This window comes from Methanocella sp., assembly GCF_035506375.1.
In the GTDB taxonomy this organism is placed as follows: domain Archaea; phylum Halobacteriota; class Methanocellia; order Methanocellales; family Methanocellaceae; genus Methanocella.
Window position 1 is genome coordinate 1 of record NZ_DATJPM010000077.1, and the last position, 57,671, is coordinate 57,671.

Genomic DNA, 57,671 nt, shown 5'->3' on the forward strand with positions numbered 1-57,671 from the left:
GTCGATGTCGAAGCCCTCGATCTGGTTCGTCGTCGTGTTCACGTTCTCGAAGGGCGCATAGCTCGCGTCCGTCGCGATGGAGAGCGTGCCCGGGGTGAGCGTCGTAAAGTTCGCCGACGCTGCGGGTGTCGGCGTTACGGCGGGGGACGTGGTACATCCGCTGACCGAGACGACGATCATGCTGATCAATAGCAATAATAAAAATGCCTTTGTTACATTCCTAGTCACTAGTCTAAGCCTCCTGTTCACCTATCGATGTTATGTCATGGCATGGCAGAGCATAACTGAGCATAGGGGTGCTAAATAGGTGTATATAGTCCTATGGGTAGTTACCTATTAAATCTTTTGCACCGGGCGACAATAGGCGATTTTTTATAAAATTTTTCGTATTAAGGCATCGCCCGGGCTCATATGGGCGCTCCGCCTTATTATCCATCGTATAAGATTTTTCTACACAGTACGGTAGGAAGCAAGGCAATTCACTGGCCATGTGCTCGTAGCTTTCCTGCCTATGGAATAAACGGAGGGCAAAAAAGCGATAGATTTAAGCCGTCAAAGTGCGGGTATATATTCCAATCGTCGGGCAGGCTTTAAGTTTGGCTCGATAGGCCCGACGAGCTTAAAAAAGAAGATGATGAAATGGCAGGAAAGATCGACAAGACCGTGACGGTCGGTAAATTCAAGGGCGGCGAGGCGGCCGTAAGGGCCGTCCTGACCTCCCAGGGCTTTGAAGCGAAGACGATGGCGATGGCCTCGAACGACAAGAATAACGAGACCTGGAATATCGTCCTCGCGAACGGCCGCAAGGTCATGCTCAGCGCCCCCAAGAAGGGCAATCAGGTAATGATTAAGGAAGTATAATCCTTTTCTCTTATCCTTTTTTAGTAAGCTTTATATTTTTTCATTTACATTCAGGCTTAACCATGGCCCTGAATGTTCCCGTCGCTAAGATCGAGCGCAACATCAGGCTGAACTACGTCTACACGATGCTCATGAACACGATGCTCGACAAGGGCATCTGGATGCTATTCTTAAGCTATAGAGGCCTTGGTCTGGTGCAGATCGGCCTGCTGGAGTCGGTCTACCAGCTCGGCTATCTTCTCTTCGGGCTGCCCGCGGGGGCCATCGGCGACCTGATCGGAAGGAAAGCGAGCCTCTACCTGAGCATCGTCACCAAGGTCCTTAGCTATATACTCATCCTCATATCGGGCGACTTTCTGGGCTATTCGGCCAGCTTCGTGCTCGGCGCGATGTCCTGGGTGCTCTATAATTCTGCGTCGGAGTCCATCACCTACGAGAGCTGCCGTATCGTGGGGAATGCCGGCGACTATAAGAAGATCTACGGCAACATCCTGGCGCTCGCGTTCGTTGCGGCGGCGCTGGGCGTCTTTACCGGGGGCTTCCTCGCTGAAGGCAGCTTCGAGAACGTCTACTACGCCGGGATACTAGTCATGCTGGCGGCCCTTGTGCCGGCCTTACTGTTCACCGAGACGAAGGGCGTAGCCTCGAACGTGGGGAGCAGGAGCGTGTCGCAGCTCTTCAAGAGCTCGATGAAAACCATCGCCGGAAACCCGCTGGTGCTTTACATCCTGGTGCTCTTCGCCGCCATATCCACGGTGGACATGACCATCTACATGTACTGCCAGAAGTATTTTCAGGGCATGGGCATACCCGTCTTCGCCATCGGCATCATCCTGGCCGTTGACTCGCTGTTCGCCGCCCTGGGCGCCAGGTACTCCTACGCCCTGGCCCGGCTGCCGGCGAAAAAGTTCATCGTCATCATACCAGGCGTCATCTTCGGGGCGTATATACTATTATCATTCTCTAATAACCCGCTGGGCGTGCCCATGCTGTGGCTGGGAACCATCTTCGTGGTGGCGTTCTGGCCCATCGTGAGCGAATTAGTCAACGCCCGGGTGCCGTCGGAGGACAGGGCCACTATTTTAGCGTTCAAGAGCCAGCTCTCCAGCGCCGGCGTCGCGGTGCTCTTCCCTGTCGTGGGCTTCTTCGCGGAGCGCGCATCGCTGTCGACGGCGTTCCTCTGGCTGCTGGCAATCATGCTGCCGCTGGTCGCCTACTCGGTAGTAAAAATAAGGCAGACGGCTTTTTAATAATCCACACCCGTATTAGCGGACAGCCGGATATCCGGCACCTGCCCATCCCTTGTAGCCTTTGGCGAGGCTCCGCACGTCACCATAGCCATAGACTCTGAGGAACATGGCGGCATAGGCGGAACGCCGCCCCGTAGCACAGTAGACGACCATCTTCAGGCCCTTTTCCTGCGGCAGCTCCCCGACGCGCCGCGGAAGCTCATTTACAGAAATGTTCACGGCCCTCGAGATATGGCCTTCCCGGAACTCGGAGGGCTCGCGGACGTCCAGCAGAAAGAGCTTTTTTCCCGAGTCGAGCCCCTTTTTCAGGTCATCGGCCTTTATCACGTTCCAATCCGAAGTCGACGTCAGGGCATAGTTTTCCATTGCCGAACAGATATCATCCCTTAAAGCCATGGATCGTAGAACGACGTACAGATAAAAAAAGAATGCGGGACTTATACCCCGCCGATGGGCAGGACCTGCCTGCCGTGGGCGTCGTTGAGCACCTCGGCGGCCGCCAGATATATGGCCGAGAAGCCGCAGACGATGCCCTCCAGGCCCGCGAAGATCTTTATAAGCGCGATGCCCGTGAAGTCGCCTATTGCCAGCAGGAAGAACAGGACGGCCAGGCTGCCGAAGACGAGCTGAATGGCTTTATTCTTATTTAGCGTCCCCACGAACATGTAGGCAGTGAACACTCCCCATAGGGCCAGGTACGCCGCCATCGACGCGCCGTCCGGCGCGGGGTACCAGCCCAGCTTCGGGAATATCAACAGCGTTACAAGCGATATCCAGAACAGCCCGTAGGACGTGAAGGCGGTCGTGCCGAAGGTGTTGCCTTTCCCGAATTCCATAATTCCCGCGATAATCTGGGCGACGCCGCCGTAGAAGATGCCCATGGCCAGGATCATGCTCCAGGCCGACGAGGTAATGAGCCCCGCGTTGAGCAGGTTCAGCAGTACGGTAGTCATGCCAAAACCCATGAGCCCCAGGGGCGCCGGATTGGCGAGGGTGGAGGCCACGGCTTTCGCTTCTTTTGCATCTAGTGTTTGAGTGTTAACCATTGAATGGCACCGATAGTTAATTAATAATCATTATAAATAAATGTTACGATTGATAACGATTATTTTTTATCATACTATAATTGGATTTTAACGCATCTATAGAGAGACATATGTTATCGCTTAAACAGCCATGAAATAGCTTAGTATTTTACACAATATCGGTGTATAGGGAATGTCCAGGGTAAGCCGAGATCCGGGCTTTTACGCTCTTCCATACAGTCCCACGATCTCGTCCTCGGCGAGGATGTGCCCCTTCATGGCGCCGAGCACCGCGCTCTTCGGCACGCCCGATGGCACGTCAAGCACCGTGTCGAGCGCATAGAGATGAAAACGGTAGTGGTGCGGCCGGCCGGGTGGCGGGCACGGGCCCCCGTAGCCCATCTGCCTGAAATCGTTCAGCCCCTGGAAACAATTCTTCTTAATGATCTTCTCCCCGCGGACACCTTCGGGAAGCTCGTTCCTGTGGGCGGGTATGTTGTATATCACCCAGTGGGTGAACGTCTTTCCGGGCGCGTCGGGGTCGTCCATGATTAGGGCGAACGTCTCCGTGCCCTCCGGCGCCCCATCCCAGGAGAGCTGGGGCGACAGGTCGTCGCCGTCGCAGGTATATTTCACGGGTATCTTCTTGCCCGGCTCGAAAGACTGGCTGGCCAGCTTCAATATACACTTTGTGCTCACGTCGATGCGCTCCTTATATCTAGTTCGTCGCCGGCCTTATTTATTGTTTATTGAATAAAAGGCGAGCATGGCCTATGGCCCCCCACGGAGACCCACTGCTTAATAATATTATCAGGAAGCCGTGTTCGCCGTGCATCCGCCGTGCCGAATTTTAAAGAGCGCCGTGTTCGCCGTGCATCCGCCGTGCCGAATTTTAAAGAGCGCCGTGTTCGCCGTGTCGCCGTGGTGAGAAATAACCGTGTCCTCCGTGGTGCCTCCGTGCGCCCCGTGGTGAATACAAAATTTTATTAGCGCTCCCGGCCATCTGTCGAATATGCGGGAGAAGCACATGACCTACGCCGGCGCGGGCGTGGACATCAATAAGCTCGAGTCCATTAAGTCGGGCATAATAAAAAAAGGCTTAAAGTATCGACGCTCTGGCTTCGGGGCCCCCATGGGCGGGATCGGGGCGTACGCCGGGCTCATCGACATGGGCGAGTTCGCGCTGGCCATGACCACGGACGGCGTGGGCACCAAGCTGATCATCGCCGACGCCATGAAAAAGTGGGATACCGTGGGCATCGACTGCATCGCCATGAACGTCAACGATCTTTATGTCATGGGCGTGGAGCCCCTGGCCTTCGTCGACTACATCTCCATCGAGAAGCCGGACGATGAACTAATACGCCAGGTGATGGTGGGCCTGGACGAGGGCGCCAGGCAGGCGAACGTCACCATCGTCGGCGGCGAGACCGCCGCGCTCCCCGACATCATCAAGGGCTTCGACCTCGCGGGCACTGCCGTGGGATACGTGGGCAAAAACGAGGTCGTCACCGGCGAGAGCATAAGGCCGGGCGACGTAGTCATCGGGCTGCCCTCGAGCGGCATTCACTCGAACGGCTACAGCCTCGTGCGCAAGGTCATCGAGAAGTGTGGCCTCAAATATGCGGACCCGCTGCCCTACGATAAAACGAAGACCATAGGCGCGGAGCTCCTCAAGCCTACCCGGATATACTCGGAAGTCGTGCCCATCTTCCGGAAGTACCCGGTTAAGGGAATGGCCCACATCACAGGCGGCGGGCTCATGAATTTGCGGCGGATCACCGACTACGGGTTCGAGTTTACCGACCCCATGCCAGTGCCGCAGGTCTTTACCTGGCTCCAGAAGCTCGGCGGAATCGACGATAAGGAGATGTACCGGACCTTTAACATGGGCATGGGCTACGTTATAATTACCGACAAGGAGAGCGCCGGGGCCATCGTGAAGATGACCGACGGCAAGATAGCGGGCAGCATCGTGCAGGAAGGCTGCACGGTCCGCGGCGTCACGATGTGGTAAGGCCATGGCCTGGCTGCCCCGCAAGCTCGTGCACATATCGGGCGCGGCCTTCGCCTTTATCGGGCTCTACGACCGGGCGCTCTCGCTCGGCATCGCGCTGGCCGGCATCATCGCGTTCTTTATCCTCGAGGCGGCCCGGCGCCGCATAGACCTGCCATTCCTTTCCGCCCTCTACCGGGACTCGGAGAAAAAGAGCATCGCTTCCGAGCCGCTTTTATATCTACTCTGTATCGCCACGCTGCTCGCCGTATCCCTGGCCTTCGACCCGCCTGCGTGCCTCGCCGCCATCGTCGTTCTCACGATAGGCGACGGCATCGCCGGCATCGCGGGAAGGGCTGTCGGACGGCACAGGCTCCCGAATAGCCAAAAAACCTGGGAAGGCTCGCTATCGGGTTTTATAGCGGCCTCTGCCATAGGATTTTTATTCGCCGGCCCACTGGCCATCGCAGGAGCGGCGGCGGGCATGGCCGCCGAGGCCTATTCCGGGCGGCTGGAGAACCTATCGGTCGCGGCCATCTCCTTCCTCGCCATGGCCATACTTTCAGCCCTCATATGAACAAAATATCTATACTCCTAATCGTCTAATTAATGCAATATGAATATGAAAGCCGTCGTATCGGGGCTCATCGGAGCGGTCATTATACTGATCGGCTTATTTGCATGGTTTTTAACGCTAATGGCCCTCATCTCAGGCGCGTCCTGGGCTGTATACATGGGCCTTGCCGGGCTACTATTAGTGGGGATAGGAGCAGCGTTCGTATATATCGCATATACGTCCACCCAGCAGGATAAGATGGGCGACGCCCGCTACCACAACATGGAGCGGCAGGTGCTGGCCCTCGCCAAAAAGAATAAGGGCACGGTCACCGTGGCCGACCTCATCAACGCCGGCTTCGAGTCGGACGAGGCCGAGAGGGTGCTTGATAAAATGTCCAGGAAAGGTATCTGCGACATCAACCTCGACGCCACGGAGGCGAGCGGCATCACCACGTACTCGTTCCCCACGCTCATACCCTTCGGGCAGGACGAAAAAACGGCGAAGGTGTGAGCGATGTACCCGAGGAAGCCGGTTTATCTAATACTGTTAACGCTCATCGTGATATCCCTCGCGCCGCACGCGGGCGCGCAGGACACGTACAGCTGGCAGGTCAACTACCAGCACGTCGTGCTGGACGTGGACCGCTCGGGCTCCGTGCTGATGACCTACGAGGTCGACGCTAATATTCAGCAGGGCGTCTGGACCGAGGTCTGGATACCCGAGACCGTATCGAACATGCAGGTCTCGGACGTTACGGACGGCAGCGGCCTGAGGCATTCCTTCTACATCGATAGCGGACAGATCAAGACCCAGGGATGGGACCTGGGCCAGGGCGATCACGTCTATTTGCGCATCAACGCGACGCTGCCCGACTTCGTGTACCAGTCCGACACGCAGGGCTATGACATTGTGACCTTCGCGCCACCCTACTGGGACATGTCTATCACGGACACCCAGGTCAAGTTCTACCTGCCGGGCAACGTGTCCAAAGACCAGGTCTTTACCGGCAGCAAGCTCTACGATAACTTCGGGGTCGAGGACGGAAAAGCCTGGGTCTACTTCCAGAACACCAACCTGGCGCCCAACGAGCAGTTCCAGGTGGCCGTGAGCTTCCCGGACACGTACATGACAGCCGGAGCCGCCATATCTAAGGCCACCCAACCCACTTACGTTCCGCCGTCATCGTCTGTGGGCCTCGGGCTCCTCGGCACGCTCTTCTCCTGCTGCGGCGGGCCTTTCTTTTTCGTGGCCATCATCCTCTTGGTGTTCGCGGCGCCGATCATCGGCTCGCTCTCCCGGCGGCCCTATTCCTCGCCGGTGGTCAGCATGGACGGCATCGGCATTAATAAGGACCTCGACCCGGTCGAGGCGGCCACGCTGCTGCGGGCAGACCCCCGTAGAATTCTCACCATGATCATGTTCGGCATGATGAAAAAAGGCAACGTCAAGCTTATCTCTACCGACCCGACCCGGCTCGAGCTCGTGTCCCGGGACGGCTTGAATTATTATGAGAAGCTGTTCGCCGACGCCATCTATCAGCACACTCTTCTCGAGTCCAAGCTGCTGGAGTGCTTCAAGGTGCTCGCCAGGCGCGTCGTGGACAAGACCCGGCCGTACAGCCGAAAGGAGACCGAGGATTACTATAAGACGAAGATCGACGAGGCGTGGGCCCAGATAAAGGCGGTGGACACGCCCGAGCTGAAGCTCGAGAAGTACGATACGGACATGTTCTGGCTCATGGCCGACGAACAGTTCACTAAAAAGACCAGGGACTATGTCGCCGACGTTCCGGGCAGCGGGACGGTCTACGTTCCGACGCATTACTGGTGGTACCCCTACTACTTCGGGCTTCCCCACTACTACGGCACCGGCGCCCCGCAGCCGTCATCCGGAGCGCCCACGGCGCAGCAGCCTTCAGGAACAAAGGCGCCCACGAACCAGACGACGGCCAGCGTCGAGTCCTTCGCAAAATCGATCACCAGCTCGGTTGAGTCGATGTCTGCCGGAGTCGTGTCCAGCGTGGACGGCTTCCTGGGGGTGAGGAACGCCGCGAACGCCCCGCCGCCGGCCACTGCGTCCCTGCCGGCCGCGTACCATTCGGGCGGAGGCTCATCCTGTGCCTGTGTTTCCTGCGCCTGCGCCTGCGCCCACTGTGCCTGCGCATGTGCCTGCGCCGGGGGAGGGCATGGTTGCACATGATCAAGACTAAGATAGACGATACCCGCCTCCACCTTAGGGAAGAGGCGGACGGCACCGGGCTTTTAATTATCAACGCGTCGTACATCCTGTACCTGGACCGGATCGGGATTGACTTCGTAAAGCACTACCTCCGGTATTCGAAGAAGAAGCCCCTGGTGGGAAGTGTCAGGGATAACGTAGTCTGGCGCATGATGCTGAAATACAAGGTCAAGAAGGCCGTGGCTGAGGCCGACTACGACCGCATGCTCAACACGATCTGGGGCGTGGCACAGGGCAACGCCTGCCCGTTCACCTGCTTCGACGTAAAGGTAAAAGAGCCCCGCTACGGCGAGATGAAATCGCCCATTCGCATTGACCTGGCGCTCACATACCGCTGTAACAATAATTGTGGGCACTGCTACGCCGGCGGGCCGAGGGAGACGAAGGAGCTTACCACGGAGGAGTGGAAGAAGATAATTAAAAAAGCCGTCGACTTCGAGGTGCCCAACGTGAATTTCACCGGCGGCGAATCCCTGCTTCGGGACGACCTGGAGGAGCTGATCGCCTACGCGGAGAGCCTGGACGTGGTCACGGGCCTGATCACGAACGGCCGCCTGCTGACGAAGGAGAGGGTCGCCTCGCTCAAGAAGGCCGGGCTGGACTACGTACAGATCACCATCGAGTCGCCCGACTCGGCGATACACGATAAGATGTGCGGCGCCAGCTCCTTCGAGGAGACAGTGGCGGGCATCAGGAACTGCGTGAGCGAGATATACACTACCACGAACTCGACCATCACCCGCAGCAATTACGAGACCATCCGGGACCTCGTGCCCTTCCTGCATTCGCTGGGCGTGACCAGGTTCGGCCTCAACGCCATCATCCGGGCCGGGAAAGGCACCGAGGCGGAGGGCGTCACGAACGAAGAGCTGAAGGCCCTGCTCCCCGATATAAAAATAAAAGCGAACGAGCTGGGGATGGAGTTCATCTGGTATACGCCCACGAAATACCACAAGCTCAACCCCGTGGACATGGGCCTTGGCGTGAAGGCCTGCTCGGCCGCCCGACTCACGCTGGCCGTGGAGCCCGACGGGAGCGTCCTGCCCTGCCAGTCATACTTCAAGCCCCTTGGGAATGCCCTTGCGGACGATTTCCCGAAGATGTGGGACACCGACCTGGCCAAACAACTGAGGTCACATTCGTTCGCGCCCGAGCGCTGCCATAGCTGCATTCAGTACCCCATGTGTGGCGGCGGATGCCCCCTCGACCTTCAGTGCGGGTTCTAAGCCGCCCTCGCAATGGTTTCAGCCATGAAGCGACTCTAAGCGGGCCTAAAGCGACACGAAGATGCTATAAAACATATTAAAGGTCTTAGAGCCGCTTTGAGCTGGCTTAGAGTCGCTTCGTGGCTGAAACCGTCTATGAGAACTCGTATGTTTTTTTTTGAGTGCCTTAGACACCTCCAAACCATCCTACCGGCCACTGGGGAAAGGCTCTCTGGAGGCCGGAGAACAGGCCCGGGAAGACCCGGAGAAGGTCCTGGAAGATATAGTACCAAAACGTCATTTGCGGCGATGGGGGAATGGCGGTCTGCGACGGCACCGGTGTCGCGGAAGGCATCTGGGCGGGCATTCCGGATGCCGGCGCCAGGCCGGGCTCCATCGATACCGGCATCTCCGGGACGGGCGGCGGATATACGGGCGGATTTTGCGGATATCGAGCGTAAGCGCCGGCGGGCATCGTGGGCGTGGGAACCGGAGTGACACGGGCCGACCTGGCCGAAATGCCAGACGAAGCGGGTGTCGTGATTTTACTGGCGGGCTTATAGGCTGTCAGGTATCCCGAGACGAGCGCCGCCACGACCACCGCCGTGACGACAAGAGCGGCTAACGCGAGGCCGAACTTAATCAGATCATGCGCCATACATACACCCGGTAATAGTATACGAAGGGCAGGAATAAACGTGATGGCCTGTTTTAACGGCCTCAGTGCCAAATAAACGTGCGCTTTACACGCCTTTAGGCGTCAAATCCAGGCAAAACAAGCCATAAAATATTAAATTGTTAATATAAAATTTCTTGTCTGGTCATATGCATGAGCGGTAGCCGGAGAACACGAAAGCAGAATAGCGCTGTGAAGAACGTAGCCCCGTCCCGGGTCGACTGGACATTGCTCCTGCTGGCAGGCATCATGCTGCTCGGCCTGGCGGTAAGGCTGCTGCCGGCGCTGAACACGATCGTGGGGGGCCAGGTCATATTCAACGGCCCTGATTCGTCGTACCATATGCGGCGGATCGTCTATACGGTCTTACACTACCCGTTCCCGAACCTGTTCGACTCGTACGTCAGCTACCCGGACGGCTACGTGATCGGCTGGCCGCCGGTCTTCGACTTCCTCGCGGCGACGGCCGCGCTAATCCTGGGCCTCGGCAGCCCGGGCGCCTTTACCATCGAGATGGCCTCATCCCTTCTTCCCGTGCTCATCGGCGTGCTGACCATTCCCGTCGTCTATTATCTCGTCCGGGGCCTCCTGAATGAGAAGGCGGGGCTCATCGCTGCGCTGCTCTTCGCTATCATTCCCGCGGGCGTCTTCCGGTCCATGTTCGGCGTGGTCGACCATCACGGCCTGGAAGTGCTCGTTTCCATGGCCATGTACCTGCTGTTCATCCGGTCCGTCACAAGCGCAAAAAAGTCAGATATGAGGGTATCCAGCCTTAGCCTTACGGGGCCGGTGGCATATGCCATCCTCGCGGGCATCGCTTCGGCGTGCATGGTCCTTTCCTGGGACGGGGCCGCGATATTTATCGGCGTCATCGTGGCCTATGCTTTCGTACAGTATGTCTATGACGTGCGGAACGGGGAAGACTCGGGATACCTGACCGTCCCAGGAGCCATCGCCTCGGCGACGGGGCTCGCCGTTATCCTGGTGGTGGACGCCCTGGGGGCCGCGGGCTTTCCTCTTATAACCGCCAGCATGGCGTGGTTCGAGACGATATTCCTCGCGGGCGTCCTGATTTTCTTTATAGTGATGGCTTTCCTCTCCTCTTTATTCCAAAAGCGTAGGCTGCCATGGTACGGGCTGCCGGTGGCCACGGCCGTTCTGGCGGTCGCCGCCGTGGCCGTGGTCTGGGTTGTCCACCCAGGGTTCATCTATGCGGCCAGGTCGGGCTTAATTTATTTAGCCGGCATTGACGAAGTCATGGGCACCGTGACCGAGACCGAGATGCTCTTCATGTCGGGCGGCCGGCTATCATTCGCCGTCCCGTGGGCCTATTTCTCATTCATCGGCCCGCTCTCCGTGCTGGGCTTGCTCCTGTACCTGTACACCGCCAGGGTAAAAACGCTGAAGCAGGGCGAAGTGTTCCTGCTCGTCTGGACCGCCGCCGTGCTCGTCCTTGGCATCATGCAGAAGCGCTTCCTCAACATCCTAGCGGTCAGCGTGTCCACCTTCGGCGCGTACGCCATCTACCGGTCGCTTCAGCTCGCCGGCCTGGAGGAGTACCTTCACCCCTCAAAAAGTAAAAAGCCTTCCGCCGCGCGATCGGGCAGCATATCGACCGCCCTCACCCTCGTATCATGTATTGTGGCGCTCCTGCTCCTGCCCTCGCTGATCTCCACCATAGCCATGGCCTTAACGCCCGAGTACTACGCCCAGGACTGGAACAGCGCCTGCCAGTGGGTGAGCGATAATACGCCGAAGACATCCTTCCTTTACTCGGCGGATAACGGGACGCATCCGGAGTACGGGATCATGAGCTGGTGGGACTACGGCAACTACATACTGTACAGAGCAGAGCGACCGGCCGTGGCCAACAACTTCCAGACGGGCGTGAACGAGTCGGCCCGGTTCTTCACGGCCCATGATGAGTCCGCGGCCGACGCCATCGTGGACAACCGGAGCGCGAGATACGTCATGCTCGACTACCGCATGGGCTCGCCCTACGCCGGCGTGCAGTACGGCATCTTCGAGGACATGGCCCTCCTGGCCGGCGAGAACGCGTCCGGCTATCACGATAGGGCATTATACGCGAACCGGTCGGCGAATGAAAAATACTACGATTCCATGTACTCCAGGCTGTTTAACGCGGACGGCTGCGGTGCCGGATACGGCAGTATCACCATCGAGCCCCTCGAGCACTATCGCCTTATCTACGAGACACACGGCGATGACCCGGTCAAAGTCTTCGAGTACGTAAAGGGCGCGGTCGTAACTGGTAAGGCCGCACCGGGCTCAGAAGTGGGCATTCGCCTGAACCTCAGCACGCCATACGATGTGCGGAACTACGTGAACAGCACGCTGGCCGGGCCGGACGGCCGGTATGCGTTCGTCGTGCCCTACGCCACGTCTTCCGGGGGCTTTGTAGCCACCGGCTCCGCATACATCGTCACGAGTGGCGTCACTTCAGCCAGCGTCATCGTGCCCGAGAGCGCCGTCCTCTCGGGCGAGACCGTGCCTGCCTGAACGAAGCCCCATGCCTGCCTGAACGAAGCCCCAGTCCGCCATTCCGTTAAAATGCAGGTCCAGCGATAAGCATTTAATTACGAAGCTGGATTTATAATTGGTTTTTACTATGGGGTCTAAACGGAAGGCGCCTGTCGATGCACGGAAAAAGCAGGGCGAGTCGCGCAAAGAGGAAACGACGCGGGGAAAAAATATCTTTCAATTAAACAACACGGCCGTCCTGCTCTCTGCCATCCTGCTGGTCGGCCTCGCGCTCCGGCTGCTGCCCCTGACGTACTGCTTTTCCGGCGGCCATATAAACTTCTCCGAGTTCGACCCGTACTATCACATGCGAAGGATCGTGTATGCCGTCGAACACTTCCCGTTCCTGAACTCGTTCGACTCCTACGTGAACTATCCCTATGGCTACGGCATCAGCTGGCCCCCGCTGTTCGACCTGGCCGCGGCCGCGCTATCGCTCATCGTCGGGCTTGGCAGCCCGTCCAGGCTGATCATCGAGACGGTATCGGCCTCGCTGCCCGTGGCGCTCGGGCTTATCTCCATCGTGCTGACGTATTACATCGTCAAAGATGCCATGGGCAGGGACGCCGGGCTTATCGCCGCCCTGTTCATGGCTATACTGCCCGCATCCATATTCCGTACGGCCTTCGCCTATACCGACCACCACGCCCTCGAAGTGGCCATGTCGCTGGCCATGTTCCTCTGCTTTACCCGTGCTCTCGCCTCGGCCCGCGAGGAAAAGCTGAGCTTAAATAGCCTGCCGAAGAAGCCCCTCGCCTATGCCCTCCTTGCCGGAGCATGCATAGCGGGCATGGTCTTCTCGTGGGAAGGCTCGCCCATCTTCATCGGCATCATCGTCCTGTATGCGCTGGCCCAATATGCCTATGACGCATTCTGCCACGAGGATACCGGGTACCTGAGCACGGCCGGCGCCCTGGCCTCGCTCGTCGCTGCCGTCATCGTTACGCCCTTTGTCATTATGAGCCCTACGGGGCCGGCCTTCACGATCTCGGCCGTGTATATTTCGTGGTTCCACGTCATCTATCTGCTGGCTATCGCCATGTTCTTCATCGCCATGGGCGGCCTCTCCAGGCTCTACTCGGGCGTGAAGGCGCCGTGGTTCTCGGCCGTGCTCACCGCCGTCGCCGCCGCGGCCGTGCTGGCCGTCGCCATCAGGCTTGCCCTGCCCCAGCTCTTCGATTCCCTGTCGGGAGGCATAATGTTCCTGTTCGGCGAGGGCAATGTCCTGGCGACCATCGTGGAGGTCGAGCCACTGTTCGTCAACAACGGGGCGTTTTCCGTCGACATTCCCTGGACGTATCTGTCCACGGGCGGAATCCTCGCCATTATCGGGCTGGCCATCTTCCTCCTGACGAGGAAATGGGGCAGCCTGAAGAACTCCGAGGTCTTCCTGCTTGTGTGGACGCTCGTCGTGCTCGTCCTCGGCATACTCCAGAAGCGCTTCATATATTTACTCGCCGTGAACGTGTCCATATTCGCCGGCTTCGCGCTCTTCTGGACGCTGGACATGGTGGGCTTCTACCGGGGCACGGAGAACAACAAAAAGGCCTCGGGCTCCAGGGAGGCCTGGCTTACGCCCCCGGTCGTGGCCGTGCTCATTGTCATGGCCGTCATGGCCGTACCCATCATAATGAGCGTTTATGCGGTCTCCGGCTCGCCGGAGCCATACACGCTCGACTGGAACAACGCCTGCCAGTGGGTCAAGGACAATACTCCCAAGACCTCGTATACGTACTCGGCGGATAACGGGACGCATCCGGAGTACGGGATCATGAGCTGGTGGGACTACGGCAACTACATACTGTACAGGGCAGAGCGACCGGCCGTGGCCAACAACTTCCAGACGGGCATCGACGATGCCGCACACTTCTTCATCGCGCAGGACGAGGCCAGCGCGAGCGCCATCATGGATAAGCGTAACGCGAAGTACGTCATGCTGGACTTCCGCCTCGGCTCCCCGTGGGCGGGCGCGTCCTACGGCGTCTTCGAGAACATGCCCTACCTCGTCGGCGAAGACACGGGCAGCTATCACGCCAGCTACGTGCTTCCCGAGCCCTATGGAAGCCAGACGATGCTCGACGGAAGCGATAAATACTATAACACGATGTATTCCAGGCTCTATTATAACGACGGGCTTGGCGGCAAGGACCCGCTCGGGCACGATACCTTCGGCCTGCAGCACTACCGCATGATCTACACGACGAGCGGCACGGACCCGGTCAAGGTATTCGAGTACGTGAAAGGCGCCACTATAACGGGCACAGCCCCGCCCGGGGCTATCGTTAAGGCCCGGCTGAACGTGACCTTCGAGGACGGAGCGCACACGTATTATGCCGAGGCGGTCACGGGAGTGGACGGGAACTACTCTCTCGTAGTGCCGTACCCGACGTCCGCGACCACAGGGACGACTGTTACGCAGTCCGCGTATATCCTGACTTCGGGCGCATCGTCCGCCGAAGTGCAGGTGCCCGCCTCCGCCGTGGATAACGGCGAGGCCGTGGCAGGTGGTAAGCTATGAAAAAGGGGCTCATCATAATTCTCATAATGCTGACGCTGGTCCCCGCCGTCGCGTCGGCGGACTGGCCCCAGGCCCGGCACGACGTCGGCCACACTTCAGTGGCCGACTCCGCGCTCAAGCCGCCCCTGGCGGTCGAATGGCAAAAGAGCGCCGGAGGGGAGGTATTCTCCTCCCCGGTTATATACAACGGCACGCTCTATGCCGGCAGTGGTGCGGGACTGAAGCTCCTCGCGCTAGACCCTTCCACCGGCGAAAAGAAATGGGATTTTCCGACGCTGTCCTCCGTCGAGTCCACGCCGGCCGCGGCCAACGGCTCGGTCGTCTTCGGCTCCTACGATGGGTACGTCTATAAGCTGGACGCGGCCAGCGGTCTCCTGGAGTGGAAGTTCTATACAAAGAGCGGCATCCTTTCTTCACCGCTGATATACCAGGATAAGGTATACGTCGGCACAGATGACGGTAGCTTCTACGCGCTGGACTTCCAGAGCGGGAATATCGTATGGTCGGTCCCGAAGCCGACACAGGCGTCGCCCGCGGCCGACGGCGGCCTGATATATATCGGCATGCTGGACGGCACGTTCTACGCCATAAACGCGGCCACAGGCAACGTCAGCTGGACATATGAAACGAATGAGTCTTTCCACTCATCGCCGCTCATCTTCAACGGCACTGCCTACTGCACGACCCGCGCCGGTACCCTGTATGCCTTCGACGCCCGGAACGGGAGCGTCCTCTGGTCCTGCGACCTGGGCTATCGATCGGATTCCACGCCCTCTGTCGATCCCTCCACCGGCACCATCTATATCGGGACATACGGCGGCCGGCTCTACGCATTCGGCGAGAACGGCACGCTAAAATGGGAATCAGCCTATTATGGCCCGATCTACCAGAGCGTGACGGTATCGGGCGATACGCTCTATTGCGCCTCCCAGAATGGGACGCTCTTCGCTTTAGATAAGGCCGGGAATAAGTTATGGTCCTACGAACTGGGCCAGAGCACTTTCTCCTCCCCGACCGTGGACGGCGGCCGGCTCTACATCGCCACGATGGGCGGCGAGATACTGGCCTTCGCTGAGACTACGGCCACACCCACGCCCGTGCCCACGAGCTCTCCCCCGGCAGCCACGTCAACGCCTTTCCCGGACGCGCTCATCTGCGCCGCCGTGCTGATAACGGCAGGTTTATGCCGTAAGAGCCGATAAGGGAGCAATATCATGACAATGAAAGTGGTCATTCCAGCGGCCGGCGCGGGAAAACGGCTTTATCCGCACACGTACACGAAGCCGAAGCCCATGGTCTTCGTCGCCGGGAAGCCCATCATCGGGCACATCCTGGACCGGATGGCGGGCCTCGACCCCGACGAGGTCATCATCGTGGTCGGCTACATGAAGGACAAGATTATCTCATATGTCAAAACGAACTATTCGGGTGCCTTCCCGAAGATCACCTTCGTCGACCAGGACCAGCAGCTTGGCCTGGGGCATTCGATCTATGTTACCCGCGCTGCGGTGGGCGACAGCCCGATCCTGATCGTGCTCGGGGACATGATCTTCAAGGACGGGTACAGCGAGTTCCTGAAGCACCACCTGGAGAACGGCAAATGCTCCGGCTCCATCGGCGTCAAGGCCATCGATAACCCGGAGCACTACGGCATTGTATACATGAATGATGACTGTACGGTCAATCGTCTCGTCGAAAAGCCGAAGCACTCGAAGTCCAACATCGGCATCGCAGGAGTGTACTTTATCGAGGACACTCCCCGGCTTTTTAGCGCGCTCGAAGGCCTCGTCTCTGCGAACCACAGTGGGGAGATACAGCTGACCGATGCGCTGCAGAAGGCCGTCGAACAGGGCTCCGTCTATAAGACGTTCGAGGTGAACAGCTGGTACGACTGCGGCAGGCCGGCATCGTTATTGGAGGTAAACCGCATCCTGCTTTCCGAGCAATGCCTGTCCGAGAACGGCGCGACCAACTCTATCATCATCGAGCCAGTCTCCATCGGCAAGAACGCCCGGATCACGAACTCCATCATAGGCCCCTATGTGTCTATCTCGGAAGGGGCGTCCGTGAGCAATTCCATCATCGAGGACAGCATCGTGGGCAACAATGCCGAAGTGAAATATATGACGTTACATTCATCCATCATCGGCGATCACGCCATACTGATCGGAAAGGCGAACGCGCTCAACATCGGCGACTCGTCCACCATTGAATTTTGAGGGTTGAGGAAATGCAGACATCTGTTGTGACCGGCGGCGCGGGCTTTATCGGCTCCCACCTCTGCGAATACTTATTAGGCAAGGGAGAGCGGGTCATCGCGGTCGATAACCTGGGCAGCGGCAGCGAGAATAACCTAAAGGGCGCTTTGAAGAACGACCGCTTCAAGTTCATCCGGCACGACATGCGCGAGCCCCTGAAGATCGGCGAATCGGTCGATTTCGTATATAACCTTGCCTCCCGGGCCTCGCCCGTCGATTTCGACCAGTATCCGGTCGAGATCATGATGACCAACAGCATCGGGACTTATAACGCCATTGACCTTGCACTGGAGCATAATGCCCGGTTCTTGATGGCCTCGACCTCCGAATCTTACGGGGACCCGGAGGTGAGCCCCCAGCCTGAGACCTACTGGGGCCGCGTGAACCCCGTCGGACCCCGGAGCTGCTATGATGAGAGCAAGCGCTTCTCCGAGGCGCTGACCATGAACTTTATCTGGCACCACGGCCTCGACGGCCGCATCATCAGGATATTCAATACCTACGGCCCCCGGATGCGACTTGACGACGGCAGGGTCGTCCCGAACTTCGTTACCCAGGCGCTCGAAGGTAAGCCGCTGACGGTCTATGGCGATGGCTCACAGACCCGGAGCTTCTGCTACGTGTCCGACCTCGTGCGCGGAATCTATCTCATGATGCAGTCGCCCGTGAAGGGCGAGGTGGTCAACCTGGGGAACCCTAACGAGATGACCGTGCTCGACTTTGCCCGCACCATCATACAAAAGACGGGCAGTTCCTCGCCCATCGACTATAGGCCTCTACCGGTGAACGACCCCCTTCAGCGGAGGCCGGACATCACGAAGGCGAAGCAGCTGCTGGGATGGGAGCCCGAGGTGAGCCTCGACGAGGGCTTGAAGAACACGATCACGTGGTTCTCCCGGAACATGAGCGAGATTAAGGAGAAGTTGAGTTGATACTTGTCACAGGCAGCGGCCTTCTGGGCTCGGACGTCATCCGGGTCCTGGGAAAGGAGCACGGGGTCACGGGCACCTTCAACCGGAACCCGAAGCAGGGCGCCGTACGCCTCGACATCACGGACCGGGGCGACACCATCCGGGCCATCGGGGAGCTGAAGCCCGAATATGTGATCCACACGGCGGCGCTGACCAACGTCGACTACTGCGAGGACCATCCAGACGAGGCGGCGGCCATTAATGATATGGGCACCAGGAACGTCGCCGATGCCTGCCGCATGGCCGGCGCAAGGCTCATCTATGTATCCACGGACTTCGTGTTCGACGGCACGAAGGGCATGTACAGGGAGGACGACCCCGTGAATCCCATATCGGCGTACGCCTACTCGAAGCTCATGGGCGAGTACCGCGTGAAGGAACTACCGGGGTACGCCATCGCCAGGACCAGCGTCGTCTACGGGAACGCCCGGCAGAACTTCGTGACCTGGGTGCGGGACTCGCTGGTAAAAAAACAATCTATCAAGGTGGTCACCGACCAGTATAATTCGCCGACGCTGTCCTACGACTGTGCCGAGGCCATCGCCGCTCTAATAAAAAATAACGCGCAGGGCATCTACCATACGGCAGGGGGCGAGAGGATCAGCCGCTTCGATTTCGCCATGAAAATTGCCAGATTCTATGGCCTGGACGCAAGCCTCATCGAGCCGGTGACGAGCGATACGCTTAAGCAGAAGGCAAAGCGCCCCGCGGACTCATCGCTGGACGTAAGCAAGATCGGCCGCTATCATAAAATGCTCAACATCATGGACGGGTTAAAAAAGATGGAAGAAGTGAGACTATGAAGGGATTGGTTTTATCCGGGGGCAGCGGCACCAGGCTGAGGCCCCTTACACACACGGGCCCTAAGCAGCTCATACCGGTGGCTAACAAGCCGGTGCTGCAGTATGTCATCGAGGACCTGCGCGATGCGGGCGTCACGGACATCGGGGTCATCCTTGGAAATAACGGCAAGGAGCAGGTCATCGCAGAGCTTAAGGACGGCCAGCAGTACGGCGTGCGCATCACTTACATCGAGCAGGGAGCCCCGCTGGGCATCGCCCACGCGGTCCAGTGCGCGAAAGAGTTCATGGGTGACGACGATTTTATTGTGTATCTGGGCGACAACATGCTCAAGAACGGTGTCAAGGGCCTCGTGGACGACTTTAGGGAAGGCGGCTACGACGCGGCCATATCGCTGCAGTCCGTGCCCAATCCCCGCCAGTTCGGCGTGGCCGAGCTGGACAAGAAGGGGCGTGTCATCGGCCTGGAGGAAAAGCCCAAAGTGCCCAAGAGTAATTACGCCCTCGTAGGCGTCTACCTGTTCACCCCCGTCATCTTCGATATGATAAAACAGATTAAGCCCTCATGGCGTAACGAGCTGGAGATAACCGATGCCATCCAGAAGCTTCTGGACAATAAATACAAGGTCCGGTCCCACATCGTCACGGGCTGGTGGAAGGACACCGGCAAGCCCGAAGATATTTTGGACGTCAACCGCCTCGTGCTGGACGAGCTGAAGCCCCTCGTCGAGGGGAATGTGGAGGAGGGCGCGAGCCTTGTCGGGCGGGTCTCGGTCGGCAGGAACTCGGTGATCTGCTCGGGCTGCATGATACGGGGCCCGGTCGTGATCGGCAAGGACTGTACCATCGAGGCGGGCACGTATATCGGCCCCTATACCGCGGTCGGCGATGGGTGCAAGGTAAAAGGGGCATATATCGAGTCGTCGGTCCTCATGGCCGGCTGCAGCGTGTCCTGCGAGAATCGCATCGTGGACAGCCTCATCGGGAAGAACGCCATCATCGCCTCCGCCAACAGCGACCTGCCCCGGGGTACGCGGCTTATCGTCGGCGAGAACTCGTTCCTTAAAATATAAATCGGCTAGCTAGTCCAGGTTTCTGGATTGGCTCCTCATCTTTTTTCTATTTCGTTCATCAAATTTTATGGCTTTATTCGCATGAATTTTATTTATCGAACCTGCTAAGTACGCTGATTTGTTCGGTTGGTAACACGAAAACACGAAAATTTTTATATCCCACGTAAAGCTCGAAGACTCTAAGGTCCATGCTTTGGGTTTAAAACACGAAACAACCTCCCGAAGGCACAAACAGCTCTAAAGGATTGAAACACGAGAGAAAGCATGTGTTACCGATAAAATTAACGTTCATTCATGCCGTATCTCGCGTTTTTAATCTTAGCGTTTTAGAGCCTTCGGGAGGTTGTTTCGTGTTTTTAACACCAGGCATGAGCTTTGTGATTTCGAGCTTTACGTGGGATATAAAATAATTCGTGTTTTAGTGTTACCAACCGGAGGGCTATGCGTGCGTCGCTAACCCGTTAAAAAAATCAGATTATTTATTGAGCAGTGGTTTCCACCACCACTCGTTCTGCACATACCAGTCGATGGTCTTCTTCATCGCGTCCTCGAAGGTATGCGCCGGCTTCCACCCAAGCGCCCTGGTCTTGTCGCTGTTGAGCGAGTAGCGCAGGTCGTGGCCGGGTCGGTCCTTGACGAACGTGATAAGCGACTCCGGCTTCTTCAGCTGCCTTAAAATAAGCTTAACGACCTCGAAGTTGGGCTTTTCGTTGCCGCCGCCGATATTGTAGACCTCTCCCAGCTTTCCCTTACGGAAAACGGTGTCTATTCCGGCACAGTTGTCCTCGACGTAGATCCAGTCCCGCACGTTCATGCCGGTCCCGTAGACCGGCAGAGGCTCGTTCTTCATGGCCTTCAGGATCATGAGCGGGATCAGCTTTTCCGGGAACTGATAGGGGCCGAAGTTGTTGCTGCTCCGGGTGATGAGCACGGGAAGCTTATACGTGTTATAATAGGACCGGGCGAGCAGGTCGCCGGCGGCCTTGGCGGCCGAGTACGGGTTAGACGGGTTGATGTTCGACGTCTCATAGAAAGAGCCGTCCTGTATGCTACCGTAGACCTCGTCCGTCGATATCTGCAGAAGCCGCCTTATGTCGTACTTCCTGGCAGCCTCTAATATGGTATAAACGCCCTTCACGTTCGACTCTAAAAAATCCGAGGCGCTGTCGATGCTCCGGTCAACGTGGGTCTCCGCGGCGAAGTTGATGATCTCGTCTACGCCATACTTCTCGATGGTCTTTCCTACCGTATCGGCGTCGCAGATGTCGCCCCTGACGAACCTGATCTGGTCCCGGACGTTCTTGAGGTTGTCCAGGTTGCCCGCGTAGGTCAGCTTGTCGTACACCAGGACGTCGAGCCCCGGGTATTTCTTAAGAACGTAATGGACGAAGTTGGCGCCGATAAAGCCGGCGGCGCCGGTAACCATAAGAGTCATTTTTTCACCCGTGCTTCAGGCCGGGGGCCAGGCCCCAGTCGTAGGGTATTTCCTTCGTGTCCGGCGGCAGCCGGTACTCGTCGGGGTCCTTATAATCGTACATCTCCGTGGGCACGTTCACGATGAGCGCCTCTTCCGTGCCGATACACTTGAACCCATGGTACACGAACTGCGGGATCTGGATCTGCATGGGGTTCCGCTCGCCGATGAAGAACTCGTTGATAATGCCCTTAGTGGGCGAGTCATCCCGGCTATCGTATAGCACGACCTTCATCATCCCATGGACGCAGACGAAGTTGTCCTTCTGCTTCTTGTGATAATGCCAGCCCTTCACGACGCCCGGGTACGCCGACGTCACGTAGGCCTGCCCGAACTTCTCGAAAGTCTCCCAGTCCGGGCGCATAATCTCCATTAAAAAGCCGCGTTCATCCACGTTCATGCGTAACTGGCGCACGGTGACGCCGTCGATCAGTCGCTGAGGCATAAGTATCCATAATCTTAAGCGTGCCATTTAATATAAAACTTATCGGATATCAGCTCCTTGAATGGCGAACGAAAAAGGTTAAGTGGAATCATTCCTTCTTAATATCGATTATATGGCTGCTGTGGAATTATCGGTGATCTTACCGGCATATAAAGAGGAGAACAGGCTCCGGGACACCGTAGGTTCTGTACGCGAATATCTGCGCCGCGAGTTTCCGTCCTACGAGATGATCATCGTCGAGGACGCATCGCCCGATAACACATACCAGGTCGCCAGAGACCTCGCTGCCGGGGATCCGGGCATCATGCTAATACACAACGATAAGCGGCTCGGCCGGGGCTCATCGCTGAATGAGGCGATCATGGCCAGTCATGGCCAGTACGTGATATACATGGACGTCGACCTGGCCACCGATATTCACTACATACGGAAGCTCGTGGAATCCCTCCGGTCCGGCGCCGTGCTGGCCACCGGGTCCCGGCTCATCAAGGGCGCCGACATGGAGCGCCCCGTGGTCCGGGACATCGCGAGCAAGGCTTATAACCTTTTCGTGCGGCTGCTATTCTCGTCGAAGGTCTATGACCACCAGTGCGGCTTCAAGGGGTTCAATAAGGCGGAGATCATGCCGGCGCTTAACCTGGTGAGGGATAACCACTGGTTCTGGGACACGGAGCTGCTTGTCATCTGCCAGAACATGGGCTTCCGGGTGGACGAATTCCCGGTGGCCTGGAAGCATAACGGCGGCGACAATAAGAACGCCTCGAAGGTACGCGTGCTGAAGGATTCCGCCTACATGGGCCGGCGGCTGCTCGGCCTCAAGGTCCGGCAGATGTCCGGCGAGCTGACGGTCAAAAGTGTGGACACTTCGGCCGGGACAATGGGGCACCACTGAGCGCCATGAGCGATAATCCCTCGCAGTCCGGCTCTATAATCGGGCGATTCCGCGACCTGCTGGCATCAGTACCGTATGAGACCAAGTACATACTTCTTCTGTTCATCGGGACGAGGCTCGTCCTGACGGGACTGGGCCTCCTGGCCCGGAGATTCTTCCCCCAGAACGTCCAGCCCCCGATGTCATCGTTCTCATTCCTTAACGTCTGGGGCGTTTGGGACTCGTACCACTACGTGCACATCGCCGATAGTGGGTATACGTCGAACGCATTCTACGCCTTCTTTCCCCTGTATCCGCTGTTAATGAAGGCGCTCGCCTACGTCATTGGTAACGCATTTATCTCGGGCCTGATCATTTCCAACGTCTGCCTGCTCTTCGCCAGCTTCTACCTCTACCGTCTCGTACTGCTTGAAAAGGAAAGCGACACTGCGCTCGAGTCTATAAAATATTTATACCTCTATCCCACGGCATTCGTGCTGTCGGGCGTCTTTACCGAATCCCTTTACCTGGCCCTCATCATTGCGGGTTTCTATTACGCCAAAAAGCAGCGCTGGTGGATCGTCGGCATGCTGGGCCTTTTACTGTCGGCAACACGGACCATCGGTGTTTTCTTCCTGCTTCCCATGGTATACGAGTATGCGAAGAGCAAAGAGTTCAAGCTCCAAAAAATAGGGCTCGATGCGATACCTCTGTTGCTCATACCCGTCGGCCTGTTCTGCTACATGGCCTACAATTACCTGATGATCGGTGACCCCCTCGGGTTCGGCCACGTGCTCACGGCGGAGTGGGGAAGGCAGCAGTTAAACCCGATATTATCCGTAGTCTACGGCTTATTACAGGCTAAGGTCAACGCCCTCATAGCCCTGGCCTGTATCGCGTTCCTGACCGTATTTTATAGAAAGATCGGCTTCTCTTACTGGCTGGTGGGCGTATATTCCATCATCCTCCCCCTCTTTTCAGGTATCGGGAGCATGCACCGCTACAGCCTCGTGGCTTTTCCAATGTATATCATACTGGCCGAGCTGAGCAAGAATAAATACGTCGAGCAGTTCGCACCGATATTGTTAGCCCTCGCACAGGGAGCATTACTCGTATTGTGGACGTGCCAGATCGCCGTCGAATGAGCGGACTCATTCCAGCTCATGGTAGACGGCATCTATCGCCCTGGAGACGACCCCGACGTTGTACTTTTTAACGGCCCGCGCCCTCGCCATGCCGCCCAGAAGGCGCCGGGTCTCTCCCTCCGAGGCTAGCCGCCTGACAGCCTCATATACCGATAGCGGGTCGTTGGGTTGTATGAGGATGCCGGCATCCCCCACGACCTCCGGTATAGAACCGCTCATCGTCGAGATGACCGGCAGCCCGGCAGCCATGGCCTCCAGCAGCACCATGCCGAATTGCTCCTGCCAGAAGTGCACGGGTATGCTGGGCAGGATGAACGCGTCGGCGGAATTATACAATCGAGGGATCTCGTCATATGAGAAATTACCAGCAAGCTTCACGCGGCTCTCGATCCCCAGGCTCCGGGCCAGCCGAACGATATTTTCTTTTTCAGGCCCCGTGCCCGCCATGATCGCTTTTACGTTCGCCATATCGGGGTCCATGGATATCAGCTTCATGGCGTACAGCAGGTCATAAACCCCTTTTTCCGGGGTGAGCCGGCCCACGAAGAGCAGGGCAAAGTCCTTCTCGTTTAATCCGAGCCGGTCCCGTATTCCCGGGCCAGCAGGCCGGAACCGGGAGGTATCGATGCCCAGGGGCACGGTCCTGACCTTTTCCTCCGGCACGCCCTCGATCATTAATGCCTTTTTTGCACGGTCGGTTACCGCCATAAAAATATCCGTGTTTTCCTTAATATAATGGAAAACTCGCCCGTTGCCGGTCAATCCCCTGAAAGACCTCAGCGATTGGAACGGGATGTTCTCCCATACTGTCAGCACCATTTTTTTACTAGTGCCCCTGCGGACGCGGGCACACTGGTACGAGAAGCCGTTATAAGTTTCGGCCGCGTGGAGTATATTCTTATCCGCCAGTTCCTTTTCCAGCCCAAACATCTTATAATTCCAGCCACGTGAGAGCATAGCCACATAGGCGAAAGAATTCATAGGCCAGGGGAGGCCGCCGAAGTACTCTTCGGGCATGTGCAGCCTTTTTACCGGGAATTTTATGCTATCCAGCTCATAGCCATTATTAAAGGAGGCATAGCCCGTGAAGTCGTACTCTGGCATCAGTGGCTCATATGACTGCATCTCGAATGGGTTTAGGTTACCGCCGCGGACGATGGCAACTTTCAACGCCGTCATCTCCTCTCCTGTACGGTCTTTATCCTGGAACCGATAATCTGTCTTATAATATCGATATCTTCTCTGTCGAACGTTTTCAGAATATACAGGGCTAAAAAGTACAGGGCGACCCCAACGGCGACGAGAAGAAGCAGGTTTTCGGCGCGGAAGTAAATCAGGAAGCATCCCATCAGCGCGCTCGCGGCCGCAGCCTTAGCTACGACAGCGACGGAGGCCTTCGAGGGGCCGTAATCGTGTTTGATGCTGACGATGATATATATGGCGAGCTCGATAAACTCCGTGACCGTTATAGCCACAGCCGCTCCCATGTAGCTATATGTGGGGATCAACAGAATACAAAGCGCCACATTCAGCACCAGACAGGTGAAAGATATCATCATAGTCGTCCGCTGTTTATTCGATGAGTTCATCAATGAAATATATACGCTACAGATAAACAGGAAAACTGCAGCCCATATCAATATCTGAAGGACGAATATGGAGTCCGTATACTGGGCATTCGACAATGTATACATGATCTTATCCGCAAGGATTGTTGTGCCCACCCCCATCGGTATTGAGATGATGATAATATATTTTAAAAATTTGTCGAAGGCCTTCTTGAACGAGCCCCGGGACGTTATGAAATACCTCGACATTACAGGGAACAAAGCAGTGGTAAGCACCTGGGGAACGAAGAGGACTGTCATGAACAGGTTAAACGGCGCCTTGAAAATGCCTACGTCCCTCCATGAGTGCGTGTACTGGAGCACGATCGTGGCGAACTGGTAATATATGACGCCGAACACGTAAGTAATGCCAAAGGGAAGTGACTCGGCTATGGAGTCCTTCCAGAAACCTGCGTCGAACTCCAGCCCGGGCATAGTAAATTTCCTGGCGCAGACGGCGATACAATAGACCAGAACGGCCAGGTATGCCAGACAATATAGCAGGGAGTACCCGACGACGTCCAGATTGAAGTACGACATCAGGGCCGCCGCGAGCATGGTCAGAACGCTCGTTATCGCCGTCTGGGCGGATATATACTCCATCCGCTCGTACGCCTGGAATATTCCCACGAACAGGCCGGTCAGAATATTAAAAATTACCGAAAGCGCAACGATGAATACGACATAGCGAGCCTCGACGGGGATGAGCCCGATGTATGCGGCAGTATAGATGCCCGCAAGCACGATCACGGCGAAGACCAGCCGGATCAGTAAAAAATTCGAGAGGTACCTGTGCGCCTGAGACTTGTCACGCGACACCTCGCGGGAGGCAAGCGTTCCAAGCCCGAGGTCCATAAACGAGCAGATGATCGTATTTAGAGAGGTGGCGTAGCCGAACAGCCCGTATCCGGTCGACTGGAGGCCTGTCGTCGTGAGCTTCATGCTTATGATGCCGGTGACTACCAAAATGGCCTGCGCAATGGTGAGATAAATAGCATTCTTCGCAACCGTCATTGCATCGCTCATAATGGCCTCGATATATAGCGTATGACAGTACTATAATTTCATTACATATAATGTCATTGAAAAATCGGAGGGAGCATAATAGGTACACTGGCGCCGCTCAGAAACCTTAAATTTCCCCTCACGCGCAGTTCCCATCAACGTTCGAATAACTGGCTCGACTGTAGATGTCCTCGAGTATCCCCTTTATATCGTACTTATATTCCCATCCCGGGTAGTGCGACCTGAACTTCCTCACGTCGCTGACATACCATATATGGTCCCCGATACGGTTCGTATCCTGGTAAGTATAGTTGAGCTTTTTACCCGTGATACGCTCGCACATCCCGATGGCCTCGACCATGGAACAGTTCGAATGCCGGCTGCCGCCCATGTTGTACACTTCCCCGCTTCTCGGATGTTTATAGAACTCCCAGAATGCATTGACCAGGTCATAGCTGTGAATGTTATCGCGGACCTGCTTGCCCTTATATCCAAGTATGGTGTACGGCTCACCGGTCATGGTACACTTCATCAGGTAGGCCAGGAAGCCGTGGAGCTTCGTAGGGGAGTGCCCCGGCCCGGTCAGGCATCCGCCCCTGAAACATGCAGTCTTCATGCCAAAATACCGTCCGTACTCCTGTACCATTACGTCCGCGGCCACCTTGGAGGCCCCGAAAAGGCTGTGCTTGCTGTGGTCAATACTCATCGACTCGTCGATGCCGTGCTCGGCAAAAGGGTGCGACGGGTCCACCTCCCACCGCGTCTCCTGCTCGATCAAGGGGAGCGTATTGGGCATATCACCATAAACCTTGTTCGTCGAAGTGAATATGAATACGGCATCGGGACAATATCTCCTTGTCGTCTCCAGCATAGTCAGCGTGCCGTTAGCGTTGACGGTAAAATCTGTGAACGGGTCCTTCGCCGCCCAGTCGTGCGACGGCTGGGCCGCCGTATGGATGACGAGCTCTATGTCGTCCGCGTACTTCTTCACTATACGCTCCATGGCGGGCGCATCCCTTATGTCCTCGCTATAATGCTCGTAACCCGGGACCTCCGATTCCAGCCTCTTCTCGCTCCATTCCGTGGAGGCCTCTTCGCCGAAGAACACCTTTCTCATGTTGTTGTCGATGCCTACGGCCTTAAAGCCCTTTGCCGTAAAAAATCTCACGGCTTCCGAACCGATCAGGCCGGCCGAGCCCGTTATTAGCACAGTTTTCATATGCTGACCTTCTAAGTGAGAATGGGCTTCAGGCTCTCAGAGTTCTCCTCTACCCATTCAGCAATATCCCGTATTGTGCGCTCTGAACTTATTTCCGGCTTCCAGCCGGTCTTTCCGGTAACTTTGGCGTTATCCGTTATATAGGTTATGATATCGCCGGGCCGGTTCTCGGGAACGCCGGAGATCGGTATACGCCGGCCCGTATACTTCTCGCAAAGAGCTGTAAGCTCGCAAAGCGACAGCGATCTCTCGGGGCCCCCTCCCACGTTATAGACGGCACCGCTATGGTCATCGATCTGCGCCAGCTGTATGCGGAGAAGGCGGTACAGGTCTCTCACATCGATCATATCCCTGACCTGCTTGCCCTTGCCGCCATACCCGATATACGAGAGAGGCATCCCGTAGTGGTGTCTGGCTACCCAGAGCACAATAACGCCCTGGTCTACTTTGCCCATCTGCCACGGGCCCGTGATCAGGCCGCAGCGGTTGACGACCGCCTTCAGGCCGTAAGTGTTTACGTACTCCCTGATCAGGAGCTCCGAGCACAGCTTCGTAGCGCCGTACAGCGTCCGGGCGCCGTCCAGCGGGAACTCCTCACTGATGCCCCTGGACGATGCGCCCCTTACAGGCTGGTCGTCGAGCAGCTCGAACCGTGTCTCCGTTTCCCTGACATTCAGGCTATTGATGGTCTCAACGGGATATACACGGCTGGTCGAGAGGAACAGGAACGTCGACGCGCGCTTGCGCGCGAACTCCAGGCAGTTTACCGTGCCCATGAGGTTCGTGTTGATGAGGTAGTCGGGAGAAGAGCCTATGCCCGCCATCACCGAAGGCTCTGCCGAGCACTCGACCACGGTATCCACTTTACCGACGGGCTCAAAGTCCTCCTTATTCCGGATATCGCCGTGTATGAACTCCACACCGTTCTTCCTGAGGCGTCCGATATTCAGCTCGGAGCCCCTGCGCTTGAGATTGTCCATCGCCACCACCCGGCCGCCGGTATCGTTCTTGAAGGCGATAGCCAGGTTGGAGCCCACAAATCCCGCGCCTCCCGTGACAAGTATGTCCATGTTAACGCTCCGATACTGCTTTTAATACTCTCCACATACAGTATAGTCCCTGGCGGATGTCGAATAGCGCGAACCGCACGTCCCTTTCCAGGGCCAGATCCACTGCGGCCATCCTTACGGCTTTTAGCGGCGACGTGCTAAAAATGTAAAGGACGTTCTTCGTTGTAAGGGGCCAGTTGGAATAGTTCCAATTCCAGCACGCCCTCAGCAGAGACCGGGTGTTATCGGTGCGCAGATGCCAGACGACGGCGTCGGGGGTATATATCAGCGTATAGCCTTTTGCCTTTAACTTCTCGCCGATGTCCACGTCCTCATAGTTCGTCCTGTATTTTTCATTGAAGAACCCCGCCTTTTCAATGCATGATTTTCTGTAAACGTTATCCGCCCCAAAAAGAAAATTAGGGTTAAAGGCCTCTTTATCCCCCCAGTTCTGTACCATGTGAGAAGACCGCCACCGGTCAGGCATTGTGTCCCGGTTCTTCTCGAGCAGCTTCCCGCCGACTCCAGCCACGCGCTCGTCGGTGAAACGCCCCATGATCTTTTCCAGCCAGTCCGGCTGAGGGATACAATCGGCATCGAGCCCGGCCACGAACTCGTTCCTGGCGCTCCTGAACCCCGTGTTCCTGCCCGCAGCAAGGCCCTTATTTTTACCGTGATGTACGATCTTCACGGGGTATTTCGATGCGATATCGACTGTCCCGTCCGTACAGCCGTCATCCACAATGATAATTTCGTCAGCCTTGTAGGTCTGGGCGAGAATGGCCTGAATGCATTTTTCGATATACCGCTCGGCATTATAGCAGGGGACGTAAACAGAAACAGGTGGTCTCTCCAGGGGCTGCATAGTCTTAACTAAAGCTAATAAATCCTATAAATATTATTCCATAAGACATAATGGTTATATATCATTATTATCAACCATTGTCGCATGAAGGTCTTCTTAGGGAATGCCCCCTGGAAAAAGGGAAACAGGCTAGGTATTCGAGCCGGGTCGCGATGGCCGTTCACGGTCGAGTCCACCGGTAAGGTCCCGGGCTATCTGCCTTTCCCATTCTTCCTGGCCTACGCGGCGGCCGTGCTCGAGAAAAACGGCATCGAGGTAAGCCTCGTGGACGGTATCGCGGAGGGCATCGATACGGCCGCTTTCATCAACCGGATAAAGCAGTTCGGCGCCGACCTCGTGCTGCTCGAAACGTCCACGCCATCGCTATCCGTGGACCTGAGCACGGCCCGGGAGATCAAAGAAGCCTGTGGCTGTCTCGTCGCCCTGAGCGGACCCCATGTCAGCGCCTTGTTCGCCGACGTGATGAAGAACGACTTTATCGATTTCATCCTCTACGGCGAGTACGAGTATACGCTGCTGGACCTGGCGGAGCACCTGTCGAAGAATAAAAGTCTCGATGACGTAAAAGGCCTGGTGTACCGTAAGGGCGCCGAGGTCAAAGTGAACGAGCGCCGGCCGCTCATCGAGAACCTGGACGAGCTGCCGTGGCCCGCCCGGCATTTCCTGCCGATGTATAACTATAACGACGAGTTCGCGGGCATGAAAAAGCCCAACACGCAGATCTGGGCCAGCCGGGGCTGCCCGTACGGGTGCATCTTTTGCCTCTGGCCGAAGGTGATGTACGGCTCCCGGAAGTACCGGGTCCGCGACCCGAAAAAGGTCGTTGACGAGATGGAATGGCTCATCGGCGAGTACAAGTTTAATTCCATCTATTTCGACGATGACACTTTCAACATCGGGAAGGACCGCATCATCACGCTCGCCCATGAGATTAAAGCCCGGGGAATCAACGTCCCGTGGTCAATTATGGCGAGCTCGACGCCGATGGATCGTGACATGCTGGTGGCTATGAAGGACGCCGGCCTGGTCTCGCTAAAATACGGCGTCGAATCGGGCGACCAGGCGATCATCGATGGCATTCACAAGGGGCTGAACCTCGAGAAGCTCAAGGCCATGGTGAAAGAGACCAAGGCGCTGGGCATAAACGTCCATCTCACTTTCACATTCGGCCTGCCCGGGGAGACGTGGGACTCCGTACGGAAGACGATAGACTTCGCGCTGACCCAGGACCCCGACTCGCTGCAGTTCTCCATCTGCACGCCGTTCCCCGGGACGGAATACTTTGACCTGGCCGACGGCAAGGGCTTCATCTCGACGAAGGACTGGGACATGTACGACGGCGGGTGCAACGCCATCATCCGGACGGAGCACATGACCAGCGCGGAACTGACCGAGGCGTATAAACTGGCGAACGAGACCTGGGAAAGGCATGTTCTCGGCCGGAGGCTCCGGAGGGACCCCCTGGGGTCGGCTTTCCGGGGCATGGCGCACCCGGTAAGATCGGCACGGCAACTGGCCGGCCTCCTGATAAAATAAGGTTTGCCTGGAAACGGACATGGAACCAGCTGTCTTTATCATCCTGCTCAACTGGAATGGCAAGGAAGATACGCTTGCCTGTCTCGGGTCTTTGCAGCGGCTAGACTACCCCTCGTACCGCATCCTCGTTGCCGATAACGGCTCGATGGACGGCTCTGTGGAGGCCATCCGGTCAGCATTCCCTGGCGTTCGGGTCGTCGAGAATGGCGCCAACCTGGGCTTCGCCGGCGGTAACAACATAGCCATCCGGCAAGCCTTGCAGGATGGGGCCGACTATGTCCTTTTGTTGAACAACGACACCGAGGCGGACCCCGGGTTCCTGTCACGACTGGTCGAAGCTGCGGAATCCGACCCGAACATCGGCATCGCCGGCTCTAAGATCTACTATTATAGCGAGCCAAAGCGCCTCTGGTATGCCGGGGGCAGTGTCAACCTCTGGAAAGGCGACACGCATCATATCGGCGAGAACCAGCTCGACGGCGGCCAGTATGACGAGGCGAAGGATACGGATTACGTCTCGGGATGCGCCATGCTCATTAAACGCCAGGTTATCGAAGACATCGGCCTGCTGGACGAGAGGATGTTCCTGTATTACGAGGACAGCGACTACTGCATGCGGGCTCGCCAGCAGGGGTACCGCGTCGTTTATATCCCCTCGTCGATCGTGTGGCATAAGGTGTCGGGCACGACGGGAAAGATCAAAGACCTACAGCTCTTTTATGGCACGCGCAATATGCTCCTCTTTGAAAAACGGAATGCAGGGCTGCCAAAGCTGCTCGTGTTCCTGCCGTATTATTTCGGTAAGTTCATCGCATACAATGCCGTGGTCGCCCTCGTTCAGGGCCAGACTGCCAGGGCAAGAGTCATCCTGAAAGCGGCCTACGAGGGGCTCGTCCGGTAAAAGTCCTCGACCATCCGCACGTAGCGCTCCATGACCGCGGACGTATCGAAGGACGGGGCCCGGGCCTTTGCGCTTGCGGCGAGCCGCCCGTATAGTGCCTTATCGTCCATGAGCGTCCTGATCTTTTTTGCCATCCCTTCTATATCGCCGGACGGGTATGTCAGCCCCGCGTCTCCGGCCGTCTCCGGCATGGCCGCCAGCTCGGGCACGATGCACGGCTTACCGGCCGCCATAGCCTCTATGACCGGGACACAGAAACCCTCGTGCCTGCTGGCCGTAGTCCAGGCATCGCAGGCCGCGTAGTAGTCCGGCAGCTCGCCGTCGGGCACCATCCCGGCGAGGAAAATCCGGCCGTCGAGGCTTAATTGTCCGGCGAGCTTCTCGAGGTTTTCGCGCTCTGGCCCCCCGCCTACGATGGCGAGCGCCGCGCTCGGCACTTTCGAGACTGCCATGACGAGCTCGTCGGCGTGCTTGAAATTCACCAGGCGGCCGACGTAAAGCAATAAAAAACGGTCGCCGATGCCGTACTTATCCCTGACGCGCCGGCCGTTACCATTGGCCATCCGCCTCAGGTCCACGCCCAGGGGCATGACGGCGATCTTCGACTGGCTGACGCCCCAGCGCGTAACCTCGTTTTTCATAGAGCGGCTGAACACCTGGACGAGCCCGGAGCGCCTCATGGACCGGATATAGGCCCACTGGCGGACTCCCTCTAAAAACCGGTCTTTTGCCGTATCCATATAAGGCGCAGGCGTCAGGCCATGGAACGTCCACATTATCTTCAGGTTAGGGTTATATCGCACAGCCAGGTGATAGGCGGGCATCGAGCCCAGGTCGGGGTTGACTACTAATAGGACATCATACTTCGAGAGCTCGTGGGCCAGCCTGCGAGTGGCCAGTAGCGCCTGGAGGTTCGTATCGATGCCGTGGCCGTTGCGGTTCCCGAGAAGGCGCACTTCCACGCCGTCCACCGGGGGTCGCTCGTAGGAGAATGTATACACGGAAACTTTCCCGAGCTTTCGCAAAGCCGCCGCCGAGGCCATGGTGAAGTTGCCGATGGCGTCCTTCTCGAGCATCCTGGTCGTGACGATCGCCGTATCCATCCTCTATTCCCCGTACACTTTCGCTACTCGGCTTGCGACCTCGTCCCAATCGAGAACGTTCTTCGGCATCCCGTTGAACTGCGCTTCCTGGACGTACTCGGCGAGCCTCTCGCCGGCGATGGGCACGTCTACTCCTTTACAGGAATCCCCAACGAACTCGGAAAGAGCGGAGCCCCTCGCGACAATGCAGGGCACGCCAGCCGTGAGCGCCTCGGCGACCGTTATCCCGTACGCCTCGGCCGTGGACAGCATGACGAACACGTCCGCCGTGGCGTACCACCTCAGTAGATCAGCCCGCGACTGGTCCGCCATGAAGCCCACCTTGTCCTTTACGCCGTAACTGACGGCCTCATTCACCAAGGCTTCTTTGTACGGCCCTTTGCCTATGACGAGCAGCCTATAAAAAGGAAGGAACGGCATGGCCCGGATGGCGTACTGGACGCCCTTATACTCCTCCAGCCGGCCCACGTATAATATTACTTTGAGGCCCTTGGGGAAGGGCTCCAGGCCCTTGAACTCGGCCTTGTTGACGCCGTTAGGGATGACGACTGCTTTGCCGTCGCATTTAAAGTCCCGGCAGACGAGGCTTTTCTCAAATTCGGAGACGCAGATGACGCGGTCCGCCATCTCGAAGATGCGCTTTCCGAAATAGGCGTAGGGCTTTAATAACAGGTTCCTGAGGGGCGTGTGGCCCCTGCCATGATAATGGGGGGTGAAAACGAACTTCGGGGCCTTCGACGCTGCGGCGGACAGTGCAGGGAATGCATGGTAGCCGTGCGCGTGCACAACGTCGAACTCCGCCTTTTTCATGTATGAGTGAAGCCCGGGCGACAGGTAATAGGCGTCGCCAGGGGCGAATGCCGGAAACCGTACGGCATTAACGCCGTCGATCGCCTCGCTCTTCGGCAGCCGGCCCGAGGGGTCGGTCGAAAGTACCGTGACCTCATGGCCCATGCGCAATAGCCGTTTGCTTAATTCCTCCACGTGCGTCTCGACGCCGCCGATGTAAGGCCTGTATCGCGGGCATACCTGTGCAATTCTCATCCGAAGCCTCGACTACTGGCTAACCATTATACGGCGCCCATAAATATATTTTCTTGAGGCTTGCGCTACCCTGCTGTAATATAGTTATTTATATCGGCAGGATGGATAGACGCCTTTATATCGCCTATGACGAAAATATGTATAGTAGGGCCATCGAAAAAATTCCTCAGCGGCATCAGCTATTATACGATCCGGCTGGCCAACTCCCTGGCCGAGGACTATAGCGTGTCGGTCGTCTGCTTCCGGAATTTGTTGCCGAAGTTCATGTTCCCGGGGAGCAGGCACGTGGGAAAGGACCTCGCGAGCCTGGATTATAGCGATAATGTATCTGTTTTTAATGGCATGGACTACAACAATCCGCTCACCTGGTACCGGGCGTATAAGTTCTTGAAAAAGGAGCGCCCGGACATCGTCATCCTTCAGTGGTGGACCTCGTCCGTGGCGCACATGCACCTGCTCATCAGCCTGATCAGCTCTGCTATCGGGGCAAAGGTCATCATCGAGTTCCACGAGGTGGTGGACCCCCTGGAGGAGTCCATCCTGCCCATCCGGATCTACTCGCGCTTCATGGGCCGGCTTCTGGTGAGGCGGGCTGCCCTCTACGTGACCCACTCGGAGTCGGACAAAAAGCTCGTCGTCTCTAAGTACCACATACCAGAAGAAAAAGTCCAGGTAATACCCCATGGCCTCTACGACCAGTACCGGCACGTGCCACAGGCCGAGGCACGGAAAAAGCTGGGGCTGGACGGCGAGTACGTTATTTTGACTTTCGGGCTCATCCGGCCTTACAAGGGGATCCCAAACCTAATCAAGGCTTTTGGAGATCTGCCCGCGGAAATGGCGAGCCGGTCACGGCTGCTCATTGCGGGCGAGATCTGGGAGGACCGGGAGGCCGTCACGCAGGCCATAGCCTCGAGCCCGTACCGGGACCGCATCACGCTGGTGGACTCGTACATCCCCGACGACGCCATACCCCTGTACTTCAACTCGGCCGACGTCGTCGCGCTGCCCTATTTAAGGGCCTCGCAGAGCGGCGTGGCGCACATCGCCATGGCCTTCGGCAAGCCCATCGTCGTTTCCAGGGTAGGAGGCCTCGAGGAGTCTATGGCCGATTATGCGGGCACGCGCTTCGTGCCCCCCGGTGACACGGCAGCGATCAGTGACGCCCTGATGCGGCTGTATGCCGAAAAGCCGGGGCCCTATGAGCCCCCCAAGCGTGGTTGGGACTCCGTCGGGGAAAAATACGGGGCCGTTATCTCAATGCTCAGGTAGCTCCGGCATGCATACGGTTGGATAATAGCACGATAAAATTTAAATGCAGAAGCCGGCCTATTATCTGTCCGTGGGGGCGTGAAAAGGCGAGCACGTGTACGCTAACCTGCTTGTACGAAAGGTATATGTAAAATGGTGCTCATTCACCCCTTAATCTATCCATGAAGGTGAGCGGATGGCGAAACCATCGAAAGGGAAGAAGGCATTAAAATCATCGCAGAAGGCCGTCAAGGAGGAAAAGGCGGTCGCTCCTGAGCCGGTCGTCGTGCAGGCGGTACAGGCGGAGAAGCCGAAAAAAGATACGCCCGTCGCCGAACAGGCCAGTGCAGTGCCGGCGGACCGGTCGTCTATTGTCGATAAGGCGGTCCACTTCGTAAAGTCGAATTTAACTATATACACTATTGCCATCGTGCTCCTTATGGGCCTAATGCTCTACCTCCGGGTGGTACCTCCACATGATGCCGTTTTCACCAACTGGCCCTGGCTGAACGGCTCGACGTACGTCAACATTGCCGCAGACGACGGCGTCTACCACATGAGGCTGCTGAACAACCTGCTCCAGCATTTCCCGTTCAGGATCCTGTACGACCCGTTCACCCACTTCCCGTACGGTAACACCATCCACTTCGGGCCGCTCTTCGAGCTCATACCCGCGGCCTTCCTTCTCATCGCAGGCCTTGGCAATCCCGGCCAGCTGCTGACCGACTCGGTCGCCGCCTACTACCCCGCGGTGCTGGGCATGCTGGTCATCATACCGGTCTACTACATCGCCAAGAAGCTATTCGGCAGGCCGGCGGGCCTCGTGGCGGCCGTCGCCATTGCTTTCATGCCGGGCGCGTTCTTCTACAGGTCCATACTCGGCTCGTTCGACCATCACGTCGCCGAAGTGCTCTTCATGGCCTGCACCGTCGCGTGCATGGTCTATGCGCTGGATGCGGCGAAAAAGTCCAACGTCAGCCTTGAGCAGATAAAGAACAAGGACTGGGGCTCACTCAAGATGCTTCTAATTTATGGCGCCCTGGCCGGCATCTTTTTGGGGTGCTATCTGCTCAGCTGGGTCGGCGCTCTACTGCTGGCGTTCACGCTGTTCGTATATTTCACGCTGCAGGCGTTCATCGACGACTATAAGGGCAGATCGCTGGATTACCTGGTGGTCCTGGCGGCCCTGGTCTTCCTCATACCGACGCTCATGGTGCTGCCGTATGCGTTTTCCAACCTGTCCTTCTCGGCGGTATACTATTCCCTTACGCAGCCGCTGCTGTTCATATTCGCCTTCCTGGGCGTGTGCGTAGAATACTCTGTCGCACGCGTGCTGAAGGAGAGCAAGGCAGAGAAGTGGACGTTCCCCGTCGCCATCGTAGGCATAACAGTCATCGCCCTGATACTGGTAGACCTCATCATACCCAATCTCTTCGGCATCCTGCAGTACAGCCTTACCCAGCTGGTCCCGAGCGGGGGGACGCTCACGATCGCGGAAGCCTACCCGACGTTCCTCAGCCGGACCACCGGAGGGTACAGCTTCGACACGGTCTGGCAGAACTACTACTGGACGTTCCCGGCGGCGATCCTGGGGCTGATCCTGCTGATCATAAACGTGTTCCGCTCACAGCGCCCCGGCGAGATCATGTTCCTGGTCTGGAATCTGGTCATGACCTGGGCCCTGGTGGCGCAGAATCGGTTCACCTATTACTGGGGAGTCAACGCCGCGTTGTTGACTGCATACCTGGCGTATCAGACGTTCCAGATGTTGGACCTGGATAAATACTGGGCGGACTTTAAAAAGAAGGTCAACGGCATGGAGAACTTCCAGCGCTTCCTGAAAAAGAACACGGGAAGCACCATCGCAGTCGTGTTCGTCGTGCTGGTCTTCGCCTTGATCGCCGTCTACCCCGCGCTGCCCATGAGCGACGCGACCGGCGCGAACTCCGAGGGGGTTCTCTTCCAGACGGCTTCTTCCGGCGCCTCCACGCTGCCTTATGAATGGTACGATGCCCTCATGTGGATGCGGAGCCATACGCCCGACCCCCAGGGTAATACCATAAGCCCCACATTCAACTACGCTAGCGGGCAGTACTATAAGGACCCTGCGAATAAGACCTACGATTACCCATCGAGCGCCTATGGCGTCATGAGCTGGTGGGACTATGGCCACGACATCGAGTACGTGGCCCAGCGGATACCGAACGCCAACCCGTTCCAGGCCGGCATCATCGAGGAGAACGGCACCACGGGCGCCTCCCCGTTCTTCTGCTCCACGGACGAGAACCAGAGCGTGAAGATGCTCGACGAGGTGGGCGGCAGGTACGTGGCCATCGATAACCAGATGGCCTCCGGCAAGTTCTACGCCATCCAGACCTGGATCGGCGATACCGGCGGCTGGGAGTCCCTGGTCAACAGCACCTACCTGTACTCGGACGGCTCTAGCATGTACCAAACACAGGACACGGTGCCAATCCTGCAGGACACGGCAAAGTGGGATAACTCGATCATGAACCGCCTGTACTACGAGGACGCGGACAACATGAGCCACTACCGCCTCGTGTACGAGTCGGCCGGCGCCTACTACGTGAACATGAAGGTCATCAACCGTAACACGGGCTACGCCGGCTTCAACAATCCGCTCTCGTTCAACAACCTGGATAACGCCACGCAAATATACAACCTGTACGGGCACTTCGTCGTGGCCACCGACTCAAGAGGCACCTTATACGGCTATGATGCCAGGCCGCCGGCGAAATTCGTGAAGATCTTCGAGAAGGTCGACGGCGCGACGCTTACGGGCAGCGCGCCGGAGGGCTCGAACGTCACCGCCACGCTCACGCTGAAGACGGACCAGGGCCGGACGTTCAACTACACGGCAAGTACAGTAGCCCAGAATGGCTACTACTCGTTCGTCGTGCCCTACCCGACCGAGCTGATGAAGGGCGACGGCTACTCTTACGGTATAATGCCGCAGACAAAGTACGTCATTACCTACGGCAACACCACGAAGAGCGTGGACGTGCCCGAGAGCGCCGTCATGAGCGGCTCGACCGTGCAAATAACGTAAGCGTGTATGAAAGACAAAGTGTGCATCCTGATCCCCACGCTAAACGAGGGCAAGACCATACGGGACCTCGTGGCCCGGTTCAAGAAGCTGGGCTATGAGGACGTAATGGTGATCGACGGCAATAGCTCGGACAATACGGTGTCTGAGGCGACGGCCGCCGGGGCCCGGGTCGTCTCCCAGGACGGCAAGGGGAAGGGCATGGCAGTGCAGCAGGCCTTCGCCCTCATCGACAAGGACGTCACGGTGATGATCGACGGGGACGGGACGTACCTGCCTGAAGAGGTGGGTAAGCTTATCGCCCCCATCGAGGCCGGAAAGGCCGACCACGTCATGGGGAACCGGTTCGCGGACTACGAGAAGGGCGCTTTTACGCGGCTCAACCTCATCGGCAACAAGATTTTGAATAACGCGTTTAACCTGGACTTCCGGGTCAGGCTCGAGGACATCCTCACGGGCTACAGGGCCTTCAATAAAAAGGCCATCAGGCTGATGGACCTAAACCAGTCGGGCTTCGGCATCGAGGCCGAGCTCACGGTCGAGAGCATTAAAAAGGACCTGCGGGTGGTCGAGGTTCCAATCTCTTACCGGGCCCGGGCGCCGGGCGCGCCCACGAAGCTCAATCCCCTCGAGGACGGATTCAAGATCGGCTATACCATCTACAAGCTCGGCAAGACCTACAACCCCATGCTGTACCTGAGCCTGATAGGCGCGGTCTTCGTCATCGCGGGCCTGGCTGTCGGCTGCTATGTGACCCTGGACTGGTTCAAGGGCATCAACCACCTGCCCCTGACCATCCTGACGGCGCTTCTGACCATCACGGGCGTCCAGATCTTCATTTTCGGGTATTTGAGCGATATGATCGTGCAGGTGCAGCGCGAGATGCTGCGGGAACTACGGAAGCGCTAAACTCGCCATCGCTTATAAAAAGGGTAAAAACATTATTATATTTAGCTGACCATTTTTACAGTGCAAGTGACCATTATGCCAGAGTTCGCAAATCCATTCGCGGGCATGAACGCCCCAAGGAAATTGACCCGGGACGAGCTAGTACGGGCCATACGATTCGACATCGCGGCCGAGTACGAGGCCATCCAGCTCTACCGCCAGCTCGCCGACTCGATCGATGATAAGGTCGCAAAGGCGGTTCTAGAAGACATCGCCGAGGAGGAGGCCGTCCACGCGGGCGAGTTCCTGAGGCTCCTGAAGTACCTGCAGCCGGACGAGGAAAAGTCCTACGAGAAGGGGTACAAGGAAGTCGAGGACATGATGAAGAAGCTTAAGAAAAAATAAGCCTTTAATTGCCCTATTTTTTGGCATGATGAAAAACTATATAGTAGTATAAATGCTTATCCGCAAAAGACCAGCTCCATGAGAGCCGGCGGGGATCAACGTGTATAAAGGGAATAAAACGGCCACGATATTTCTCCTGATAACCATTTTCTCGGTATCTTGCATCAGCGCTGCGTCCGCAGCCCATGCGGATAACAACACGACCGTTACTCCGACGACCATGGCCACCATCACGCCGATGCCGAACGCCACAGCGTCGCCGACGGCGGTGCCCACGCCGGGCCCACGGCAGGTCTTCTCCTCGCCCGTATGGGACACCAACCACGTCACTATCACCGTTACCAACAATGGAGAGCCGATCGCAGTCGTCGCCTGGATCAACGACCCTTCGAATAAGGCAACCGTATCCGTTGGCGCCCATCAAACAGTCCCGGTGTCGACACCCGCTATCCAGGCCCAGAACGGCCAGATCGTGAAGTTCGGCTTCGACGCCACGCAGAATGGCACGGCCATCGATTCCTATAGCGCCACCATCACCGTCAACCTCGGCCCGACCCCGACGGCCCTGCCCGCCGAGACCGTGACCATATCCGGCTATGTCACGGACGCGAATAATAATCCCGTCGCCGGGGCCACGGTGACATTCCACTCCGTGACCTACGAAAAGGCATACCCGTCGGTCACGACGGGCAACGACGGCTTCTATACCTCCCCCAGGATGTACCCCGACGTTTATACGATCTCGGTCAGCGCGGGGGGATACCAGCCAGTCTCGCTGACGACCAACGGCAAGATCACGGAGGACTCGACCGTCGCCCCCATCCCGCTGAAGGCGCTGGCCGGCACGCCGACCCCGACGCCTACGCCGTCTCCTACGCCGACGAACCCCATAGACTCCTGGATATCGCTCCTGTATAACCCGGCCCTTTGCGTCGGTACCATCTCCTCTTTGATAGCGGTCGTGGCCGGCTCCATCGGCATATACGAGTGGATGGAGCGCAAGCGCAAGGAGCGCGAAGGCATGGCCGGCGGGAAGAAGGACGAGGGCCCGAAGCCCCCGAAGATCTAAAAGGCTCGCAGCACGCCCATTATTGCCGATTTAAATTCAACTGCCATTATTTAGTTCGGATGTGCCAACGGATCTGGAAAGAGATTTTCAAAGCGTTTGATCTAGCGCCTCCATGGCAAAACACCCCTTATTATCCTTATCAGAAAGGTTCAAATATATCCAGCGAGATTACGATGTAGGAATCTCTATGGAAAACAGAAGGGATCTTTTTATTCACCAGTGTCAGGTTCCTTGACACTACGTTGAGAGACGGCGAGCAGACGCCAGGCGTCAGCCTGGAGCCGGAGAAAAAGGTCTGGATCGCCAGAAATCTGGACGCCCTTGGCGTCGACGTCATTGAGGCCGGATCGGCCGTGACTTCCCAGGGCGAGCGCGACGGTATCAAGGCCGTTGTCCGCGAAAACCTGAAAGCGGAAATCTGCAGTTTTGCGCGCATCGTTAAAAGCGACATAGACTACGCCCTCGACTGCGACGTCGACTCCGTCCACCTGGTCGTGCCGATCTCCGACCTGCACATCACGCAGAAATTGAAAAAGGACCGCGAAACGGTCAAGCGCACTGCGGTGGACATGGTCGAGTACGCCAAAAAGCACGGGCTGATCGTCGAGCTATCGGGCGAGGACGCCTCAAGGGCCGACCTGGATTACGTCGGCGACGTCTATAAGGCGGGCGTAGAGGCGGGAGCCGACAGGCTCTGCTTCTGCGATACCGTCGGGGTCCTCAACCCCGAGGGCACGTACGACATCTTCCGGAGGCTCGTGCAGGAAGTGGGCGCTCCCATAAGCATCCACTGCCACGACGACTTCGGCCTGGCAACTGCGAACACTCTCGCTGCGCTCCGGGCGGGCGCAAGCCAGGCCCACGTCACGATTAACGGCGTAGGGGAGCGGGCCGGGAATACGTCGCTCGAAGAGGTCGCCATCGTGCTGAAGTCGCTGTACGGCGTCGACACCCGCATCGTCCTCGAGAACCTGTACCCCACGTCTCGCCTCGTCAGCCGGCTCATGGGCATCCCGGTGGCCCCGAACAAGTCGCTGGTAGGCGACAACGCCTTCATGCACGAGTCCGGGATACACGTCCACGGGCTCATGGCGAACGCCGCCACGTACGAGCCCATCATGCCCGAAACAATAGGCAGAAAGCGCCAGATCATGCTCGGAAAACACGCCGGGCGCTCGACCGTGGAGATGGCGCTCCAGGGCTTCGGGCTGAGCGCGACCGGGCCCCAGCTCGACGAAATAACGGGCCGGGTCAAGGCCCTCGGCGACATGGGCAAGCACGTCACGGACGTCGACCTGATGTCCATCGCGGACAGCGTGCTGGGCAACCACGCCGTCGCCAGGATAAAGCTCATCGACTGCACCATTTTATCGGGAAACCACGCGACCCCGACATCCTCGGTCAAACTTACCATCGACGGGCATGAGATCACCGAATCGGCCGTGGGCGTGGGCCCCGTGGACGCAGCGCTGAACGCGCTGCGCCGGTCCATTTCCGGCGTCGCAGACGTGAAGCTGGACGACTACCGCGTCGAGGCCATCACCGGCGGCACGGACGCTTTAGTAGAGGTATGGGTCAAGATGTCCCGGGACGGCAGAGTCATCAGCGCCCGAGGCGCTGGCCCCGATATCATCATGGCCTCCGTCCAGGCGTTCGTCGACGGGATGAACCGCCTCATCGAAGAGAAGAACGGCATCGTCAGGAAAGCGGAAAAGCCGTGAGGGCACGAGGTCTAATATGAAAAATAATGATAAACTATTAATATTCCCGCTTTCTTACAAGCAAAGCACCACAAAGGAGGTCAAGTAGTGAGCGCGAACGCACCCCAAAGGATCCCCGGCGCGAGAGCACTGATCAAGTCGCTCGAAGCCGAGGGAGTGGATACCATTTTCGGGTATCCAGGCGGCCAGATCCTCCCGGTCTATGACGAGCTCTACGATTCGAGCATTCGCCATATACTGGTGAGGCACGAGCAGGCAGCGGCGCACGCCGCGGACGGCTTTGCCAGGGCCACGGGGCGCGTAGGCGTATGCCTCGCCACAAGCGGCCCGGGGGCCACGAACCTGGTAACAGGCATCGCGACCGCTTACATGGACTCCGTGCCGATGGTGGCCATCACCGGGCAGGTGCCGACGAAGCTCATCGGCAACGACGCCTTCCAGGAGGCCGACATCACCGGCATCACCATCCCCATCACGAAGCACAACTACCTCATCAAGAACGCCGCAGACCTGCCCATGACGATCAAGGAGGCGTTCCTCGTCGCCTCGACCGGCCGGCCTGGCCCCGTCCTCGTGGACTTGCCCAAGGACGTCCAGTCCGACCTGATGGATTTCGAGTACCCGAAGGAGGCTAAGCTGGCCAGCTACAAGCCGACCTACGCGGGACATCCCCTGCAGATCAAGAAGGCCTGCGATCTCATAGAAAAGGCCGAAAGGCCGGTGCTCTACGTGGGAGGCGGCGCCATCACGGCCAACGCCCACGAAGAGGTCAAACAGCTGGCGGAATCCATCATGGCGCCCGTGACGACGACGCTCATGGGCAAGGGAGCCTTCCCGGAAGACCACCCGCTGTCGCTGGGCATGCTGGGCATGCACGGCACGCGGTACGCCAACTACGCCATCATCGATTGTGACCTGCTGATCGCCATCGGCGCCCGGTTCGACGACCGCGTCACGGGAAAGATCGAGAGTTTCGCCCCCAGCGCGAAGATCATCCACATCGACGTTGACCCGGCAGAGCTGGGCAAGAACGTCCGTGTGGACGTGCCCATAGTGGGCGACGCTAAGGCGGTCCTGAAAAAGCTGAACTCCATGCTGAAGGTGAAGCTTACGAAGTCGTCGGCCTGGAACCAGAAGATCCAGCACTGGAAGAAGGAGTACCCGCTGGACTATGACAAGGACTGCAGCGAGCTCAAGCCCCAGTGCATCGTCGAGAGGCTCAACGACCTGGTCAAGGATGGCATCTTCGTCACCGAGGTCGGCCAGAACCAGATGTGGGCGGCCCACTATATACGCTGTAAGCGGCCGAGGACGTTCATTTCCTCGGGCGGCCTGGGCACCATGGGCTACGGCTTCCCCGCGGCCATCGGCGCCAAGGTCGGGTGCCCGGACAAGGAGGTCTGGGACATCGCCGGCGACGGCAGCATCCAGATGAACATCCAGGAGCTGGCGACCGCCGTGAGCAACGACATCCCGGTCCGCGTGGCCATCCTGAATAACGAGTACCTGGGCATGGTCCGGCAGTGGCAGGAATTGTTCTATAACCGGCGCTACTCGTATACCGACATGCGGGGCCAGCCAGACTTCGTCAAGGTCGCCGAAGCGTATGGCGCATTAGGCATAAGGGTCGAAAAGCAGGGCGACGTGAAGGATGCCATCAAGTCGGCCATGAAGAGCGACCGCCCCGTGTTCATCGACTTCCGGGTGTCGCGGGAGGAGAACGTCTTCCCGATGGTCCCGGCGGGAGCTTCCATCAACGAGTTCGTCGAGCAGAGGGGGTTCAAGTAATGTCCAACGGCAACAATTTCCACACCCTTTCCGTGCTTGTGGCCAACAAGCCCGGCGTGCTGACCCACGTATCCGGTTTATTTAGCAGGCGCGGCTACAACATCGACAGCCTCACCGTGGGCGTTACCGAGAATCCCGACATTTCCAGGATGACCATCGTGGTGCACGGCGACGAGCACGTCATCGAGCAGGTCACAAAGCAGCTGAACAAGCTGATAGACATCATCAAGGTCGTCGACATATCGCCCCTGGACTCCGTGGACCGGGAGCTGGCCCTGCTTAAAGTGACCGCCGGCCCCGACCAGCGGGCGGAGATCATCCAGATCACGAACATCTTCCGGGCCCAGATCGTGGACGTGAGCGCCAAGAGCCTCATCATCGAGGTCACGGGCAGCACCGATAAGATCGATGCGCTGGAGGAGCTCATGCGGCCGTTCGGCATCAAGGAGATGGTGCGCACCGGCAAGGTGGCGCTCGTAAGGGGCGCCAAGCCCACGCAATTCGATAAGTGAGCCATACTGTGGCTCGCTTTTCTTTTTCCTTCAAAATAGTAACTTTTTTATTCTAATTCTACAAATAGTTAATTACTTTTTGGGTAATTGCATGCTTGGCGACGAGGCAGGACAGGCGGGGGAGAAGACAGTTGAGATTAAAAGCAAGCTCGAGCGCTCGTATATAGCCGGCGGCACTGGCAGGCCGGGCATTCCCGAGGAGCTCCGGATCGGCGTGGGCTCCGTCATCGGCGACCAGTACGTGGTGAGACGTATACTGGGCGGCGAGGGGAAGAGCGGCATGGGCGTCGTGTACGCGTGCTACGACCGCCGCGCGAAGCAGACCTACGCGCTGAAGACCTTCCAGGATAGGTACCTGTACTCCGACCGCATCAAGACGAATTTTCTGCACGAGGCGCTGGCCTGGGTGCTCATGGACGCCCACCCGAACATCGTGCAGGCCGTCAGCGTGGAGGCGCTGGATAACCGTCTGTTCATCGTTTTGGAGTATGTCGAGCCCGATGACATGGGCAGGAACACCCTTGCCCAGTTCCTGCACAGCCCGATATCGCCCGGCCAGGCCCTCCGGTGGGCCATGCAGTTCTGCGACGGCATGGCATACGCGGCTTCGCAGGGCGTCACACCGCACCGGGACATCAAGCCCGATAATCTCATGATATCGAGGGACGGCACCCTCAAGATCACGGACTTCGGGCTGGCCAGGTTCTGGGAGGGGACCCTGCGCTCCTACGATGCGGATGGCTATCCCGGGAGCTCCATGGCGGGCACGGCGCCCTGGATGGCGCCCGAGCAGTTCAGCGGCGCCAGCGATCTCCGCAGCGACATCTACAGCTTTGGCGTCATCCTCTACCAGATGGCTGCCGGCGGCCGGGCGCCGTTCGCCGCGGACAGCCTCGAAGAGTACAGGCGGATGCACTGCGAAGAGCCGGTGCCCAGGCTCTATAACCGGCTATTCCCCATCATACAGAAATGCCTGAAAAAAGTGCCCGGAGAAAGGTATAGCGACTTCCAGTCGCTCCGGTCGGACCTCGAGCACGTCTACCGCTCCCATTCCAGGATGGAGCCTCCGGCCGTCGCCTGTCGCATCGAGCCGGACGCCTGGGAATATAACAACCGGGGGCTTGCCCTCTATAACGTGGGGCTGTTCGACGAGGCCATATGGGTCTACCGTAAGGCGCTCAAGTCCGAGCCCATGTTCGCCGACCGGCACAGGGCAGGCCTGGCCATGGTCCATAACAATCTTGGCGTGGCATACGACGCCCGGGGAGAGGAGGACATGGCCATCAGCGAGTACCGGGAAGCCATGCGGCTCGACCCGGGCCAGGCGGACGCCCATAATAACCTGGGCACGGCCCTCGGGGCGAAAGGCCTGATCGAGGAGGCTGTGAGGGAATACGGTGAGGCGCTGGCCATCCGGCCGGAGCACGCCATGGCCCGCCACAACCTGGGATTATCGTACGCCCGGTGCGGCCAGTATGCTAGAGCCATTATAGAATATACAGAAGCGCTGCGCATCAAGCCGGCCTTCGTGGAGGCGAGGATTAACCTGGGCCTGGCCCTGGCCATGGAGGGAGAGCTGGACCTGGCCATCGAGGAATACATTAAAGCGGCTTTGTTTAGCCCGGAAGACCCCATCCTGCATTACAATATGGCCAGCGCCCTGCGTGCTAAGGGCCTGCCCCTGGAGGCAGTGGCCGAATATCGCCTCTCCATCGGCGCCGATCCCATGAATCCCCTGGCCCACTACCAGCTCGGGTTGTCCCTCGACGATATGGGCGACCTCCAGGGCGCCATCGGCGAGTATATGTCGGCTCTGCGCCTGGATCCGGGCCATCCGCGTGCGGCGGAAAAGCTCAGGAGCGCTCTCGGAAGGTCGGGCGCGTCCCAGGAGGCCGTAGAAGCCTGCTTGCGGGTGCTCGGCAATAAAAAGAAACGGTGATACAATGGACACGCTTAAGCTGACTGCGGGAGCGTCGAAGGCCTGGGACATCGCGGCCGAGGAAGCCGCCAGGTCGAAGGGCAGCGTCATAGAGAAGGAGCACCTCTTTATCGGCCTCATGAGCCTGGACAAGGCCATGGACACGGCGGACTCCGAGCCGATCAGGGCTGAGCGGGACGCCATCCAGAACGTGCTCGATGGCGCCTGCGACCGGCCCTCGCCCGCTGCGAGCATCCGGCGCAGCGTCCGGATGGCCGTGGGGAGCGGCGACAGGCCCGGGGAATCCCGGGTACTCCACCGGAGCGATGAGTGCAAGGCGCTGTTCCGGAGGGCGGGCGGGCTTTCATACGTGAAGGGCGAGGTCTCGTGCCTCCACCTCCTGGCGGCAGTCCTCGAGAGCCCCGGCCCCGCCGTTGAGGCGGCGCTATCCGGCGCCGGCATCGCCCCGTCGGACCTGATGGAGCCCGTGTACGCCTGGATCGCCATACTCGAGGGCGGAGACAAGTCTTACCAGCGCTCCATGGAGCGGAAAGAGATCTCCAGTGCCGTGAACGATTGGCTGGGCCCGAAGCGTGATGGGTACCTTTTAAAGTATGGCCGGGACCTGACCGGGGACGCATTAAAAAATAAACTCGGGCCGTTCTCCGGCCGGAAAAAGGAGCTTTTACAGCTCATACAGGTTCTCGGCCGGCGCGCGAAGAATAATCCTGTGCTGGTAGGCGAGGCGGGCGTCGGAAAGACGGCGATCGTGGAGGCGCTCGCGGTGCGCATCGCCCGCGGCAAGGACGCCCACGTGCTCGGCGGCAAGCGTATAATTCAGATCAGCATGGCGTCGCTGGTTGCGAACACGAAATACCGGGGCGACCTTGAGGAGCGGCTGACCGGCGTCCTGGACGAGGCCATCGCCGACCCGGCGGTGATCCTCTTCATCGACGAGATCCACACCATCGTGGGGGCAGGAAGGAGCGATAGCTCGGCGCTGGACGCCTCGAACATCCTTAAGCCCTACCTCGTCAGAGGCCTGCGGTGCATCGGCACGAGCACCATCGCCGAGTATCACCGCTACATCGAGGCGGACCCGGCACTGGAAAGGCGGTTTGAGACCATTCTCGTGGAAGAGCCTTGCCGTGAAGAGGCGCTCGACATGCTGGAAGTGCTCCGGCCCAGGCTGGAGGAACACCACGGCGTGCGCATCCTGGACGAGGCGGTCGAGGCCGCCGTCGACCTCTCCATGCGGTTCGACGCAGAGCACATGCTTCCGGATAAGGCGGTCGATCTCCTGGACATGGCGTGCTCGGGGGCGCGCATACCGTCGCTCAGCATGGGCTCTATGGAAGAGCCCCGCAAGCAGGTGGACTCGAAGGTCGTCGCCGAGACTCTGGCCGACAGTATCGGCCTGCCCATCGGGCTGGTGGCCGCCCACCTGGAGGGCCCCTCGACATCTAGGCTGCTGGGGCTTGAAGGGTTTTTAAAAAGCCGGATCGCGGGCCAGGAGGAGGCCGTGGGGCGGATCAGCCGGCGCCTCATGGTGGCATACTCGGGCATCGAAAAGCGGCGCGGGCCCCTTGCCGTGTTCCTGTTCACGGGCCCGACGGGCGTGGGCAAGACCGAGACGGCGAGGCTTCTGGCGGAATTCTTATTCGGCAGCTCCTCCGAGATGATCCGCCTGGACCTGTCGGAGTACTCGGAGGATAACAGCGTGGCGAAGCTTATCGGCTCCCCGCCGGGCTACGTCGGCTACGAGGAGGACGGCCTGCTGGTGCGCATGCTCAGGGCCCGGCCTTATACCGTCGCCCTTTTCGATGAGGTGGAGAAGGCCAGCCCGCGGGTGTTCGACGTATTCCTGCAGCTATTTGACGAGGGCCGCATCACGGATTCCCGGGGCCGGACGGCGGACGCCAGAAATACCATTTTCATCCTCACGTCCAACCTGGAGCCCGGCGGGGGGGCGAGCTACGAGGAGATGGAAGAAGGCGTGAAGCGGCGGCCCCGCAAAAAGGGCCTGGACGTATTCCGGCCCGAGCTGGTCAACCGAATCGACGAGATCGTGGCCTTCAGGCCGCTTGACGTGGCCGCGGTGAAGCGGCTGCTGCGGAAGACGCTGGATGAGACGCTCGCCGAGCTGGAGCGGACGCACCATGTGACTTTACGCCTGAGCGAGGGCGCGGAGAACTTCATGGCCAGCGCCGGCTACAGCCCCGAGTATGGGGCGAGGGAGCTGCGGCGGGTCGTTCGGCAGTTCGTCTACGTCCCCCTGAGCAGGCTCATATTGACCGGCGAGATTAAGGCGCACCGGCGCTGGCTCGCCGTCTACGACGAGAACGGCATCAGCATCGTGCCCGACGAAACGTGAGACACATTATTGATACTGGAATGACATCTAGTCTTAAAGAATGGTGTTTGCGATGATCGATGAGAATATCTATCCGAAGCTGGCGGAGGACGTTATAAGCTCCCTGGACGTGAAGAGCGGCGACGCGGTGCTCATCAGCGGGGGAGCGCACGCGCAGAAGTTCCTTGAGGAGATCGGCATCGCCGTGGCAAAGCGCGGCGGCCAGCCCTTCATCACGGCCGTATCCAACGACTACCAGAAGCGCCTGCTGGAGACGTGCACGGTGCGGCAGCTCAAGGCGATGCCTAAGATCATGATGGGCGTGGTCCAGGCCATGGACGCCTACGTCACCGTCGAGCCGTATAGCGACCCCAGCATCAAGAAATACTTCCGGGAAAAGCTGCAGGCACGGTCGGAGGGCAACTTCCCGGTCATGCAGATCATCTATGGCAAGCCGGGAAAGCGCTGGCTATACATGGGGTGGGCCACGGAAGGCATGGCGAAGATGTATAATGTCCCCCTGAAGGAGCTGGAAAAGCTGGTCATCGGCGGATGCCTCATCGACTATGGCGTCCTGAAGGAGGACTGCGAGCACGTCATGCGCGTCCTCAACAACGCGAAGTACGTGCACGTCACCGACCCCAACGGCACCGACTTCAGCCTGGACATCGAAGGCAGGCGGTTAAATCCGGACGACGGCGTGCTCACGCCCGAGAAAGTGGCGGTGGGAGACCTGGGAGGCAACCTGCCCGCGGGCGAGGTCTTCGTCGCTCCCGTGGAGACCTACGGCAGCGGCACCCTTTACTGTCCATTGACCATCGACGACCTGACGCGGGGAACGATCATAAAAGGCGTCCGGCTCAAGTTCAAGGACGGCACGCTGCTTCCCGACGAGTGTACCGCCGAGCACAATGAGGAGGTGCTCCGGGACACGCTGCACAAGATGGTGGAGGTCGACAAGGAAAAATACGGCTCGGCGAATGCCCTGAAGGTCGCGGAGCTGGGCATCGGCCTGAACCCGGTCATCGACCGCGCCATCGGCTACATCCTGACGGACGAGAAGATCGGAGGCTCGGTGCACGTGGCCTTCGGCCGGAGCGACATGTACGGCGGCAACGTGGCGAGCAACATGCACTGGGACTTCGTCACGGCGCCCGACGTGACCCTCGAGGTCGAATACAAAGACGGCCATAAAAAATTACTCATGAAGGACGGCAGGCTGCTGAGATAAGTTTCGCCACGCTCGTTCAAAACATTTATGTTCTTCTCCTTTTTTAGATGCTGGTGCAGCCCTTTGGTTTCTCACCACAAAGGCACGATGGCACGGAGTTTCATAAAGTTTCTTTTAAATGTAAGGCTCTAAGGGCACGGAGCACGCTTTTTGGGTTTTGTGGCACAAAGGTTTCTAAGGCTCAATGGCAAAAAGTGCTCGCATGTTCATTCCATCGTGCCATTGTATCCTTTGGCCTTGATCGCCAATGAACCGGCTTTGAGTCCTTTGTACCTTAATTTTAAAAGAAAACTTAGTGAAACTCCGTGCCATCGAGCCTTTGTGGTGAAAACAATACCAACAAGGCATGCGTTAAAAAAAGATAAGCATATATCCAAAAGTCGGAGAAGAGCCAAACATTTTTAATCGCCCGTACACTTAGCTCCAGGAAGGCGCTGGAAAATAGCTGTCAGGCCACTTTGTCGTAGACCTTGAGGAGCTCGTCCACGACGTTGTTCCAGTCGTAGATGGAATCCACCAATTTTTTACCCTGCATGCCCATCCACTTCAGCGCCCCAGGCTTGTCCACGACGTCGCTGATGCACCAGGCGAGGGATTCAGGCTGCGGCCTGGCCTTTATGCCGTTGACGAAGTTGTCGATGATGCCCACGGCGTCGGTGCCTATGGGCGGCTTGCAGGCGTCCCAGGCCTCGAGCACCACGATGCCGAAGGGCTCGTTCCTCGACGGGACGGCCAGCATGTTGCACGAGTTAAAAAGGTCGACAAGCTCGCCGTCAGGCACGTATCCGGGGAAGCGGCAGGCGCCGGACACGCCCAGGCTATGCGCTTTGGCCTCGCAGAACGGCCGCATGTCGCCGTCGCCGGCGAACACGAAGCGCGAGTCCCGGCTTTTCTTCAGGACGTGCGGTACAGCTTTCACGAGAAGGTCAGGGCCTTTCTGGTATTTCATGCGCCCCACGAACAGGACCAGCGGCGACTCGGGCTCGATCTTATATCTCATCTTTACTTCCGCGGGGTCCACTTCCTTATTTATCTTTTTAGGAAAGATGCCGTTGGGCACCAGGTTCAGCTTGTAAGACGGAATGCTGTAGATGAGCTGGAGCTCGTCCATGAGCGCCTTCGACGTGACGATCAGCTTTTTCGCCTCGTAGCCGCCGAGCCATTCCCGGTGGGATATCTCTCCTGCCTCTGGAGACGTGCTGTGGCGGTTCCCGTTCCTGCCCCACTCGATCGAGTGGTACGTCATAACGAAGTCGCGGCCCTTTTTCCTGAGGCGGGTGAGCGCCGTGACGGGATGCCAGTCGTGGCCGTGGAGCACGTCGAATTCGCCAAACAGCTTCCTCACGGAATGATAGCGGTCCAGGAACGCATCGCACATCGAGTCCATCTCGCTGACGATGCTGCCGCCGCTGCGGCTCTTCACCCGCTGGTAGTGGACACCGTTGACCTCGTCATAGGGGCCGCAGTCGCCCCTCCGGGTGAACACGTGCACCTCATGCCCTTTATGGGCCAGCGCCTCCGATATCTCCGAGACGTGGGGCGCCAAGCCGCCCACCTTGACTCCGTGGAGCGACTCCCACGCGAACATCCCGATGCGTAAAGATTCCATATATACGAACTAATATATTTTTTTAAGTATATAATGTTTCAATATCGGGACCAGATAAAGCATATATCATAACGCCGCCTTTCTGTATCCACTATGAAGTCGGACCCGAGATGCGCTCCCTGCCTGTTGAACCGTACGCTTTACGAGGCCAACCTGTCCACGAAGGACCAGTCCCTTATCTTCGAGGTCATGGAGAGCGGCCTCGAGTATTTACGGGATAACTTCCGCGAGGGCGTGAACGCCACGAACATTTCCACCGGCATTCACCGCAGGGCCTACGCCATTTTGGGCGACGACGACCCGTACCGGGAAATAAAGGCGCAGAGCAACGTCATCGGAAAAAAGCTGATGCCCGCGGTCCGCAAGAGAGTATTGGGCGCGCTGGAGAATGACCGCTTCAGGATCGCCGTGCTAGCGTCCATCGTGGGGAACAACTTCGACTTCGGGCTGCAGGAGCACCAGATCGAGATCGGCGACTTCGAATCACTTTTTGCGGAGGAGATGGAGCGGGGCCTGCAGGTGGACGACACGGGCGATATCATGCGCCTGGCAAGGAACGGCAGGGTCGCATATCTTACGGATAACTGCGGCGAGATCTACTTCGACGAGCTCGTCCTCGAATTGCTCAAGGCAGCGGGGGCGCACGTCACGCTGGTCGTGCGCGGCGGCAACATCGTCACCGACGCCACCATGGACGACGTACGCAGCATGGGCCTGGCGGAGAAGGTGAATAAAGTGCTCACGACCGGCTCCAACGCCATCGGCGTCTGCATGAGGGAGCTTCCGCCGGAGACGCTGCGGGCCATGAGCGACGCGGACGTGATAATAAGCAAGGGCATGGCGAACTACGAGGCCCTCTCCGACGAGAGGTTCAGGCCTATCGCTTATTTATTGAGGGCCAAGTGCGAGCCGGTCTCGCGGTCGATCGGCGTGAAAAAGGGATGGAACGTGGCAAGGCTGGTGAAATAATGGCGAGCGCAGAGTACAGGGAATTCCTGGAGCGGGTAAAAGAATATAGCATTCTGGAGCAGGCGGCGGGCGTCCTCACGTGGGACGAGCGGACCTGCATGCGGCCGGGCTCGGCACCGGACAGGGCGAACCAGAACGCCGTCCTCTGCGGTATAATGCACGAGCGCCTGACGTCGAAGGAAATGGGCCGGCTGATCCGCTCCCTGAAAAAGCAGGAGCTTTCCGCCGACGGCGCCGTGATCCTGCGGGAGGTCGAGAGAAAGTGGAGGCTCGCATCCGCCGTCCCGGGCGACCTCGTCAGGGAGATCACCCGGACCCAGTCCCTGGCCACGAACGCCTGGGCGCGGGCGAGGGCCGAGAGCCGCTTCGAGCTGCTGGAGCCCTGGCTGAAAAAGACGATCGACCTGAAATTTAAAGTAGTGGAACACGTCGGCTATGAGGACCGGCCCTACGACGCTTTATTGGACGAGTACGAGCCCTACGCAAAATCAAAGGATATCGACGCCGTGTTCGCCCGCCTCAAGAAGAAGCTCATACCGCTGGCCGCCCGAATACTGAACGAGCCGGGCCTGGACGGGTCTGTCCCCGGGGGAAAATATCCGGTATCCGGCCAGAGCGCCTTCGTCGCCAGCCTCGTAACAGACATGGGCTTCGACATGAGCCGGGGCCGTGTCGACGTTTCGGCGCACCCCTTCACCTCGGGCGCGTGCCGAGACGTCCGCATCACCGTCCGCTACGACGAGGCCGACCCCTCCTACGTCGTGTTCCCGGCCATGCACGAGGCGGGCCATGCCCTCTACGAGCAGGGCTTCCTCGAGAAGTATTACTATACGCCGCTGGCCGCGGGCGTATCCATGGGCATCCACGAGTCACAGTCCAGGCTCTGGGAGAACATGGTCGGCCGCGGCCGGCCCTTCTGGGACTGCTATTACCCGAAGTTCCGGCAGGCGTTCCCGGCGTTCAAGAAAGTGCCCGTGGAGGATTTCTACCGGCACGTCAATGCCGTAAAGCGCTCGTACATCCGCACGGACGCCGACGAGGTCACTTACAATTTGCACATCATGCTCCGCTACGATGTGGAGCGGGCGCTCTTTGATGGCAAGCTCAAAACAAAGGAGGTCCCGTCGTACTGGAACGAGCTCTTCGAGAAGTACCTGGGGATCCCCGTCCCCGACGACGCGCGCGGCTGCCTCCAGGACATCCACTGGGCGGCGGGTGACTTCGGCTATTTCCCGACGTACACGCTGGGCAACCTCAACGCCGCACAGCTCTGGGCCGCCATGAAGCGGCAGGAGCCCGGCATGGAAGAAAGCATCGCGGCTGGAAACCTGGACGCGCCTCTGAAATGGCTACGCCAAAACGTGCACCGGCACGGCAAGCGCTATGACGCGGCGACGCTCATCAAAAAGGTGACCGGCGAAGCGATGAGCGAGGACTACTTCATACGCTACATCAAAGAAAAATACGGCGAGTTATATGGCATAAAGTTGTGAATTACCTTGCTCGATAAATATCGCATTGAAAATCGTTATAATTGATAATTCGCTCAGTTCTCATTATGCTTCATCGTCTTGCCGATGCATTCGCTGGAGCGGGCCTCGCGGGCTTTCCAGTAGCAGTCCTCTGAGTCGCACAGGTAGCGGCCGAACATCGCCTTCGTCGCATCCTTGCCGCAGATGCCGCACTTCTTTCCCTTGAAAAAGTCGCTGACCATCAACCATACATAACATATTTCAGGTTATAAACATTTACCTCAATTAAGATGCCAGGGATATTACGGCGGGCGTATGACGCCAAATGGGTCATCTTCGGAGTGGCCCTCATGCTATTGCTGTTGTGGGTGGTCTGGCCTTTCATCACCGTCATAGTCTATGCCATCTTCATATACTATATTGCGAAGCCCATCAAGCATAAGCTGCGGCCTTACATCAAGAACGAGTCGCTGCTCGTGGCCGCGTGCATGTTCTTATTGGTATTGCCTCTGCTGATCATCATCGGCTACACAGCATTGCTCGCCCTGTCGCAGTTCAACGCCGTCGTAACGGGCATAGGCCTTCAGTCGATGTCGCAGGGGCCGCTGACGAACATGAGCACGACCGTCTCGCACATCCTGCAGAACCTGACCATGGAGAACGTCCTATCCGGGAATATCAATGCCATCATACCCCATGACTGGTACATGGCCATCGCGGGCAACGGGGGCTCGATCGCGGGGCTCCAGCAGCTGGTTATCTCGACGGGCATGACAATCGCCGACATCATCTTCAAGGTATTCCTGATTGTGATCATCGCCTTCTACCTGCTGAGGGACGACGATAAGCTCAAGGCCTGGGTAAAACACACGTTTCCCTCCCTCCTGCACGAGCACGACGGCATGTTCGTGAAGTATTACCGGGCCGTGGACGAGGACCTCGAAAAGATCTTTTTTGGGAACATCCTGAGCATCGTCTTCTTTGCCATCGTGGCGGCGTTCATCTTTAGTTTACTGAACGTCTTCGCTCCGCCGACCATGGACATACCTTATCCCATCCTTATGGGCATTTTATGCGGCGTATCGGCGCTGGTGCCCGTCGTGGGCATGTACCTGGTCACGGTGCCCATGTTCCTCTATATCCTGGCGCACTCCCTGGTCGCCGGCACTTTCATGGCGAACATCGGCTTCTTCATCGTCATGGTGGCGGCCGTGGTCATCTTCGTCCAGACGCTGCCCGAATTCGTGCTGAGGCCCTTCATGTCCCAGGGCCAGGTCAACACGGGCCTGCTCATGTTCGCCTACATCATCGGGCCCGTCGTCTTTGGCATCGCCGGCCTCTTCATCGCCGCGATCGCGCTCGTCCTGCTGACGCATTACTTCCGCATCGTGTTGCCATCTCTTACGCATGCCCATAACGAAAAGATTTAATCGAATGATGCCTTGTAGGTCTGTGGACCTATGAACATGCCCGACCGCTATCTTATGGCTTCCGCGGAGTTCGTCGTCAAGCACTGGCTCACCGTGGTGAACGCACTGCTGTTTCTCTTCATCGTCCCCATCCTGCTGGCCCCATACTTCTTTTCGACGGGCAACCCGGTCCTCGTGCAGATCGCGGGCATGATCATGGCGGCATACCACGTCACCTGCCACCAGCTCCCCGAGAGGAGCCTGTTCATCTTCGGCTACGAGATGGCCGTGTGCTCCCGGTGCTTCGCCATCTACGTCTCGTTCCTCGCCGGAGGCCTGCTGTTCTATTTCATTAGAAACAGGCTCAAGCCCTTCCACATCTTCTGGTATATCCTGATCTGTATGCCCATGGCCATCGACGGCTTCGCGCAGCTATTCGGGGTGCCCATACCGCGGGGCATCGGCCCGGACTACACGCTGGTCTGGACGACGCTGAGCAATAACGGGCTGCGCATCATTACCGGCTCCATCTTCGGCTTCGGCAGCGCCATCTTCGTCCTGCCCTACATCCAGCACATCATGGAGTCCGAGGATGTACCCAAAAAAGAGGGCGCCGGGGCGAGTGCTGATAAGAACGGCCAGTAGAGCCCTACGCTTTTGTTTAACCCTCCAATGGCATGGTCTATGCCGTCCTAGCGACGCATATATACCCCCTGTTTTTCAACACGAAAACACGAAAATTTTTATATCCCACGTAAAGCACAAAAACACCAAGCTCATGCCTGGTGTTCAAAACACTAAACAACCTCCCGAAGGGCACCAAAGCACTAATTATTTAAAACACGAGGACAGCATGCGCTTATCCAGAAGTTATGCTGTCTCTCGTGTTTTCACTGTTTAGTGAGGTTCGGGCATTTGGGAGGTTGTTTAGTGTTTTAAGCCCGAAGCATGCGCCTTCGTGCTTTCGAGCCCTTACGTGGGATAAAAAAGAATTTTCGTGGTTTAGTGATACAAACCGGAGGGATCCAGCGCCACGGGAAACACGGCATGGGACAACATTTTGGATAAATGAGCCCTATAAATAATATTAAAGCTTCTTTTCTCCGAAAGGCCACGCCATATCTTTCACCCGCCCCAGCACGTCGGACGTCTTCCGCTCATCATGCTTCAGGGCCGCGTGGATCAGCTCGAGAAGCGCATAGACGAACGGCACGGCCCAGGCAAGGATATAGGCGTAGGCGAGGCCATAGGGCACGCCTGTGACAAGGCGCAGGGCATTCGTGCTCTCCCGCCAGCCCAGGAGCTGCGTCGTGCCGTCGATGCCCGTAGGGGCCAAAAGAAGAGCGAACAGCAGCCAGTTCATCCTGAACTCCCTGTCCCCATACCCTTTAAGCCTGAAGAAGATGAGGCCCAGCGCAGTGGCCACGTAGATGGAGGCGCAGCGGGCGCATACCGGCATCTGGATATCGTCGTAGAACAGCGAGCGCCAAGGGAGCTGGTGGCAGAACAGAGAAAAAAACCGAAAAATGCCATCAGAAATGCCGACCGCAAGCGGCGCAGGGCCGAATATCGACAATAGCAGCCACGGCACGAACTGGGCCAGGGCAATGGCCGTGTAGGCGACGACGATGGCGTCGAATGCCAGCTTTTTTATGTTGACCATGATACAACCAACGATATTCCCGCTATAGGTATAAATGCCTTTAGAGGGGCATAAGGGTAGTTAGCCCGGGGGCATACCATCGGCAGCCCGCGATTAAGATACACGAGTTTC

The 57,671-nt window shown here is 58.0% G+C and carries 49 protein-coding genes and 1 pseudogene; 33 read left to right on the plus strand and 17 right to left on the minus strand.

Annotated elements, in window-relative coordinates:
• Positions 1 to 228 (minus strand): annotated as a pseudogene (locus tag VMC84_RS10425) (basic amino acid ABC transporter substrate-binding protein); the annotation flags it as partial.
• A 411-nt stretch (positions 229 to 639) separates the two neighbouring features.
• On the opposite strand from VMC84_RS10425, the gene VMC84_RS10430 reads away from it, so the two are divergent.
• Together VMC84_RS10430 and VMC84_RS10435 are read left to right on the plus strand one after the other, a co-directional pair.
• Positions 640 to 861 carry a hypothetical protein gene (locus VMC84_RS10430; protein ID WP_325380354.1) on the plus strand — a complete coding sequence of 74 codons (222 nt, stop codon included), beginning with the start codon at positions 640 to 642 and terminating at the stop codon, positions 859 to 861.
• Positions 862 to 923: 62 nt separating this feature from the next.
• Entirely contained in the window at positions 924 to 2,111 is a 1,188-nt protein-coding gene (locus tag VMC84_RS10435) for an MFS transporter (RefSeq protein WP_325380356.1), read from the plus strand.
• A gap of 15 nt (positions 2,112 to 2,126) precedes the next feature.
• On the opposite strand, the gene VMC84_RS10440 is transcribed toward VMC84_RS10435, so the two are convergent.
• From VMC84_RS10440 to VMC84_RS10450, 3 genes are all read right to left on the minus strand, one after another.
• Positions 2,127 to 2,507 carry a rhodanese-like domain-containing protein gene (locus VMC84_RS10440; RefSeq protein ID WP_325380358.1) on the minus strand — a complete coding sequence of 127 codons (381 nt, stop codon included), beginning with the start codon at positions 2,505 to 2,507 and terminating at the stop codon, positions 2,127 to 2,129.
• Positions 2,508 to 2,548: 41 nt separating this feature from the next.
• Positions 2,549 to 3,157, minus strand: a complete 609-nt coding sequence (locus tag VMC84_RS10445) for an acetate uptake transporter (protein ID WP_325380360.1) — start codon at positions 3,155 to 3,157, stop codon at positions 2,549 to 2,551.
• Positions 3,158 to 3,358: 201 nt separating this feature from the next.
• The gene (locus tag VMC84_RS10450) at positions 3,359 to 3,835 is read right to left on the minus strand and encodes a YbhB/YbcL family Raf kinase inhibitor-like protein (RefSeq protein ID WP_325380362.1); all 477 of its coding nucleotides are present in this window, start codon (positions 3,833 to 3,835) and stop codon (positions 3,359 to 3,361) included.
• A 313-nt stretch (positions 3,836 to 4,148) separates the two neighbouring features.
• Here VMC84_RS10450 and purM point away from each other — a divergent pair, with 313 nt between their 5' ends.
• From purM to VMC84_RS10475, 5 genes are read left to right on the plus strand one after another with little or no spacing between them, the layout of a single operon-like run.
• Positions 4,149 to 5,153: a phosphoribosylformylglycinamidine cyclo-ligase gene (gene purM / locus VMC84_RS10455; protein WP_325380364.1), complete on the plus strand. Its 1,005-nt coding sequence runs from the start codon at positions 4,149 to 4,151 to the stop codon at positions 5,151 to 5,153.
• A 4-nt stretch (positions 5,154 to 5,157) separates the two neighbouring features.
• Positions 5,158 to 5,709, plus strand: a complete 552-nt coding sequence (locus VMC84_RS10460; RefSeq protein ID WP_325380366.1) for a phosphatidate cytidylyltransferase — start codon at positions 5,158 to 5,160, stop codon at positions 5,707 to 5,709.
• Positions 5,710 to 5,748: 39 nt separating this feature from the next.
• Complete coding sequence (locus VMC84_RS10465) at positions 5,749 to 6,201, plus strand: zinc ribbon domain-containing protein (RefSeq protein WP_325380368.1); 453 nt, start codon at positions 5,749 to 5,751, stop codon at positions 6,199 to 6,201.
• 3 nt (positions 6,202 to 6,204) lie between these two features.
• A complete protein-coding gene (locus tag VMC84_RS10470) occupies positions 6,205 to 7,890 on the plus strand; it encodes a hypothetical protein (protein WP_325380370.1) in 1,686 nt (561 codons plus the stop codon).
• Positions 7,887 to 9,155 carry a radical SAM/SPASM domain-containing protein gene (locus VMC84_RS10475; RefSeq protein WP_325380372.1) on the plus strand — a complete coding sequence of 423 codons (1,269 nt, stop codon included), beginning with the start codon at positions 7,887 to 7,889 and terminating at the stop codon, positions 9,153 to 9,155. Before VMC84_RS10470 ends, VMC84_RS10475 begins: the two co-directional genes overlap by 4 nt.
• A 166-nt stretch (positions 9,156 to 9,321) precedes the next feature.
• On the opposite strand, the gene VMC84_RS10480 is transcribed toward VMC84_RS10475, so the two are convergent.
• Positions 9,322 to 9,792: a hypothetical protein gene (locus VMC84_RS10480; protein WP_325380374.1), complete on the minus strand. Its 471-nt coding sequence runs from the start codon at positions 9,790 to 9,792 to the stop codon at positions 9,322 to 9,324.
• A 210-nt stretch (positions 9,793 to 10,002) separates the two neighbouring features.
• Between VMC84_RS10480 and VMC84_RS10485 the strand changes: the two genes are divergently transcribed.
• The 7 genes from VMC84_RS10485 (at position 10,003) to VMC84_RS10515 (ending at position 19,971) form a co-directional block, all read left to right on the plus strand.
• Positions 10,003 to 12,330, plus strand: a complete 2,328-nt coding sequence (locus VMC84_RS10485; protein WP_325380376.1) for an oligosaccharyl transferase, archaeosortase A system-associated — start codon at positions 10,003 to 10,005, stop codon at positions 12,328 to 12,330.
• Positions 12,331 to 12,439: 109 nt separating this feature from the next.
• On the plus strand, positions 12,440 to 14,869 hold the full coding sequence (locus VMC84_RS10490; RefSeq protein ID WP_325380378.1) for an oligosaccharyl transferase, archaeosortase A system-associated: 2,430 nt from the start codon (positions 12,440 to 12,442) through the stop codon (positions 14,867 to 14,869).
• Positions 14,866 to 16,071, plus strand: a complete 1,206-nt coding sequence (locus VMC84_RS10495; protein ID WP_325380380.1) for a PQQ-binding-like beta-propeller repeat protein — start codon at positions 14,866 to 14,868, stop codon at positions 16,069 to 16,071. Before VMC84_RS10490 ends, VMC84_RS10495 begins: the two co-directional genes overlap by 4 nt.
• 12 nt (positions 16,072 to 16,083) lie before the next feature.
• Entirely contained in the window at positions 16,084 to 17,088 is a 1,005-nt protein-coding gene (locus VMC84_RS10500) for a sugar phosphate nucleotidyltransferase (RefSeq protein ID WP_325380382.1), read from the plus strand.
• Between the two features lie 11 nt (positions 17,089 to 17,099).
• Positions 17,100 to 18,059 carry a UDP-glucuronic acid decarboxylase family protein gene (locus VMC84_RS10505; RefSeq protein ID WP_325380384.1) on the plus strand — a complete coding sequence of 320 codons (960 nt, stop codon included), beginning with the start codon at positions 17,100 to 17,102 and terminating at the stop codon, positions 18,057 to 18,059.
• Positions 18,056 to 18,901: a dTDP-4-dehydrorhamnose reductase gene (gene rfbD / locus VMC84_RS10510; RefSeq protein ID WP_325380386.1), complete on the plus strand. Its 846-nt coding sequence runs from the start codon at positions 18,056 to 18,058 to the stop codon at positions 18,899 to 18,901. Before VMC84_RS10505 ends, rfbD begins: the two co-directional genes overlap by 4 nt.
• A complete protein-coding gene (locus tag VMC84_RS10515; protein ID WP_325380388.1) occupies positions 18,898 to 19,971 on the plus strand; it encodes a glucose-1-phosphate thymidylyltransferase in 1,074 nt (357 codons plus the stop codon). The genes rfbD and VMC84_RS10515 overlap by 4 nt, the downstream gene beginning before the upstream one ends.
• A 475-nt stretch (positions 19,972 to 20,446) precedes the next feature.
• Here VMC84_RS10515 and rfbB read toward each other — a convergent pair whose 3' ends face one another.
• Both rfbB and VMC84_RS10525 read right to left on the minus strand, forming a co-directional pair.
• Complete coding sequence (rfbB, locus tag VMC84_RS10520) at positions 20,447 to 21,406, minus strand: dTDP-glucose 4,6-dehydratase (RefSeq protein ID WP_325380390.1); 960 nt, start codon at positions 21,404 to 21,406, stop codon at positions 20,447 to 20,449.
• A gap of 4 nt (positions 21,407 to 21,410) precedes the next feature.
• Positions 21,411 to 21,890 carry a dTDP-4-dehydrorhamnose 3,5-epimerase family protein gene (locus tag VMC84_RS10525; protein ID WP_325380392.1) on the minus strand — a complete coding sequence of 160 codons (480 nt, stop codon included), beginning with the start codon at positions 21,888 to 21,890 and terminating at the stop codon, positions 21,411 to 21,413.
• Positions 21,891 to 22,023: 133 nt separating this feature from the next.
• Between VMC84_RS10525 and VMC84_RS10530 the strand changes: the two genes are divergently transcribed.
• Positions 22,024 to 22,782, plus strand: a complete 759-nt coding sequence (locus VMC84_RS10530) for a dolichyl-phosphate beta-glucosyltransferase (RefSeq protein WP_325380394.1) — start codon at positions 22,024 to 22,026, stop codon at positions 22,780 to 22,782.
• Positions 22,783 to 22,787: 5 nt separating this feature from the next.
• Positions 22,788 to 23,906 carry a mannosyltransferase family protein gene (locus VMC84_RS10535; RefSeq protein ID WP_325380396.1) on the plus strand — a complete coding sequence of 373 codons (1,119 nt, stop codon included), beginning with the start codon at positions 22,788 to 22,790 and terminating at the stop codon, positions 23,904 to 23,906.
• Between the two features lie 6 nt (positions 23,907 to 23,912).
• On the opposite strand, the gene VMC84_RS10540 is transcribed toward VMC84_RS10535, so the two are convergent.
• The 5 genes from VMC84_RS10540 to VMC84_RS10560 form a co-directional block, all read right to left on the minus strand.
• A complete protein-coding gene (locus VMC84_RS10540; protein ID WP_325380397.1) occupies positions 23,913 to 25,085 on the minus strand; it encodes a glycosyltransferase in 1,173 nt (390 codons plus the stop codon).
• A complete protein-coding gene (locus VMC84_RS10545) occupies positions 25,082 to 26,539 on the minus strand; it encodes a flippase (protein ID WP_325380399.1) in 1,458 nt (485 codons plus the stop codon). The genes VMC84_RS10540 and VMC84_RS10545 overlap by 4 nt, the downstream gene beginning before the upstream one ends.
• A 118-nt stretch (positions 26,540 to 26,657) precedes the next feature.
• The gene (locus VMC84_RS10550; protein WP_325380401.1) at positions 26,658 to 27,737 is read right to left on the minus strand and encodes an NAD-dependent epimerase/dehydratase family protein; all 1,080 of its coding nucleotides are present in this window, start codon (positions 27,735 to 27,737) and stop codon (positions 26,658 to 26,660) included.
• An 11-nt stretch (positions 27,738 to 27,748) separates the two neighbouring features.
• Complete coding sequence (locus VMC84_RS10555; RefSeq protein WP_325380403.1) at positions 27,749 to 28,807, minus strand: NAD-dependent epimerase/dehydratase family protein; 1,059 nt, start codon at positions 28,805 to 28,807, stop codon at positions 27,749 to 27,751.
• A 1-nt stretch (position 28,808) separates the two neighbouring features.
• Positions 28,809 to 29,651, minus strand: coding sequence for a glycosyltransferase (locus VMC84_RS10560; protein ID WP_325380405.1), 843 nt, complete (start codon positions 29,649 to 29,651; stop codon positions 28,809 to 28,811).
• Positions 29,652 to 29,735: 84 nt separating this feature from the next.
• Here VMC84_RS10560 and VMC84_RS10565 point away from each other — a divergent pair, with 84 nt between their 5' ends.
• The gene (locus tag VMC84_RS10565; RefSeq protein WP_325380407.1) at positions 29,736 to 31,187 is read left to right on the plus strand and encodes a B12-binding domain-containing radical SAM protein; all 1,452 of its coding nucleotides are present in this window, start codon (positions 29,736 to 29,738) and stop codon (positions 31,185 to 31,187) included.
• Between the two features lie 19 nt (positions 31,188 to 31,206).
• Positions 31,207 to 32,088 carry a glycosyltransferase family 2 protein gene (locus VMC84_RS10570; RefSeq protein ID WP_325380409.1) on the plus strand — a complete coding sequence of 294 codons (882 nt, stop codon included), beginning with the start codon at positions 31,207 to 31,209 and terminating at the stop codon, positions 32,086 to 32,088.
• Here VMC84_RS10570 and VMC84_RS10575 read toward each other — a convergent pair.
• Positions 32,067 to 33,191: a glycosyltransferase family 1 protein gene (locus tag VMC84_RS10575; RefSeq protein ID WP_325380411.1), complete on the minus strand. Its 1,125-nt coding sequence runs from the start codon at positions 33,189 to 33,191 to the stop codon at positions 32,067 to 32,069. The genes VMC84_RS10570 and VMC84_RS10575 overlap by 22 nt on opposite strands.
• A 3-nt stretch (positions 33,192 to 33,194) precedes the next feature.
• Positions 33,195 to 34,235: a glycosyltransferase family 4 protein gene (locus VMC84_RS10580; RefSeq protein ID WP_325380413.1), complete on the minus strand. Its 1,041-nt coding sequence runs from the start codon at positions 34,233 to 34,235 to the stop codon at positions 33,195 to 33,197.
• 126 nt (positions 34,236 to 34,361) lie between these two features.
• On the opposite strand from VMC84_RS10580, the gene VMC84_RS10585 reads away from it, so the two are divergent.
• From VMC84_RS10585 to VMC84_RS10635, 11 genes are all read left to right on the plus strand, one after another.
• Complete coding sequence (locus VMC84_RS10585) at positions 34,362 to 35,507, plus strand: glycosyltransferase (RefSeq protein WP_325380415.1); 1,146 nt, start codon at positions 34,362 to 34,364, stop codon at positions 35,505 to 35,507.
• Between the two features lie 175 nt (positions 35,508 to 35,682).
• Entirely contained in the window at positions 35,683 to 38,556 is a 2,874-nt protein-coding gene (locus tag VMC84_RS10590; RefSeq protein WP_325380417.1) for an oligosaccharyl transferase, archaeosortase A system-associated, read from the plus strand.
• Positions 38,557 to 38,562: 6 nt separating this feature from the next.
• A complete protein-coding gene (aglJ, locus tag VMC84_RS10595) occupies positions 38,563 to 39,462 on the plus strand; it encodes an S-layer glycoprotein N-glycosyltransferase AglJ (protein WP_325380419.1) in 900 nt (299 codons plus the stop codon).
• A gap of 75 nt (positions 39,463 to 39,537) precedes the next feature.
• Positions 39,538 to 39,846, plus strand: a complete 309-nt coding sequence (locus VMC84_RS10600; RefSeq protein WP_325380421.1) for a ferritin family protein — start codon at positions 39,538 to 39,540, stop codon at positions 39,844 to 39,846.
• 100 nt (positions 39,847 to 39,946) lie between these two features.
• Complete coding sequence (locus VMC84_RS10605) at positions 39,947 to 40,915, plus strand: carboxypeptidase-like regulatory domain-containing protein (RefSeq protein ID WP_325380423.1); 969 nt, start codon at positions 39,947 to 39,949, stop codon at positions 40,913 to 40,915.
• 203 nt (positions 40,916 to 41,118) lie between these two features.
• Positions 41,119 to 42,636, plus strand: a complete 1,518-nt coding sequence (locus VMC84_RS10610) for a (R)-citramalate synthase (RefSeq protein ID WP_325380463.1) — start codon at positions 41,119 to 41,121, stop codon at positions 42,634 to 42,636.
• 87 nt (positions 42,637 to 42,723) lie between these two features.
• Positions 42,724 to 44,424: an acetolactate synthase large subunit gene (locus VMC84_RS10615; protein WP_325380425.1), complete on the plus strand. Its 1,701-nt coding sequence runs from the start codon at positions 42,724 to 42,726 to the stop codon at positions 44,422 to 44,424.
• On the plus strand, positions 44,424 to 44,936 hold the full coding sequence (gene ilvN, locus VMC84_RS10620; RefSeq protein ID WP_325380427.1) for an acetolactate synthase small subunit: 513 nt from the start codon (positions 44,424 to 44,426) through the stop codon (positions 44,934 to 44,936). Before VMC84_RS10615 ends, ilvN begins: the two co-directional genes overlap by 1 nt.
• A 79-nt stretch (positions 44,937 to 45,015) precedes the next feature.
• Entirely contained in the window at positions 45,016 to 46,875 is a 1,860-nt protein-coding gene (locus tag VMC84_RS10625) for a tetratricopeptide repeat protein (protein ID WP_325380429.1), read from the plus strand.
• 4 nt (positions 46,876 to 46,879) lie between these two features.
• On the plus strand, positions 46,880 to 49,228 hold the full coding sequence (locus VMC84_RS10630) for an ATP-dependent Clp protease ATP-binding subunit (protein WP_325380431.1): 2,349 nt from the start codon (positions 46,880 to 46,882) through the stop codon (positions 49,226 to 49,228).
• 52 nt (positions 49,229 to 49,280) lie between these two features.
• Positions 49,281 to 50,438 carry an aminopeptidase gene (locus VMC84_RS10635; RefSeq protein ID WP_325380433.1) on the plus strand — a complete coding sequence of 386 codons (1,158 nt, stop codon included), beginning with the start codon at positions 49,281 to 49,283 and terminating at the stop codon, positions 50,436 to 50,438.
• A gap of 448 nt (positions 50,439 to 50,886) precedes the next feature.
• Here VMC84_RS10635 and VMC84_RS10640 read toward each other — a convergent pair whose 3' ends face one another.
• Positions 50,887 to 52,047, minus strand: coding sequence for a glycosyltransferase family 4 protein (locus VMC84_RS10640; protein WP_325380435.1), 1,161 nt, complete (start codon positions 52,045 to 52,047; stop codon positions 50,887 to 50,889).
• Positions 52,048 to 52,140: 93 nt separating this feature from the next.
• Between VMC84_RS10640 and VMC84_RS10645 the strand changes: the two genes are divergently transcribed.
• Together VMC84_RS10645 and VMC84_RS10650 are read left to right on the plus strand one after the other, a co-directional pair.
• Positions 52,141 to 53,016, plus strand: a complete 876-nt coding sequence (locus VMC84_RS10645; RefSeq protein ID WP_325380437.1) for a damage-control phosphatase ARMT1 family protein — start codon at positions 52,141 to 52,143, stop codon at positions 53,014 to 53,016.
• The gene (locus VMC84_RS10650; RefSeq protein WP_325380439.1) at positions 53,016 to 54,509 is read left to right on the plus strand and encodes a carboxypeptidase M32; all 1,494 of its coding nucleotides are present in this window, start codon (positions 53,016 to 53,018) and stop codon (positions 54,507 to 54,509) included. The genes VMC84_RS10645 and VMC84_RS10650 overlap by 1 nt, the downstream gene beginning before the upstream one ends.
• A 53-nt stretch (positions 54,510 to 54,562) precedes the next feature.
• Here VMC84_RS10650 and VMC84_RS10655 read toward each other — a convergent pair whose 3' ends face one another.
• Positions 54,563 to 54,730, minus strand: coding sequence for a hypothetical protein (locus VMC84_RS10655; RefSeq protein WP_325380441.1), 168 nt, complete (start codon positions 54,728 to 54,730; stop codon positions 54,563 to 54,565).
• A 48-nt stretch (positions 54,731 to 54,778) separates the two neighbouring features.
• Here VMC84_RS10655 and VMC84_RS10660 point away from each other — a divergent pair, with 48 nt between their 5' ends.
• Positions 54,779 to 55,918 carry an AI-2E family transporter gene (locus tag VMC84_RS10660; RefSeq protein WP_325380443.1) on the plus strand — a complete coding sequence of 380 codons (1,140 nt, stop codon included), beginning with the start codon at positions 54,779 to 54,781 and terminating at the stop codon, positions 55,916 to 55,918.
• A 30-nt stretch (positions 55,919 to 55,948) separates the two neighbouring features.
• A complete protein-coding gene (locus VMC84_RS10665) occupies positions 55,949 to 56,542 on the plus strand; it encodes a DUF2085 domain-containing protein (protein ID WP_325380445.1) in 594 nt (197 codons plus the stop codon).
• Between the two features lie 442 nt (positions 56,543 to 56,984).
• On the opposite strand, the gene VMC84_RS10670 is transcribed toward VMC84_RS10665, so the two are convergent.
• A complete protein-coding gene (locus VMC84_RS10670; protein ID WP_325380447.1) occupies positions 56,985 to 57,560 on the minus strand; it encodes a DUF2085 domain-containing protein in 576 nt (191 codons plus the stop codon).
• Positions 57,561 to 57,671: the final 111 nt, after the last annotated feature.

Coding starts and splice junctions, on each gene's coding strand:
- VMC84_RS10430 (WP_325380354.1), top strand. CDS start 640: ATGGCAGGAAAGATCGACAAGACCGTGACGGTCGGTAAATTCAAGGGC.
- VMC84_RS10435 (WP_325380356.1), top strand. CDS start 924: ATGGCCCTGAATGTTCCCGTCGCTAAGATCGAGCGCAACATCAGGCTG.
- VMC84_RS10440 (WP_325380358.1), bottom strand. CDS start 2,507: ATGGCTTTAAGGGATGATATCTGTTCGGCAATGGAAAACTATGCCCTG.
- VMC84_RS10445 (WP_325380360.1), bottom strand. CDS start 3,157: ATGGTTAACACTCAAACACTAGATGCAAAAGAAGCGAAAGCCGTGGCC.
- purM (WP_325380364.1), top strand. CDS start 4,149: ATGCGGGAGAAGCACATGACCTACGCCGGCGCGGGCGTGGACATCAAT.
- VMC84_RS10460 (WP_325380366.1), top strand. CDS start 5,158: ATGGCCTGGCTGCCCCGCAAGCTCGTGCACATATCGGGCGCGGCCTTC.
- VMC84_RS10465 (WP_325380368.1), top strand. CDS start 5,749: ATGAATATGAAAGCCGTCGTATCGGGGCTCATCGGAGCGGTCATTATA.
- VMC84_RS10470 (WP_325380370.1), top strand. CDS start 6,205: ATGTACCCGAGGAAGCCGGTTTATCTAATACTGTTAACGCTCATCGTG.
- VMC84_RS10475 (WP_325380372.1), top strand. CDS start 7,887: ATGATCAAGACTAAGATAGACGATACCCGCCTCCACCTTAGGGAAGAG.
- VMC84_RS10480 (WP_325380374.1), bottom strand. CDS start 9,792: ATGGCGCATGATCTGATTAAGTTCGGCCTCGCGTTAGCCGCTCTTGTC.
- VMC84_RS10490 (WP_325380378.1), top strand. CDS start 12,440: ATGGGGTCTAAACGGAAGGCGCCTGTCGATGCACGGAAAAAGCAGGGC.
- VMC84_RS10495 (WP_325380380.1), top strand. CDS start 14,866: ATGAAAAAGGGGCTCATCATAATTCTCATAATGCTGACGCTGGTCCCC.
- VMC84_RS10500 (WP_325380382.1), top strand. CDS start 16,084: ATGACAATGAAAGTGGTCATTCCAGCGGCCGGCGCGGGAAAACGGCTT.
- VMC84_RS10505 (WP_325380384.1), top strand. CDS start 17,100: ATGCAGACATCTGTTGTGACCGGCGGCGCGGGCTTTATCGGCTCCCAC.
- VMC84_RS10515 (WP_325380388.1), top strand. CDS start 18,898: ATGAAGGGATTGGTTTTATCCGGGGGCAGCGGCACCAGGCTGAGGCCC.
- rfbB (WP_325380390.1), bottom strand. CDS start 21,406: ATGACTCTTATGGTTACCGGCGCCGCCGGCTTTATCGGCGCCAACTTC.
- VMC84_RS10525 (WP_325380392.1), bottom strand. CDS start 21,890: ATGCCTCAGCGACTGATCGACGGCGTCACCGTGCGCCAGTTACGCATG.
- VMC84_RS10535 (WP_325380396.1), top strand. CDS start 22,788: ATGAGCGATAATCCCTCGCAGTCCGGCTCTATAATCGGGCGATTCCGC.
- VMC84_RS10540 (WP_325380397.1), bottom strand. CDS start 25,085: ATGACGGCGTTGAAAGTTGCCATCGTCCGCGGCGGTAACCTAAACCCA.
- VMC84_RS10545 (WP_325380399.1), bottom strand. CDS start 26,539: ATGAGCGATGCAATGACGGTTGCGAAGAATGCTATTTATCTCACCATT.
- VMC84_RS10550 (WP_325380401.1), bottom strand. CDS start 27,737: ATGAAAACTGTGCTAATAACGGGCTCGGCCGGCCTGATCGGTTCGGAA.
- VMC84_RS10555 (WP_325380403.1), bottom strand. CDS start 28,807: ATGGACATACTTGTCACGGGAGGCGCGGGATTTGTGGGCTCCAACCTG.
- VMC84_RS10560 (WP_325380405.1), bottom strand. CDS start 29,651: ATGCAGCCCCTGGAGAGACCACCTGTTTCTGTTTACGTCCCCTGCTAT.
- VMC84_RS10565 (WP_325380407.1), top strand. CDS start 29,736: ATGAAGGTCTTCTTAGGGAATGCCCCCTGGAAAAAGGGAAACAGGCTA.
- VMC84_RS10570 (WP_325380409.1), top strand. CDS start 31,207: ATGGAACCAGCTGTCTTTATCATCCTGCTCAACTGGAATGGCAAGGAA.
- VMC84_RS10575 (WP_325380411.1), bottom strand. CDS start 33,191: ATGGATACGGCGATCGTCACGACCAGGATGCTCGAGAAGGACGCCATC.
- VMC84_RS10580 (WP_325380413.1), bottom strand. CDS start 34,235: ATGAGAATTGCACAGGTATGCCCGCGATACAGGCCTTACATCGGCGGC.
- VMC84_RS10585 (WP_325380415.1), top strand. CDS start 34,362: ATGACGAAAATATGTATAGTAGGGCCATCGAAAAAATTCCTCAGCGGC.
- VMC84_RS10590 (WP_325380417.1), top strand. CDS start 35,683: ATGGCGAAACCATCGAAAGGGAAGAAGGCATTAAAATCATCGCAGAAG.
- aglJ (WP_325380419.1), top strand. CDS start 38,563: ATGAAAGACAAAGTGTGCATCCTGATCCCCACGCTAAACGAGGGCAAG.
- VMC84_RS10600 (WP_325380421.1), top strand. CDS start 39,538: ATGCCAGAGTTCGCAAATCCATTCGCGGGCATGAACGCCCCAAGGAAA.
- ilvN (WP_325380427.1), top strand. CDS start 44,424: ATGTCCAACGGCAACAATTTCCACACCCTTTCCGTGCTTGTGGCCAAC.
- VMC84_RS10630 (WP_325380431.1), top strand. CDS start 46,880: ATGGACACGCTTAAGCTGACTGCGGGAGCGTCGAAGGCCTGGGACATC.
- VMC84_RS10635 (WP_325380433.1), top strand. CDS start 49,281: ATGATCGATGAGAATATCTATCCGAAGCTGGCGGAGGACGTTATAAGC.
- VMC84_RS10640 (WP_325380435.1), bottom strand. CDS start 52,047: ATGGAATCTTTACGCATCGGGATGTTCGCGTGGGAGTCGCTCCACGGA.
- VMC84_RS10645 (WP_325380437.1), top strand. CDS start 52,141: ATGAAGTCGGACCCGAGATGCGCTCCCTGCCTGTTGAACCGTACGCTT.
- VMC84_RS10650 (WP_325380439.1), top strand. CDS start 53,016: ATGGCGAGCGCAGAGTACAGGGAATTCCTGGAGCGGGTAAAAGAATAT.
- VMC84_RS10655 (WP_325380441.1), bottom strand. CDS start 54,730: ATGGTCAGCGACTTTTTCAAGGGAAAGAAGTGCGGCATCTGCGGCAAG.
- VMC84_RS10660 (WP_325380443.1), top strand. CDS start 54,779: ATGCCAGGGATATTACGGCGGGCGTATGACGCCAAATGGGTCATCTTC.
- VMC84_RS10665 (WP_325380445.1), top strand. CDS start 55,949: ATGAACATGCCCGACCGCTATCTTATGGCTTCCGCGGAGTTCGTCGTC.
- VMC84_RS10670 (WP_325380447.1), bottom strand. CDS start 57,560: ATGGTCAACATAAAAAAGCTGGCATTCGACGCCATCGTCGTCGCCTAC.